This window comes from Synechococcus sp. UW106 (assembly GCF_900474015.1).
Classification (GTDB): Bacteria; Cyanobacteriota; Cyanobacteriia; order PCC-6307; family Cyanobiaceae; genus Parasynechococcus.
Genome location: NZ_UCNV01000008.1, coordinates 106,220 through 159,805, shown reverse-complemented (window position 1 = coordinate 159,805; position 53,586 = coordinate 106,220). Strand labels below are relative to the sequence as shown.

70 protein-coding genes (2 of these 70 only partly in view) are annotated in these 53,586 nt (G+C 56.8%); 31 read left to right on the top strand and 39 right to left on the bottom strand.

Translation table 11 applies throughout. The features are described 5' to 3' along the window. A protein-coding gene (locus DXY30_RS05585) for a 2-phosphosulfolactate phosphatase family protein (RefSeq protein WP_115094209.1) crosses the window boundary here: on the bottom strand, positions 1–543 show its 5' portion. The gene continues 189 nt to the left of window position 1, outside the view; 543 of the gene's 732 nt are visible here — the first part of the coding sequence; the start codon lies at positions 541–543; its stop codon lies beyond the left edge, outside the window. Positions 544–606: 63 nt separating this feature from the next. On the opposite strand from DXY30_RS05585, the gene DXY30_RS05580 reads away from it, so the two are divergent. The 4 genes from DXY30_RS05580 to glmU are packed head-to-tail and all read left to right on the top strand — an operon-like array spanning position 607 to position 5,806. Beyond that, entirely contained in the window at positions 607–2,169 is a 1,563-nt protein-coding gene (locus tag DXY30_RS05580) for a UbiD family decarboxylase (protein WP_115093722.1), read from the top strand. A gap of 24 nt (positions 2,170–2,193) precedes the next feature. Then, on the top strand, positions 2,194–3,519 hold the full coding sequence (gene aroA, locus DXY30_RS05575; RefSeq protein WP_115093721.1) for a 3-phosphoshikimate 1-carboxyvinyltransferase: 1,326 nt from the start codon (positions 2,194–2,196) through the stop codon (positions 3,517–3,519). Then, positions 3,500–4,417 (top strand): tRNA (5-methylaminomethyl-2-thiouridine)(34)-methyltransferase MnmD, encoded by a 918-nt coding sequence (locus DXY30_RS05570; protein WP_115093720.1) that lies wholly within the window; start codon positions 3,500–3,502, stop codon positions 4,415–4,417. The genes aroA and DXY30_RS05570 overlap by 20 nt, the downstream gene beginning before the upstream one ends. Positions 4,418–4,453: 36 nt before the next feature. Further along, a complete protein-coding gene (gene glmU, locus DXY30_RS05565) occupies positions 4,454–5,806 on the top strand; it encodes a bifunctional UDP-N-acetylglucosamine diphosphorylase/glucosamine-1-phosphate N-acetyltransferase GlmU (RefSeq protein ID WP_115093719.1) in 1,353 nt (450 codons plus the stop codon). A 10-nt stretch (positions 5,807–5,816) separates the two neighbouring features. Here the strand turns inward: glmU and murF are convergent, their stop codons facing one another. Genes murF through menD form a run of 6 tightly spaced genes read right to left on the bottom strand, consistent with a single transcriptional unit; the run spans position 5,817 to position 12,650 of the window. Beyond that, positions 5,817–7,181, bottom strand: coding sequence for a UDP-N-acetylmuramoyl-tripeptide--D-alanyl-D-alanine ligase (gene murF, locus DXY30_RS05560; RefSeq protein WP_115093718.1), 1,365 nt, complete (start codon positions 7,179–7,181; stop codon positions 5,817–5,819). Then, positions 7,178–7,945: a hypothetical protein gene (locus DXY30_RS05555; protein ID WP_244281294.1), complete on the bottom strand. Its 768-nt coding sequence runs from the start codon at positions 7,943–7,945 to the stop codon at positions 7,178–7,180. The genes murF and DXY30_RS05555 overlap by 4 nt, the downstream gene beginning before the upstream one ends. Before the next feature lie 2 nt (positions 7,946–7,947). Then, entirely contained in the window at positions 7,948–9,483 is a 1,536-nt protein-coding gene (gene glgA / locus DXY30_RS05550) for a glycogen synthase GlgA (RefSeq protein WP_115023415.1), read from the bottom strand. 55 nt (positions 9,484–9,538) lie between these two features. Continuing rightward, positions 9,539–10,084, bottom strand: coding sequence for a L,D-transpeptidase (locus DXY30_RS05545; RefSeq protein WP_115093716.1), 546 nt, complete (start codon positions 10,082–10,084; stop codon positions 9,539–9,541). A gap of 5 nt (positions 10,085–10,089) precedes the next feature. Further along, positions 10,090–10,959, bottom strand: a complete 870-nt coding sequence (gene menB / locus DXY30_RS05540; protein ID WP_115093715.1) for a 1,4-dihydroxy-2-naphthoyl-CoA synthase — start codon at positions 10,957–10,959, stop codon at positions 10,090–10,092. A 5-nt stretch (positions 10,960–10,964) separates the two neighbouring features. After that, positions 10,965–12,650, bottom strand: a complete 1,686-nt coding sequence (gene menD, locus DXY30_RS05535) for a 2-succinyl-5-enolpyruvyl-6-hydroxy-3-cyclohexene-1-carboxylic-acid synthase (RefSeq protein WP_115093714.1) — start codon at positions 12,648–12,650, stop codon at positions 10,965–10,967. A 57-nt stretch (positions 12,651–12,707) separates the two neighbouring features. Between menD and lepB the strand changes: the two genes are divergently transcribed. Both lepB and DXY30_RS05525 read left to right on the top strand, forming a co-directional pair. Then, a complete protein-coding gene (gene lepB / locus DXY30_RS05530; protein WP_115093713.1) occupies positions 12,708–13,298 on the top strand; it encodes a signal peptidase I in 591 nt (196 codons plus the stop codon). A 48-nt stretch (positions 13,299–13,346) separates the two neighbouring features. Beyond that, the gene (locus DXY30_RS05525; RefSeq protein ID WP_115023423.1) at positions 13,347–13,700 is read left to right on the top strand and encodes a DUF760 domain-containing protein; all 354 of its coding nucleotides are present in this window, start codon (positions 13,347–13,349) and stop codon (positions 13,698–13,700) included. On the opposite strand, the gene DXY30_RS05520 is transcribed toward DXY30_RS05525, so the two are convergent. Genes DXY30_RS05520 through arsB form a run of 3 tightly spaced genes read right to left on the bottom strand, consistent with a single transcriptional unit; the run spans position 13,690 to position 17,120 of the window. Then, a complete protein-coding gene (locus tag DXY30_RS05520; protein WP_115093712.1) occupies positions 13,690–14,883 on the bottom strand; it encodes a DUF4336 domain-containing protein in 1,194 nt (397 codons plus the stop codon). The genes DXY30_RS05525 and DXY30_RS05520 overlap by 11 nt on opposite strands. 28 nt (positions 14,884–14,911) lie before the next feature. Next, positions 14,912–16,096 (bottom strand): chromate efflux transporter, encoded by a 1,185-nt coding sequence (gene chrA, locus DXY30_RS05515; RefSeq protein WP_115093711.1) that lies wholly within the window; start codon positions 16,094–16,096, stop codon positions 14,912–14,914. A gap of 13 nt (positions 16,097–16,109) precedes the next feature. Then, positions 16,110–17,120, bottom strand: coding sequence for an ACR3 family arsenite efflux transporter (arsB, locus tag DXY30_RS05510; RefSeq protein ID WP_115093710.1), 1,011 nt, complete (start codon positions 17,118–17,120; stop codon positions 16,110–16,112). Positions 17,121–17,345: 225 nt separating this feature from the next. Here arsB and phnC point away from each other — a divergent pair, with 225 nt between their 5' ends. The 8 genes from phnC (at position 17,346) to DXY30_RS05465 (ending at position 24,615) form a co-directional block, all read left to right on the top strand. Then, positions 17,346–18,110, top strand: a complete 765-nt coding sequence (gene phnC, locus DXY30_RS05505; protein ID WP_115093709.1) for a phosphonate ABC transporter ATP-binding protein — start codon at positions 17,346–17,348, stop codon at positions 18,108–18,110. Positions 18,111–18,154: 44 nt separating this feature from the next. Continuing rightward, positions 18,155–19,051 (top strand): phosphate/phosphite/phosphonate ABC transporter substrate-binding protein, encoded by an 897-nt coding sequence (phnD, locus tag DXY30_RS05500; RefSeq protein WP_115093708.1) that lies wholly within the window; start codon positions 18,155–18,157, stop codon positions 19,049–19,051. 55 nt (positions 19,052–19,106) lie between these two features. Beyond that, positions 19,107–19,916, top strand: a complete 810-nt coding sequence (gene phnE, locus DXY30_RS05495) for a phosphonate ABC transporter, permease protein PhnE (protein WP_115093707.1) — start codon at positions 19,107–19,109, stop codon at positions 19,914–19,916. Continuing rightward, positions 19,913–20,914, top strand: a complete 1,002-nt coding sequence (locus DXY30_RS05490) for a phosphonate dehydrogenase (protein ID WP_115093706.1) — start codon at positions 19,913–19,915, stop codon at positions 20,912–20,914. The genes phnE and DXY30_RS05490 overlap by 4 nt, the downstream gene beginning before the upstream one ends. Next, positions 20,911–21,684 carry a phytanoyl-CoA dioxygenase family protein gene (locus tag DXY30_RS05485; protein WP_115093705.1) on the top strand — a complete coding sequence of 258 codons (774 nt, stop codon included), beginning with the start codon at positions 20,911–20,913 and terminating at the stop codon, positions 21,682–21,684. The genes DXY30_RS05490 and DXY30_RS05485 overlap by 4 nt, the downstream gene beginning before the upstream one ends. Next, complete coding sequence (locus DXY30_RS05480) at positions 21,681–22,286, top strand: inositol oxygenase family protein (protein ID WP_244281293.1); 606 nt, start codon at positions 21,681–21,683, stop codon at positions 22,284–22,286. The genes DXY30_RS05485 and DXY30_RS05480 overlap by 4 nt, the downstream gene beginning before the upstream one ends. A 644-nt stretch (positions 22,287–22,930) precedes the next feature. Then, positions 22,931–23,908, top strand: coding sequence for an SPFH domain-containing protein (locus DXY30_RS05470; protein ID WP_115093704.1), 978 nt, complete (start codon positions 22,931–22,933; stop codon positions 23,906–23,908). Then, positions 23,905–24,615 (top strand): zf-TFIIB domain-containing protein, encoded by a 711-nt coding sequence (locus tag DXY30_RS05465; protein WP_115093703.1) that lies wholly within the window; start codon positions 23,905–23,907, stop codon positions 24,613–24,615. Before DXY30_RS05470 ends, DXY30_RS05465 begins: the two co-directional genes overlap by 4 nt. A gap of 431 nt (positions 24,616–25,046) precedes the next feature. Here the strand turns inward: DXY30_RS05465 and DXY30_RS14025 are convergent, their stop codons facing one another. Then, entirely contained in the window at positions 25,047–25,220 is a 174-nt protein-coding gene (locus DXY30_RS14025) for a hypothetical protein (protein WP_170951157.1), read from the bottom strand. A gap of 315 nt (positions 25,221–25,535) precedes the next feature. Beyond that, a complete protein-coding gene (locus DXY30_RS14020; protein WP_170951156.1) occupies positions 25,536–25,682 on the bottom strand; it encodes a hypothetical protein in 147 nt (48 codons plus the stop codon). Positions 25,683–25,876: 194 nt separating this feature from the next. Between DXY30_RS14020 and DXY30_RS05455 the strand changes: the two genes are divergently transcribed. Together DXY30_RS05455 and DXY30_RS05450 are read left to right on the top strand one after the other, a co-directional pair. Further along, positions 25,877–26,182: a hypothetical protein gene (locus DXY30_RS05455; RefSeq protein WP_137006801.1), complete on the top strand. Its 306-nt coding sequence runs from the start codon at positions 25,877–25,879 to the stop codon at positions 26,180–26,182. Positions 26,183–26,591: 409 nt separating this feature from the next. Continuing rightward, positions 26,592–26,804 carry a hypothetical protein gene (locus tag DXY30_RS05450; protein WP_226423290.1) on the top strand — a complete coding sequence of 71 codons (213 nt, stop codon included), beginning with the start codon at positions 26,592–26,594 and terminating at the stop codon, positions 26,802–26,804. Between the two features lie 2 nt (positions 26,805–26,806). Here the strand turns inward: DXY30_RS05450 and DXY30_RS05445 are convergent, their stop codons facing one another. The 3 genes from DXY30_RS05445 to DXY30_RS14015 form a co-directional block, all read right to left on the bottom strand. Further along, the gene (locus DXY30_RS05445; protein ID WP_115094205.1) at positions 26,807–28,441 is read right to left on the bottom strand and encodes an FAD-dependent oxidoreductase; all 1,635 of its coding nucleotides are present in this window, start codon (positions 28,439–28,441) and stop codon (positions 26,807–26,809) included. A 242-nt stretch (positions 28,442–28,683) separates the two neighbouring features. After that, positions 28,684–28,893: a hypothetical protein gene (locus DXY30_RS05440; RefSeq protein WP_115093700.1), complete on the bottom strand. Its 210-nt coding sequence runs from the start codon at positions 28,891–28,893 to the stop codon at positions 28,684–28,686. Next, complete coding sequence (locus DXY30_RS14015; protein ID WP_170951155.1) at positions 28,886–29,038, bottom strand: hypothetical protein; 153 nt, start codon at positions 29,036–29,038, stop codon at positions 28,886–28,888. The genes DXY30_RS05440 and DXY30_RS14015 overlap by 8 nt, the downstream gene beginning before the upstream one ends. Positions 29,039–29,071: 33 nt before the next feature. Here DXY30_RS14015 and DXY30_RS14010 point away from each other — a divergent pair, with 33 nt between their 5' ends. After that, a complete protein-coding gene (locus tag DXY30_RS14010; RefSeq protein WP_170951131.1) occupies positions 29,072–29,380 on the top strand; it encodes a hypothetical protein in 309 nt (102 codons plus the stop codon). Between the two features lie 130 nt (positions 29,381–29,510). On the opposite strand, the gene DXY30_RS14430 is transcribed toward DXY30_RS14010, so the two are convergent. Then, positions 29,511–29,714 carry a hypothetical protein gene (locus tag DXY30_RS14430; RefSeq protein ID WP_244281292.1) on the bottom strand — a complete coding sequence of 68 codons (204 nt, stop codon included), beginning with the start codon at positions 29,712–29,714 and terminating at the stop codon, positions 29,511–29,513. A gap of 44 nt (positions 29,715–29,758) precedes the next feature. Here DXY30_RS14430 and DXY30_RS14425 point away from each other — a divergent pair, with 44 nt between their 5' ends. Beyond that, a complete protein-coding gene (locus tag DXY30_RS14425) occupies positions 29,759–30,043 on the top strand; it encodes a hypothetical protein (RefSeq protein WP_244281290.1) in 285 nt (94 codons plus the stop codon). On the opposite strand, the gene DXY30_RS05430 is transcribed toward DXY30_RS14425, so the two are convergent. After that, a complete protein-coding gene (locus DXY30_RS05430; protein WP_115094203.1) occupies positions 30,027–30,218 on the bottom strand; it encodes a hypothetical protein in 192 nt (63 codons plus the stop codon). The genes DXY30_RS14425 and DXY30_RS05430 overlap by 17 nt on opposite strands. A gap of 575 nt (positions 30,219–30,793) precedes the next feature. Between DXY30_RS05430 and DXY30_RS05425 the strand changes: the two genes are divergently transcribed. Both DXY30_RS05425 and DXY30_RS05420 read left to right on the top strand, forming a co-directional pair. After that, positions 30,794–30,898, top strand: coding sequence for a DUF4278 domain-containing protein (locus tag DXY30_RS05425; RefSeq protein ID WP_115023449.1), 105 nt, complete (start codon positions 30,794–30,796; stop codon positions 30,896–30,898). Between the two features lie 268 nt (positions 30,899–31,166). Further along, positions 31,167–32,126 (top strand): hypothetical protein, encoded by a 960-nt coding sequence (locus DXY30_RS05420; RefSeq protein ID WP_115093699.1) that lies wholly within the window; start codon positions 31,167–31,169, stop codon positions 32,124–32,126. Position 32,127: 1 nt separating this feature from the next. Here the strand turns inward: DXY30_RS05420 and DXY30_RS05415 are convergent, their stop codons facing one another. The 10 genes from DXY30_RS05415 to DXY30_RS05365 form a co-directional block, all read right to left on the bottom strand. Continuing rightward, the gene (locus DXY30_RS05415) at positions 32,128–32,913 is read right to left on the bottom strand and encodes a J domain-containing protein (protein ID WP_115093698.1); all 786 of its coding nucleotides are present in this window, start codon (positions 32,911–32,913) and stop codon (positions 32,128–32,130) included. Positions 32,914–32,928: 15 nt separating this feature from the next. Next, positions 32,929–33,594: an SDR family oxidoreductase gene (locus DXY30_RS05410; protein ID WP_115093697.1), complete on the bottom strand. Its 666-nt coding sequence runs from the start codon at positions 33,592–33,594 to the stop codon at positions 32,929–32,931. Positions 33,595–33,663: 69 nt separating this feature from the next. Continuing rightward, positions 33,664–33,876 (bottom strand): hypothetical protein, encoded by a 213-nt coding sequence (locus tag DXY30_RS05405; protein ID WP_115093696.1) that lies wholly within the window; start codon positions 33,874–33,876, stop codon positions 33,664–33,666. Positions 33,877–33,986: 110 nt separating this feature from the next. Beyond that, on the bottom strand, positions 33,987–34,172 hold the full coding sequence (locus DXY30_RS05400; protein ID WP_115093695.1) for a hypothetical protein: 186 nt from the start codon (positions 34,170–34,172) through the stop codon (positions 33,987–33,989). Positions 34,173–34,385: 213 nt separating this feature from the next. Beyond that, complete coding sequence (locus DXY30_RS05395) at positions 34,386–34,712, bottom strand: hypothetical protein (RefSeq protein WP_244281289.1); 327 nt, start codon at positions 34,710–34,712, stop codon at positions 34,386–34,388. 226 nt (positions 34,713–34,938) lie between these two features. Next, positions 34,939–35,253 (bottom strand): hypothetical protein, encoded by a 315-nt coding sequence (locus tag DXY30_RS05385; RefSeq protein ID WP_115093693.1) that lies wholly within the window; start codon positions 35,251–35,253, stop codon positions 34,939–34,941. 163 nt (positions 35,254–35,416) lie between these two features. Continuing rightward, complete coding sequence (locus DXY30_RS05380) at positions 35,417–35,638, bottom strand: hypothetical protein (RefSeq protein WP_115093692.1); 222 nt, start codon at positions 35,636–35,638, stop codon at positions 35,417–35,419. A 341-nt stretch (positions 35,639–35,979) separates the two neighbouring features. Further along, positions 35,980–36,195 (bottom strand): hypothetical protein, encoded by a 216-nt coding sequence (locus DXY30_RS05370; RefSeq protein ID WP_115093690.1) that lies wholly within the window; start codon positions 36,193–36,195, stop codon positions 35,980–35,982. Between the two features lie 13 nt (positions 36,196–36,208). Next, on the bottom strand, positions 36,209–36,385 hold the full coding sequence (locus DXY30_RS14005) for a hypothetical protein (protein WP_170951154.1): 177 nt from the start codon (positions 36,383–36,385) through the stop codon (positions 36,209–36,211). After that, complete coding sequence (locus tag DXY30_RS05365) at positions 36,382–36,564, bottom strand: hypothetical protein (protein WP_115093689.1); 183 nt, start codon at positions 36,562–36,564, stop codon at positions 36,382–36,384. Before DXY30_RS05365 ends, DXY30_RS14005 begins: the two co-directional genes overlap by 4 nt. 293 nt (positions 36,565–36,857) lie before the next feature. On the opposite strand from DXY30_RS05365, the gene DXY30_RS14000 reads away from it, so the two are divergent. The 3 genes from DXY30_RS14000 to DXY30_RS05350 are packed head-to-tail and all read left to right on the top strand — an operon-like array spanning position 36,858 to position 39,888. Next, positions 36,858–36,995 carry a hypothetical protein gene (locus DXY30_RS14000; RefSeq protein WP_170951153.1) on the top strand — a complete coding sequence of 46 codons (138 nt, stop codon included), beginning with the start codon at positions 36,858–36,860 and terminating at the stop codon, positions 36,993–36,995. Beyond that, positions 36,995–37,195 carry a hypothetical protein gene (locus DXY30_RS05355; protein WP_115093687.1) on the top strand — a complete coding sequence of 67 codons (201 nt, stop codon included), beginning with the start codon at positions 36,995–36,997 and terminating at the stop codon, positions 37,193–37,195. The genes DXY30_RS14000 and DXY30_RS05355 overlap by 1 nt, the downstream gene beginning before the upstream one ends. 2 nt (positions 37,196–37,197) lie before the next feature. Continuing rightward, positions 37,198–39,888, top strand: a complete 2,691-nt coding sequence (locus DXY30_RS05350; protein ID WP_115093686.1) for a DUF3854 domain-containing protein — start codon at positions 37,198–37,200, stop codon at positions 39,886–39,888. A gap of 961 nt (positions 39,889–40,849) precedes the next feature. Here the strand turns inward: DXY30_RS05350 and DXY30_RS05340 are convergent. Next, on the bottom strand, positions 40,850–41,107 hold the full coding sequence (locus tag DXY30_RS05340; RefSeq protein ID WP_115093684.1) for a DUF2693 domain-containing protein: 258 nt from the start codon (positions 41,105–41,107) through the stop codon (positions 40,850–40,852). A gap of 579 nt (positions 41,108–41,686) precedes the next feature. On the opposite strand from DXY30_RS05340, the gene DXY30_RS05335 reads away from it, so the two are divergent. Continuing rightward, positions 41,687–41,890 (top strand): CopG family transcriptional regulator, encoded by a 204-nt coding sequence (locus DXY30_RS05335; RefSeq protein ID WP_170951152.1) that lies wholly within the window; start codon positions 41,687–41,689, stop codon positions 41,888–41,890. Positions 41,891–42,089: 199 nt separating this feature from the next. Here the strand turns inward: DXY30_RS05335 and DXY30_RS13570 are convergent, their stop codons facing one another. From DXY30_RS13570 to DXY30_RS05325, 3 genes are all read right to left on the bottom strand, one after another. Continuing rightward, positions 42,090–42,551, bottom strand: coding sequence for a hypothetical protein (locus DXY30_RS13570; RefSeq protein WP_137006800.1), 462 nt, complete (start codon positions 42,549–42,551; stop codon positions 42,090–42,092). 386 nt (positions 42,552–42,937) lie between these two features. Next, a complete protein-coding gene (locus tag DXY30_RS05330; protein WP_137006799.1) occupies positions 42,938–44,122 on the bottom strand; it encodes a calcium-binding protein in 1,185 nt (394 codons plus the stop codon). 180 nt (positions 44,123–44,302) lie between these two features. After that, a complete protein-coding gene (locus DXY30_RS05325) occupies positions 44,303–44,668 on the bottom strand; it encodes a hypothetical protein (protein WP_115093681.1) in 366 nt (121 codons plus the stop codon). A 54-nt stretch (positions 44,669–44,722) separates the two neighbouring features. On the opposite strand from DXY30_RS05325, the gene DXY30_RS05320 reads away from it, so the two are divergent. Then, on the top strand, positions 44,723–45,235 hold the full coding sequence (locus tag DXY30_RS05320; RefSeq protein WP_115093680.1) for a PH domain-containing protein: 513 nt from the start codon (positions 44,723–44,725) through the stop codon (positions 45,233–45,235). A 34-nt stretch (positions 45,236–45,269) separates the two neighbouring features. Beyond that, positions 45,270–45,557 carry a hypothetical protein gene (locus DXY30_RS05315; RefSeq protein WP_115093679.1) on the top strand — a complete coding sequence of 96 codons (288 nt, stop codon included), beginning with the start codon at positions 45,270–45,272 and terminating at the stop codon, positions 45,555–45,557. A 159-nt stretch (positions 45,558–45,716) separates the two neighbouring features. Here the strand turns inward: DXY30_RS05315 and DXY30_RS05310 are convergent, their stop codons facing one another. The 3 genes from DXY30_RS05310 to DXY30_RS05300 are packed head-to-tail and all read right to left on the bottom strand — an operon-like array spanning position 45,717 to position 48,780. Continuing rightward, positions 45,717–47,603: a hypothetical protein gene (locus DXY30_RS05310; RefSeq protein ID WP_115093678.1), complete on the bottom strand. Its 1,887-nt coding sequence runs from the start codon at positions 47,601–47,603 to the stop codon at positions 45,717–45,719. Positions 47,604–47,641: 38 nt separating this feature from the next. Further along, positions 47,642–48,007: a hypothetical protein gene (locus DXY30_RS05305; RefSeq protein WP_115093677.1), complete on the bottom strand. Its 366-nt coding sequence runs from the start codon at positions 48,005–48,007 to the stop codon at positions 47,642–47,644. Further along, positions 48,004–48,780 carry a hypothetical protein gene (locus DXY30_RS05300; protein WP_115093676.1) on the bottom strand — a complete coding sequence of 259 codons (777 nt, stop codon included), beginning with the start codon at positions 48,778–48,780 and terminating at the stop codon, positions 48,004–48,006. The genes DXY30_RS05305 and DXY30_RS05300 overlap by 4 nt, the downstream gene beginning before the upstream one ends. A gap of 98 nt (positions 48,781–48,878) precedes the next feature. On the opposite strand from DXY30_RS05300, the gene DXY30_RS05295 reads away from it, so the two are divergent. Both DXY30_RS05295 and DXY30_RS13995 read left to right on the top strand, forming a co-directional pair. Next, positions 48,879–49,235, top strand: coding sequence for a hypothetical protein (locus tag DXY30_RS05295; RefSeq protein WP_115093675.1), 357 nt, complete (start codon positions 48,879–48,881; stop codon positions 49,233–49,235). Between the two features lie 31 nt (positions 49,236–49,266). Next, complete coding sequence (locus DXY30_RS13995; RefSeq protein ID WP_170951150.1) at positions 49,267–49,425, top strand: hypothetical protein; 159 nt, start codon at positions 49,267–49,269, stop codon at positions 49,423–49,425. On the opposite strand, the gene DXY30_RS05290 is transcribed toward DXY30_RS13995, so the two are convergent. The 3 genes from DXY30_RS05290 to DXY30_RS13990 all read right to left on the bottom strand — a co-directional run bounded on the left by DXY30_RS05290 (position 49,409) and on the right by DXY30_RS13990 (position 51,964). Further along, positions 49,409–49,963 (bottom strand): hypothetical protein, encoded by a 555-nt coding sequence (locus DXY30_RS05290; protein ID WP_115093674.1) that lies wholly within the window; start codon positions 49,961–49,963, stop codon positions 49,409–49,411. The genes DXY30_RS13995 and DXY30_RS05290 overlap by 17 nt on opposite strands. Before the next feature lie 181 nt (positions 49,964–50,144). Further along, entirely contained in the window at positions 50,145–51,344 is a 1,200-nt protein-coding gene (locus DXY30_RS05285; protein WP_115093673.1) for a hypothetical protein, read from the bottom strand. A 185-nt stretch (positions 51,345–51,529) separates the two neighbouring features. Then, a complete protein-coding gene (locus DXY30_RS13990; protein WP_170951149.1) occupies positions 51,530–51,964 on the bottom strand; it encodes a hypothetical protein in 435 nt (144 codons plus the stop codon). Between DXY30_RS13990 and DXY30_RS13985 the strand changes: the two genes are divergently transcribed. Then, positions 51,954–52,118: a hypothetical protein gene (locus tag DXY30_RS13985; protein ID WP_170951148.1), complete on the top strand. Its 165-nt coding sequence runs from the start codon at positions 51,954–51,956 to the stop codon at positions 52,116–52,118. The two genes, DXY30_RS13990 and DXY30_RS13985, sit on opposite strands and share 11 nt — an antisense overlap. Before the next feature lie 135 nt (positions 52,119–52,253). On the opposite strand, the gene DXY30_RS13980 is transcribed toward DXY30_RS13985, so the two are convergent. Beyond that, positions 52,254–52,418, bottom strand: coding sequence for a hypothetical protein (locus DXY30_RS13980; RefSeq protein ID WP_170951147.1), 165 nt, complete (start codon positions 52,416–52,418; stop codon positions 52,254–52,256). A gap of 208 nt (positions 52,419–52,626) precedes the next feature. Beyond that, complete coding sequence (locus DXY30_RS05280) at positions 52,627–52,890, bottom strand: phenylpyruvate tautomerase MIF-related protein (RefSeq protein WP_115094200.1); 264 nt, start codon at positions 52,888–52,890, stop codon at positions 52,627–52,629. A gap of 157 nt (positions 52,891–53,047) precedes the next feature. Here DXY30_RS05280 and DXY30_RS05275 point away from each other — a divergent pair, with 157 nt between their 5' ends. Both DXY30_RS05275 and DXY30_RS05270 read left to right on the top strand, forming a co-directional pair. Next, entirely contained in the window at positions 53,048–53,389 is a 342-nt protein-coding gene (locus DXY30_RS05275; protein WP_115094199.1) for a hypothetical protein, read from the top strand. Positions 53,390–53,401: 12 nt separating this feature from the next. Then, positions 53,402–53,586 carry the 5' portion of a glycosyl hydrolase family 57 gene (locus DXY30_RS05270; RefSeq protein WP_115093672.1) on the top strand. 1,276 nt of this gene lie beyond the right edge of the window, so the window shows 185 of its 1,461 coding nt (coding positions 1–185); the start codon lies at positions 53,402–53,404; the stop codon falls past the right edge of the window.

Below are 53,586 nucleotides of genomic sequence, written 5' to 3'. Positions count from 1 at the left end.
TTCATCGTTGGCGGCGTTGCTCCCCGTGGGATCCAGCTCAAGCAACCGATGGGCCAACGCTCCAGCAGCGAGTGAATCTTCTAAGGAATAAGCACCCTCCCAACCGCTGCCGACAATTGCTAGATGGCTGGGTTGTTTCGCCAGCAGATGCTGCGCAACGGCTTCGCGATTCGGAAGCGCCGCCGTCAAAAGTAGGGGGACTTCTTGCACACGATCCAAGGCACGCGTGCCATTGGTAGTACTCATAAACAGACGCTTGCCAGCCACCCGCTCCGGCACGACCGCAACGGGCGAATTGCCAAGGTCAAATCCCTCCAGCATCTTTCCCCCGCGCTCACCAAGCAGCAGACGCGAGTCAGCGGGCCACGCCGCTGAAGCCGCCCGGAGGTCATCGAGGCTGGCGAAGGCCTGCACTGCCTCGGCACCGTTATGCAATGCCCAGGCAATGGTGGTTGTGGCCCGCAACACATCAATCACCACCGCCGCATCAGGGCGAAGGTCCTGCGGCATTTCTGCCGGCACATGGAAGTAGGAGATCTGCATGGCCACGCTGAACACCGGCGTGCGACACAGTACCGAGACCGCCTGCGCGAAGACCGTCATCCCATGGCCCTGTTCCAATCCGGTCCGGCCACCAGAGACCTGCGGGGCTTCCTGAAGCTCCTTGAGGACCGTGGTCAGTTGCGACGGATCACGGCACCTGTAGACCCCGACCTCGAGCTGGCAGCCATTGCCGACCGGGTCCTGAGCCAGGGAGGTCCGGCCTTGCTGTTCGAGAACGTGATCGGCTCCTCCATGCCGGTGGCCGTCAACACCCTCGGCACCGTGGAAAGGGTGGTCTGGAGCATGGGTCTCGAACGGGCTGAACAGCTGGAGGAGCTGGGTTCACGTCTCGCTCTGCTTCAACAACCCAGACCACCCAAAGGCCTCCAGGAGACCAAACAATTTGCCCGCGTCTTCTGGGATCTGGTCAAGGCCAAACCTGACCGCGACCTCACACCCCCCTGCCGGCAGCAGGTGTTTCGCGGCGATGATGTCAATCTCGACAACATTCCCCTGATCCGCCCCTGGCCAGGTGATGCAGGGGGTGTGATCACCCTCGGCCTGGTGATCACCAAGGATCCCGAAACCGGTGTGCCCAACGTGGGCGTCTATCGACTTCAGAAACAGTCGTTGAACACGATGACCGTGCACTGGTTGAGTGTGCGTGGAGGAGCACGCCACCTGCGCAAAGCCGCGGCCATGGGCAAGAAACTCGAGGTGGCGGTGGCCATCGGAGTGCACCCGCTGCTGGTGATGGCCGCTGCAACACCGATTCCCGTGCAGCTGAGTGAATGGCTGTTTGCGGGGATCTACGCCGGTGAGGGCGTTCGTCTGGCTCCCTGCAAAACAATCGACCTGCAGGTGCCCAGCCACAGCGAAGTGGTGCTGGAAGGAACCATCACCCCAGGGGAAGTGCTGCAGGATGGCCCCTTCGGAGATCACATGGGGTTCTATGGCGGTGTGGAGGACTCACCTCTGGTGCGATTCCACTGCATGACCCAACGGCGTGATCCGGTGTTTCTCACCACCTTCAGCGGCCGCCCTCCAAAGGAAGAAGCGATGTTGGCTATCGCGCTGAATCGGATCTACACACCGATCCTGCGGCAGCAGATTCCGGAAATCACCGACTTCTTCCTGCCAATGGAAGCGCTCAGCTACAAACTGGCGGTGATCTCGATCGACAAGGCTTACCCGGGGCAAGCCAAGCGTGCTGCCATGGCGTTCTGGAGTGCCCTGCCGCAATTCACCTACACCAAATTCGTAGTGGTGGTGGACAGCCATATCAACGTGCGCGATCCACGCCAGGTGGTCTGGGCCATCGCGGCCCAGGTGGATCCTCAACGTGACCTCTTCACCCTGGAGAACACGCCCTTCGACACGCTGGACTTCGCCAGCGAACAACTGGGCCTGGGAGGACGACTGGCCATCGATGCAACCACCAAGGTGGGACCCGAAAAAAATCACGACTGGGGCGAACCCCTGAGCCGTCCGGCGGATCTGGAACAACGGGTCAGCGATCGCTGGTCTGAGCTGGGTCTGGATGACCTCGGCGACGACGACCCCGATCCCAGCCTGTTCGGCTACGCCCTCGACCGACTGATTCAGGGCCTGAAGACCGGCCAATAGGATCAGCCCAACGACGTTGCGACCTTGAGCGGCACAGGCCAATCCGATGACCCCCGTGAGCTCAAGGCCGGAGGAAGCCTCCAGGGACGCGTGAAAGTCCCCGGCGATAAATCGATTTCGCATCGATCCCTGCTATTCGGCGCCATCGCCGAGGGCACCACAACGATCGATGGCCTGCTCCCAGCAGAAGACCCCCTGAGTACAGCCGCCTGCCTGCGGGCGATGGGCGTCACCATCAGCCCCATCACCGACGGCGGGATCGTCACCGTTGAGGGCGTGGGCCTGGATGGATTGCAGGAGCCCGCAGAAGTACTCGACTGCGGTAATTCCGGCACCACCATGCGACTGATGTTGGGTCTGTTGGCGGGCCGCGACGGTCGACATTTCGTGCTGGATGGCGACGCATCCCTGCGCCGCCGCCCGATGCGTCGTGTGGGCCAGCCGTTGGCCTCGATGGGTGCTGATGTGCGCGGCCGTGATGGGGGCAACCTGGCCCCTCTTGCGGTCCAGGGGCGACGCCTCAAAGGAACCGTGATCGGTACGCCGGTGGCCAGTGCTCAAGTCAAGTCGGCCCTGCTCCTAGCCGCCCTCACCGCGGAGAGCCCGACCACAGTCATCGAACCGGCGCAGTCCCGCGATCACAGCGAACGGATGCTGAACGCCTTCGGCGCTGATCTGTCCGTGGGCGGCGAAATGGGGCGACACATCAGCGTGCGTCCCGGCGCCACACTGCATGGCCAGAACGTCGTTGTGCCCGGTGACATCAGCTCAGCAGCCTTCTGGCTTGTCGCTGGAGCCCTCATTCCAGGAGCCGATCTCACCATCGAGAATGTGGGGCTCAACCCAACACGTACTGGAATCCTGGAGGTGTTGGAGCAGATGGGTGCACAGATCGACGTGCTCAACCCCCGCGATGTGGCGGGCGAACCTGTCGGCGACCTGAGGGTGACCCACGGGCCCTTGAAACCGTTCCACTTCGGCGAGGAAATCATGCCCCGCCTCGTGGATGAGGTGCCCATCCTCAGTGTCGCCGCCTGTTTCTGCGACGGCGAGAGTCGGATCAGTGGGGCGTCTGAACTGCGGGTCAAAGAAACCGATCGTTTGGCGGTGATGGCCCGCCAGCTGAAGGCCATGGGGGCCGACATCGAAGAGCACGAGGACGGCATGACCATCCGCGGCGGGCGACCGCTCAAGGGAGCCGTGCTGGACAGCGAAACCGATCACCGGGTGGCGATGAGCCTTGGCGTCGCAGCGATGCTGGCCGATGGGGACTCCAGCCTGGCGAGAAGCGAAGCGGCAGCCGTCTCTTATCCCTCATTCTGGGACGAGCTTGAGCGGCTCCGCTGCTGACCTCGGCGCTCTCCGCGTCTACCCGACAGCGGATGGAAGCTTCAGCCTGCACAGTGATCATTTTGGAGAGGCTTTTCACAACTCCGCGGGAGCTCTGAATGAGGCCCGAGCCAAGTTCGTCCAACCTGCGGAGCTGCAGCGCTTCCGCAAAGGCCATGCCCTAAAAATCCTGGATGTCTGCCTAGGGCTTGGGTACAACACGGCCGCCGTTTTGGAGGCCCTTCCGACGGCTGAACCCGTCGTTCAATGGTGGGGACTGGAGCTGGACCGACGGCCCTTGGTACATGCCCTGGACCAGGCGAGCTTCCACTCCCTCTGGCCAGCTCCTGTGCTGGCCAAGCTTGAAGCGATCCGCGACCAGGGCGGCTGGCAGGAGCACAACAGCTGCGGGATCCAGCTCTGGGGGGACGCCCGTCCGATGCTCGAAGAGATTCCTGACGGTGTTCGCTTCGATCTAATCCTTCTGGACGCCTTCTCCCCCCAGCGCTGCCCGGAACTGTGGAGCGAGGAATTCCTGGGAGCCCTGGCGCGACGCCTGGAGCCGCAGGGGCGGCTACTGACCTACAGCCGTTCTGCAGCGGTGCGGGCCAGCCTGAAGCGAGCAGGCTTGCGTTTGTTTTCACTGCTGCCAGCCCCGGGCGAGCGGGCAAGCTGGAGCAGCGGCACCCTGGCCACGCCACCAGACTCCGCCTGTCCGCAGGACGGACCCGGTTGGCGCCCCCTTTCCGCGATGGAGTGGGAACACCTGCAGACGCGGGCGGCCGTGCCGTTCCGCGATCCCCAGGGCAATGCCACGGCTGATGCCATCCTTCAGCGACGCCGCGATGAACAGGAGCATTGCGGCTATGAACCCACCAATGCCTGGCAAAGGCGCTGGCGCGGGGACAGGCCGTCCTGAGCCCGGTAGATTCCGCCCGTCTTCCCCCTGCTCCGCATGCTCGCCGTAGCCGTTCTGGCCGCTGGAAAAGGCACCCGCATGAAGAGCGCACTCCCGAAAGTGCTCCAACCCCTGGCGGGAGCCACCCTGGTGGAACGAGTGCTCACCAGTGCCCGCAACCTGCAACCGGAACGGCGGCTGCTGATCGTGGGACATCAAGCGGAACGGGTGGAGCAGCAGCTTGCCCCGCTCGGAGCCCTGGAATTTGTCCTGCAGCAGCCCCAGAACGGCACGGGCCATGCCGTTCAGCAACTGATTCCCTCGCTGGAGAGCTTCGAAGGCGAACTTCTCGTGCTCAATGGCGATGTGCCACTTCTGAGAAGCGAAACAGTTGAGGCTTTGGTGCAGCACCACCGGGCCAGTGGTGCCGATGTCACTCTGCTCACGGCAAGGCTCGCTGATCCCACCGGTTACGGGCGTGTGTTCGCGGATCCCGACGGACGGGTGAGCGGCATCATTGAGCATCGCGATTGCACCGACGAGCAACGCACCAACAACCTCACCAACGCAGGCATCTACTGCTTCAACTGGAGGGCATTGGCCAACGTTCTGCCAAAGCTCAGCACCGACAACGATCAGGGGGAGCTTTACCTCACCGACACGGTGGCGATGCTGGCGAAGGCCATGCACCTGGAAGTGGCTGACGCCGATGAAGTAAACGGCATCAACAACCGACGGCAACTGGCCCAGTGCGAGGCCCTGCTGCAACAGCGGCTGCGCCACCACTGGATGGACGAAGGCGTCACCTTCATTGATCCCGAAAGTTGCACCCTGAGTGAAGGCTGCAGCTTTGGCCAGGACGTCGTGATCGAACCGCAGACTCACTTCCGCGGTGACTGCGTGATTGGCGACAACTGCCGGATTGGCCCCGGCAGCCTGGTGGAGAACGCGTCTCTTGGGGCCAACGTCAACGTGGTGCACTCGGTAGTGCGGGAGGCCAACGTGGGCAACGATGTCGCCATCGGCCCCTTTGCCCACCTCAGGCCGGCCGCGGACGTCGGCGATGGCTGCCGAATCGGCAACTTCGTCGAGGTGAAGAAAAGCCAGCTAGGTGCTGGCACCAAGGTGAACCACCTCAGCTACATCGGTGACGCCAATCTCGGGGCCAACGTCAACGTGGGCGCCGGCACGATCACCGCCAACTACGACGGGGTGAATAAACACCGCACCGTGATCGGCAGCAACAGCAAAACGGGTGCCAATTCCGTGCTGGTGGCCCCCGTCAACGTCGGGGAACAAGCCACCATCGGCGCCGGATCAACGATCACCAAGGATGTGGCCGATGGAGCACTGGCGATTGGACGCGCCCGCCAGATGACCAAGGAGGGCTGGGCCGAACGAAAGGTCTAGAACAGCTCTCTTACAGCCGTGGCAACAGCGGAATCAACCGCTCCAGGGCAACGCCTCGGCTGGCCTTCAGCAGCAGCACATCTCCGGAGGTCAGCCAGGCCGAGAGGGGAGCAGCTGCTGCTTCCGGGCTAGACACCAGCTGAAGATTGGGCAGCGATGCCGCCACCTCAGCCATCGCCGCCCCCTCCGCACCAGCATCCACAAGCACTAGGCCATCCAACCCAAGCTGAACGGCACGGGCCGCGACCTCACGATGCAACTCGAGGCTGCGTTCCCCAAGTTCCAACATGGTTCCCAGCACGGCAAAACGACGCCCAGGTTGAGCAGCCAACAGGTCAAGGGCCGCCAGAACCGCCTCGGGCGAAGCGTTGTAGGTTTCATCCAGGAGAGTCAACCCACCCTGTTGCAGGCGGCGGTTGCGCCCGCCAGGCACGATCACCTGCATCCCCGGCAACGCCTTGCGGGATACACCCAGCCGATCGGCTACAGCCACGGCCAGCAGCAGATTTCGGGCGTTGTGGCGGCCCTCAAGCTGTAGTGGGAGACGATCGCCACCGATCAGCAACTGATTTCCATCAATGGCACCGATCAGATCGGCATCAGCCAGATCAGCATCGACCTGGGGATCGTCGACAAGGAGCACCCGCAACACGCGGCCGGACCAAACCGCTGCCAGGGCTCTCTCCAGCAGAGGATCACCGGCGGGAATCACCACGGTTCCCTTCGGATGAAGCCCAGCGGTGATTTCACACTTTGCGGCCGCAATCGCCTCGCGACTGCCGAGACGACCAATGTGGGCCGTTCCGATGTTGGTAATCACCGCAAGATCAGGCTCCGTGCAACGGGAGAGACGTTCAATCTCCCCAGGCCCTCGCATGCCCAACTCAATCACCAGGGCACGGTGATCAACATCGGCCTTCAACACCGTGAGTGGCACACCCACGTCGTTGTTGTTGTTGCCTTCACTGGCCTGAATCGGCCCCAGCGGTGCCAATGCCGCGCGTATCAATTCCCGCGTTGTGGTTTTGCCTGCCGAGCCTGTGACAGCCACCAGGGGTTGGGCCAGGGAGCGGCGATGCAGCAAGGCCAACTGCTGATAGGCCAGGAGTGTGTCGTCGACACGCCAGTGCAGCAGATTCGGCGGCAGCGGCTGTGCCCAGCTGCGGTTCACAACAGCGGCCTGACCATGCCGTTCAGGGAGTTGATCGAGGAAGTGATGGCCATCAAAACGCTCACCAACCAGGGGAACAAAGAAATCACCCTCCTGAAGCTGACGGCTGTCGGTACAGACTCGTCCCAAGGGGGCATCGGGTTCAAACGCGCCGCCCTCAGGTGTTCCCCAGGCATCGATCAGCTGACGCAGCGTCAGGGTCATGCCACCAACCCGAGATCAAAGAGGATCATGCCGCCCCCGACCCGGGCCGACCGCCCCAGCAGTTCGCCCTGTTCATTGACCAACTGAAGACTGGAGTAGTCCAGCTCGAGGGCGGATTGCAGCCAGCTGGAGGCGAGGGTCTGACGCTGGTCGACCGCCATCTGCTCCCACACGTCGACGGACAACTCCAACAGCAAGCGATCCTGCTCCGGAACAGGCTTGGCAGAAAGAAGGAGTCGCTCGGGAACAGCTGTGTCCTGAAACAAGTCAAAGAGGGGATCAAAACTGAGTTGGGGCTGGGAAGGCTCCTCTTGTTCCAAAGCCAGCGCGGATTGCACCGGCTCTGGCACGGGTGAAGGTTCCTCCGCCATGGGCTGTGGTGCTGGAATCAACTCAAGGTCGGGCAACGCAAGGGGAGACTCCCGTGGCCTCTCGACCGGCTCCTGGCGTGGATCGGTGCTGGCATGGGTCTGCCACCACCGCAGGCCCGCTAGAGGAAACAACAACAGCAATACCAGCAGCAAGGGCCAAAAGCTGGGGGCCAGATCCCGAGGCCAGAAGCCTGGGACCGATAGCTCACCTTCTCGGTTGCGGCGCCAGAGCTCCTGGAACCGCAGCCGCAGATCGGCAGCCATGGCCTGCAGATTGCGCCCGAACTCCCGCCAAGGGCTGACGTAGGGAGCTGGAAGATTGCCTGACAGCTCCCCGGTCTGGTACTCAGATCGGGCCTCGGTTTGGGAGTCAGAACGGGCGGGCTCGCTCAAACTCAACTGGATCGACGACCGAAGAGACGGTTCAGGGGATTACGACCAGCGGAGGGCATCCCAGAGGGAGCGATGGCCTCTTCAGGCTGGTCCTCAGAACGGGATGGATCTGCGGATTGCCCCTGAGAGAACTGTTCCACAAGGGCAGCATCCGGTGTGGGCTCTTTGATTCCACAGACGTCCTTGTACATAAGGTCGTAATCGACAGCGGAACGATCCCAGCTGTAATCCTCATTCATGCCGCGTTTCTGCAGCTCGACCCAGCTATCGCGATGGCGGAAGGCCTCCCAGGCCCGCACCAGGGCCGTGTAGAAATCGATCGCTTCAAAGCGATCAAAGCAGAATCCAGTGCCGCTCTCGGCAGCTGGGATGTGAGGCGGAACCGTATCGACGAGGCCACCAACCTTGCGAACCACGGGGACCGACCCGTAGCGCATTGCATAAAGCTGACTGATGCCACAGGGTTCAAAACGGCTGGGCATCAGGAAGGCATCACTGCCGGCGTAGATCAACCGCGACAGATCATCGTCATAGGTAAGGAAGACGGCGCATCTGCCTGGGTGACGTGAAGCGAGTTGCCAGAGACCGGATTCCAGCCCGCGATCACCGGTCCCCAGCACAACAATCTGCGTGTCGGTGTAGGCCAATAGTCGATCAGCAACCTGCAGCAGAAGATCGACTCCCTTCTGGTCGACGAGACGACTGACCATGCCGAGAACAAAGGCGTCCTGCCTCACCTCGAGCCCCATCCGCTCCTGGAGCACTTGCTTGCACACCGCCTTGCCGGACAGATCATCGGCACTGAAATTCGCCGGCAATGATCTGTCGGTCGCAGGATTCCAGGCATCGAGATCGATGCCGTTCAGGATGCCGCGCAGTTTGCCCGAAATGAAGTTGAGCAGACCCTCCAACTTTTCGCCGTACTCCGCCGTGCGGATTTCCTGGGCGTAGGTGGGAGACACCGCATTGACGCGTTCGGCGTAAAGGAGAGCCGCCGCCATCGTGTGGTCACCTTGCATGTACCAAGGGCACCAGGTCATCCGATCGAGTTTCCAGCGCCAGGGGCCCTGGTACTTGAGGTTGTGGATCGTGAACACCGTGCTGATTTCCGGGTCCTGATGCATCCACACCGGGATCATCCCGGTATGCCAGTCATGGCAGTGCAGCACCTGGGGTTTCCAGACATTCCAAGAAAATTCAGCAGCGGCACTGGCGAAAAAGGTGAAGCGCCAGTCCTCGTCGTCACCGCCATAGACGCGCTCAGGGTCGAACACCGGGTGACCCACCAGATAGATGGTCATCCCATTGGTGGGGTGCTTGGTTTCGTAGACGGCAAACTCAGTGCCCATCGTCTGAGCCCGCCAGATCGGATCCGCCGGCACGTTCAGGCGATTCCAAAGCTTGGCGTAGCCCGGCATGATCAGGCGCACGTCATGGCCGAGCTTGGCCAATGCCGGTGGGAGGGACCCGACCACGTCGCCCATCCCTCCGACCTTGATCATCGGGGCGCATTCCGCTGCAGCGAAAAGGATGCGCATGTCTGAGATCGGCGTTGGCGCGGCGACTTTAAGGGGGATTTACGAATCTGTTACCTCAGGGGAGCACTGTCACCTGAGTTCCAAGCGACACCTGGCGATACAGGGCACTCACATCCTCGTTGTAAAGCCGCACACAGCCATGGGAAACGGCCCGTCCCACCGTCCAACGGTGGGGGGTGCCATGGAAGCCCGTGGTGGTGCATCCCTTGATCGTGATCCAGGCCTTTCCGTCATGGGCATCACGGCCCATGCAGTCACGATGGAAGGCGATCCAGTGGCTCCCCAATGGATTATCTGGCCCCTGCTCCTCAACGCGCTCGCCAGTTACCGGATGGACCCACACCGGATTTGGGATCTTCTGCAGCACTTCAAAACGGCCGGAGGGGGTCTCCCAACCAGGCATGCCGATGGCCACAGGGAAGGCGTTGCGCAAGTTGCCGTTATCGAGCAAGAACACACGGCGACGGCCGCGCAGCATCACGACATGGCGATTGGATTGCCCACGCAAATCCTGAGGCAGTGACGCCAGGCCAGCCGGGACTGAATCCGTGGCGGCCGCCTGAAGCAGAGGCAGCGGATCCGGCAGAGGAAGAGGCAACATGCCCGTCAAGGTAACCAGCCTGTTTCTGAAAAATCCGGCGGCCTCTTCTCAAGAAAGGCATTGCGACCTTCCAACGCTTCTTCGGTTCTGTAGAAGAGGTGGGTAGCGTTGCCGGCCAACTCCTGCAGCCCGGCGAGGCCGTCGGTTTCGGCATTGAAGGCGGCCTTCAGGCAACGGATGGCCGTTGGGCTGTGCTGGAGCACCTCCCGGGCCCAACGCACCCCCTCCGCCTCCAGCTGATCCAACGGCACTACGGCATTAACAAGCCCCATCTCCAGAGCCTCCTTGGCGCCATAGCGTCGGCAGAGAAACCAAATTTCGCGGGCCTTGCGCTGACCAACCACCCGCGCCAGATAGCCCGCACCGAAACCGCCGTCAAAGCTGCCGACCTTTGGCCCGGTCTGGCCGAACACGGCATTGTCGGCGGCCAAGCTGAGGTCACACAGCAGATGCAGCACCTGGCCTCCCCCCATGGCGTAGCCGGCCACCAGAGCGATCACCACCTTGGGAAGGCTCCGGATGATGCGCTGCAGATCCAGCACGTTCAGGCGCGGCAGGCCGTCCTCGCCGACATAGCCGCCGTCGCCGCGAACACTCTGATCACCGCCAGAACAGAAGGCATAACCACCATCAGGAGCCGGGCCAACGCCGGTGAACAGCACCACACCGATGTCACGGTCATCCCGGATGCGCGTGAAGGCATCACAGAGCTCCATCACCGTCTGCGGGCGGAAGGCGTTGCGCTTGGCGGGGCGGTTGATGGCCACGCGAGCCAAGCCGTCTGCGCAACGGTCCACAAGGATGTCCTGGTAACTGCCCCACGGAATCCATTGCGCGGTTGGCGCACCGGGGAGCACCTGACGCATGTCACTCATCGGGTTCAGAGCTCGGTGCTTTCATTCTGAGCAGCGGCGCGCAGCTGCTGACGCAAGGCGGCATCACGACCTCGGTCGCTGCACAACCGCAACAACACAGGCCGCTGTAACGACAAACCCCAGGCCAAGGCCTCCTGCAGATCATCCAGACAGGCCACCTGGCGCCCAGGGACCCCATGGGCTGCCGCCAAGGCCAAGGCATCCACCTGCTGGGGCATGGCGAAGAGTGATTCAAAGCCCGGTGTGGCGATGGGCAGCTGCTGAAAAATGCCACCACCGCCGTTATCGATCAGCAGCACTAGCAGTGGAGGTGGGGCTGCTGCTGAGGAGGCATGCAACCAGCCGTTGCTGTCATGCAGTAGCGCAAGATCACCTGTCACCAGAGCCAGCGGACCAAGATTCACCGCCAGGCCCATGGCAAGGGACAGGGTGCCATCAATGCCCGAGGCCCCGCGGAAACTGAAGCAACGGTGGCTGCTGCTGGCAGGGCCGCTCCAGGCCAACCAATCACGCACCGGTGAGCTGGCGGCCAGCATGACCGGCAACTGCTCCGGCAGGAGTTGCGGAAGCCAGTAGGCCAGTGCGGGCTCGTTGACAGCGCCGCTCAAGGGCAGCTGGGCCTCGATCCAGGGCGATAAGGCATTGGCCCCGACAGATGGCTTGGTTGCCTGATCCAAAACGGGCTGTTGAGCGATCCAAGCGGCCAAGCCCCCCGACCACTGGCTGGCGCACCGCAGCGGATCAAGGGGCCTTGGATCTCCTTCCGTGATCAACAGCTGAGGGCCCTGATGGCGCTGAAGCCAGCCCTCCAGCCGCCGGCTGGCGGGCATCGGCCCAAGCCGCAACACCTGAGCATCGTCAGAGAGGTTCAGGCGATCCAGCTGCAGCTCCCAATGCTCGATGCGGTTGGGGCACTCGGCGGCAAGGGCGGCGAGGGGATCCGCCAGCACAGGCCAGCCGCTGGCGTTCAACCAGCGACGCACAGCTTGTTGGTAGGGCGCCAAAGCAGGCGAAAGTCCACGCCAAGGGCCAGCAATCACGACCCCAGGGCGCTCAGGATCAAGGCGAGGCGGAGGTGCAATCTCGGGCGAAGGCTCAGGGCAAGCCGTGGGTAAACAAGCACCAGAGACGAGCTGTTGTTGTTGCTCGAGAGTGGTGTGCAGCGGCTCCTCGAAGGGCAGGTTGAGCTGCACAGGTCCCGGTGGGCCACTACCTGCCCCATGGACTTTTTGCCAGGCCTGAACCGCCAGGGCGTTGAGGGCTTCGTTGGCCTGCGTATGAACACCGTCTGCCGCTCCACTGCCGCACCAGCGGCAGGCCGCGAGGAGGAAAGATTCCTGATTAACGGTCTGGTTGGCGCCGCAGTTTTTGAGCCGGGCGGGGCGATCCGCCGTGAGCAGCAGCAAAGGCTGACAGGAACGGTCCGCCTCCACCGCAGCGGGCAGCAGGTTGGCCACCGCGGTACCGGAGGTCGTGACCACCGCCACGGCACATCCATGGGCGGTCGCCATGCCGAGAGCCAGAAACGCGGCCGACCGCTCATCGATGGCCGTGACCAACTGCAGCTTCGCCTGGGACGCCAACACTCCCGCCGCTGTTGCCAGGGGGCTGGACCGGCTGCCAGGGCAGAGGACCAGCTGCTTCAGCCCCTGGAGGCACAACGCCTCAAGCAAGGTGAGAGCGGCCTGCAAATTGGTGCGGGCGGTGGACAGTGCAGCAGGCCAGGCTGGTGTGATCTTCGGTCAACGATGACCCAACCCACGACACCCGCTCCAGGAGAAGACAGCAAGGGCTTCTGGCGCAATTTGATTCTTTGGGCCCTGCTGGCGCTGCTGCTGCGCTGGTTGGTGGTGGAACCGCGCTGGATTCCCTCCGGCTCGATGCTGCCCACCCTGCAATTGCAGGACCGCATCCTGGTGGAGAAAATCAGGCCACGCCTGGCTCGCAGCCGCCACGGCCATCTGCACCGGGGCGATGTGGTGGTGTTTGCTCCGCCAGAGCAGCTCGTGGCCGCTGGCTATGACGCATCAGCAGCGCTGATTAAACGGGTGGTGGGCCTGCCTGGTGATCAGCTGGAAGTACGCGACGGGACCCTGATTCGCAATGGATCACCGCTGGTGGAACCCTGGCGGAAAGAAGCGATGGAGTACGACATGGCTCCGATCACCGTGCCGGCGGATCAACTGTGGGTCATGGGTGACAACCGCAATGCCAGCCTTGATTCCCATCTCTGGGGATCACTCCCAGAAACCAATGTGCTGGGCACGGCGATTTGGCGGTATTGGCCGCTGCAGAGGTTCGGTCCGATACGGATCCCCGACACCAGCGCTGGCGGTTGAGACCAAGGGCTTGCGTTAGTGTCAGGGCCGTGATGTACATCACAGAGAATGTTTAACCCCGAGTTTCTGACAACTGACAGCAGTGACGGTCAAGCGGGGAACAGCCTGATCCAGTACCTGCAGGAGCAATCTCCAGACACTCTGCAGCGGGTCGCCAAATCAGCGAGCAACGATATTCAAGACATCATTCGCCATAACGTTCAAGGGCTGCTGGGAATGCTCCCCGGTGAGCACTTCGAAGTGAAGGTGACGGCGAATCGCGACAACCTCGCCAACATGTTGGCTTCCGCGATGATGACTGGGTATTTCCTGCGTCAGATGGAACAACGCAAGGAACTGGAAGAAACACTGTTCGCTGACGAACAGATGGCGATCGAGCCGGAAGACGAACTCAAGCTTTGATCACGGGCTGTTCAGGCACGACGCCGAGATCCAGCAAGCGTTGATCAATCGAGCCGAGAAACTCCCAGTTCGCTGAACTTGGGGCCCATTCCCGTTGCTGCAACGTCGCGAGCAATTGTTCGGCGGTGTCGGGAGTGAATGCCAGCGGTGCGCTGTAGTGGGCTGGGACAAGCCAACGCAGCTCTGCCAGACCGCTCAGCTCATGCAACCAGCCCAGAAGTGCGTTCTGGGCTCTGGGCAACACCAGCCGCTCGAGCACAGGGGCCACCTGCAGCCTTGGGGCTTCGCTGCCCATCAAGCCATCGGCAGCCACCTGCCACCCCGGCATCCAGCGGAAGGGATAGAAGCCGAAGTGGGCCTTAAGGGAGCGCAGACCGGGCTTGAAGGCATCCCTCAGTAACTCCGGCAGCGCCGGAACCTCCAGTGGTTCCGGTCTCAGATAGGAGGCAAACAGCACCAGCCTGGCCCAGCCGCGGCGGCGGGCTGCTGCCGAATCGGTGAGCGGCTCATCTCCGCGTTCACGGGCATGGAACAACAGCGGCGTTGGGTCGAGATCGAACAATGCCGGTGGTTCAGCACTGATCCCCACCAGGGCATCGGTCACCAAAAGAGCCCCTGACGGGCGATGGAAGCAGGAGACTTCCTGGAAGCGACCTACGCCAAGGTCGAGCGGTCCGAGGGACAACCACTCACAAACATCGCCATGGGGGACGCCATCGTCGAACAACACCTTGGTGCGGCCTGCCGGAACGCCCAGCCAGGCCAGGGGCAACTGCACCGGGAAGCTCCACTGGCCAGGACACACCCACACCTCCGCATCAGGGAAGGCGCGGGCCAGGGGGCCGAGGGCAAGCTTGTGCTCCAATCCGGAGGCGGTGGGAAGCACGATCGTGCGCACCGGGCCGTGCTGCTGTTCAAGACCGGCAATCGCTTGGCAAACCTCACCGGTAGGCGGCAGGGGGTTCACCAACATCAAGCCACCGGGAACCTTGGCCACGGAGAGCCGTACCGGCACGGCCACGTAATACACCCCCTGCAACTGCTCGAGGCTCCAGAGCTGGCCAGGGATCAGCTCACTGAACACCGTGCGACGGCGGCCATAGGGGTAGAGCGGCAGCAGCGGCCAGAAACCCCAACGCTGATCAGCAGGATTCACACCAGCTCCAGCCACCACGCTCCCCATCAATGCAGTGATTCTGCAGAGGAATCGATCAGGCCAGGGTCAAACCACCCACCGCGGCGCAAAACAGGACAACCCGCCACGCCGGTTGCCGCCAGCTCACCAACAGCACAAACGCCACCAAGGCCAGGCTGAACTCAGCTCCGCCGCGGATTCCCGTCTGCCAGACGGGTTGAAACAAGGCCGCCAGGAGGATGCCCACCACCGATGCATTGATGCCCAGCAGAGCTCGACGCATCGGAGCCAATCGGCCCAGGTCACTCCAGAAGGGCAAGAGCCCGCCAATCAACAAGAACGAAGGAAAAAAAAGAGCGATGAGCGCGGACGCAGCACCGGCAATGCCCTGAAGCCCTGGCTGCAGATCGAAGCCAAGAAAGGCCGCGAAACTGAACATCGGCCCCGGCACCGCCTGGGCGGCGCCGTACCCCGCCAGAAACTGCTGCAGGTCAATCCAACCGTTGGGCACCAGCGCTTGCTCCAACAGGGGAAGCACCACATGGCCACCGCCGAACACCAAGGCACCCGTGCGCAGGAATCCACTGAGCTGCTGCACCAGCAGCGGCCTGGCCTCAGCGGACAGCCAGGGCAGAGCCACCAACAGCAGAGCTACACAGACAAGCAAGCCCAGCGCCACAGAGCGCCGCAGCGGAACCATGAGACTTTCAGGCGCCAATGGCTCCAGCTCAGGTGGCGTCAGAGCACACAACCCCACCAACCCACCGAGCATTAAGGCCAACAGCTGAGCCCAGACACGAGGCACCAACAGCACCAGCACGGCTGCCCCCACCATCAGGCTGGCCCGCTGCCGATCGGGAGCCAGCTTGCGCTGCAGACCCAGAACGGCTTGGGCCACCACGGCCACAGCCGCCACCATCAAGCCATGCACCCAGCCCCCGTCCATCCAGGTGGGATGGGCTGAGAGCAGCGACGCCGCCAGCACCATCAACACGGCGGAGGGCAAGGTGAACCCTGCCCAGGCGGCCAGCCCGCCAAGCCAACCGGCCCGGATCAGCCCCAGACCCATGCCCACCTGGGAACTTGAAGGGCCTGGCAACAGCTGGCAGAGCCCAACCAGATCGGCGTAGGCCTCAGCGGTGATCCAACGCTCCCGCTGCACAAAACGCTCGTGGAAATAACCGAGGTGCGCCACGGGACCACCGAAGGACGTCAGCCCCAACACGAAGAACCGAACGAACACCTGCAGCGGAACGGGCATCACGCTGCTCCTCTCAGGCGGGGAACAGGCGTCGGTTCCGGTTGGCAATCGCCACCAGCGACAGCATCACCGGAACCTCCACCAGCACGCCAACAACCGTGGCCAAGGCAGCCCCGGAGTTCAGACCGAACAGGCTGATTGCCACCGCAACTGCCAACTCAAAAAAGTTGGACGCGCCGATCATGGCCCCGGGTGCCGCAATCGATCGCGGCTGGCCTGCTGAGCGCATCCAAAACGCTGTGATCCAGAAGATCAGATAGGTCTGGAGGATCAGGGGAATGGCGATCAAGACGATGGCCAGCGGATTGGCGAGGATCGCCTGGGCCTGCACCATGAACAGCAGCAACACGGTGGCGATCAAGGCGCCAATCGCTAAGGGCTTGAGCCGCGTCTCCAACCGCTCAATTCGGCGGGCACTACGCAGACTCAGCCGCGTCAACCATCCGGCCAGGAGGGGAACAAGAACAAACAGCCCCACGGCTGTGAGCATCGTGTTCCAAGGCACCAGCACATCCGAGACCCCCAGCAGAAGCGCCGCAATCGGCGCGAAAGCAAACACCATGATCACGTCGTTCAACGCGACCTGCACCAGGGTGTAATTGGGATCGCCATCGCTGAGGCGACTCCACACAAACACCATCGCCGTACAAGGCGCGACCCCGAGAAGAATCATCCCGGCCACGTACTCCTGGCCAACAGCTGCCGGGATCCAGGCGGAAAACACACCACGGATGAACAGCCAGGCAAGGGCTGTCATGGTGAGCGGCTTGATCAACCAGTTCACGACAGCCGTCACCAAAAGCCCCCGTGGCTGCTGGCGAATCGCTCCGATGGAGGAAAAATCGACCGCCAACATCATTGGGAAAATCATTCCCCAGATCAGCACCGCGATCGGCAGATTGATCCCCACGACCTCCAACGCCGCGATTCCACCCGCCAGATCGGGGAATAACGCTCCAAGACCAACCCCAGCCACGATCGCCAGGGCGATCCAGAGAGAGAGGTAGCGCTCAAAAAGGCCCATTAATCCATCAAGTGATCTTGATGGAATGAGCCTATAGCGACGAAGTCCCCGCTCAAAAGCAACGCAGTAAAAGAAGCCGAAGGTTATGGAAGCGATAAGATCAGACCAAAAGATTTATTATTTGAGCGCCGATAAGTAGATCGCAATCAATCCTTATTCACCCCTTAACCGACAACACCAGGAGAGGGTTAAATTTCTAGATATCGAGCACGGCAGAGAAGACGAATGGAAGACCTGTTGAAAATTAAACGGCTATCAGTGTCTTTTGGAGATGGCAATTATGCAGTTCAAGATATCAACTTTTCAATCCAGGATGGAGAATTTGTAGTTCTCCTGGGTTCATCCGGGGCCGGCAAATCAACACTGCTTCGCTCTTTGAATGGACTGGTTCAACCGTGTGCAGGAAGCATTCATTCGCGGCACCACGGAGAAGTCAGCTCATGCTCCAAACGGCAGCTCCGCGCCCACCGGCGGGATACGGCGATGGTGTTCCAGCAGCATCAGCTGATTGACCGCTTATCAGTACTGGACAACGTGCTGATGGGGCGATTGGGGTACCACTCCTTCCTGCGTTCACTGCTTCCACTACCGGAGAGCGATCGTCAAAAAGCCCTTTCAGCTATTGAACGCGTTGGCCTGATCGACAAGGCACTGGCCCGCGTCAAAGACCTCAGTGGTGGCCAGCAGCAGCGCGTTGGAATCGCTCGGGCCCTTGTGCAAGAACCACGCCTCATCCTCGCGGATGAGCCGATTGCCAGCTTGGATCCAGAGAGTTCACTGCAGATTCTTTCGCTGTTGAAAGACATCTGCCAACGCGATCGGATTGCTGTTCTGGTGAGTCTTCACCAAGTGGAATTCGCGCGTCAGTTTGCCGATCGAATCATTGGAATGGCGGCTGGCCGCATCATCTGTAACCAACACGCCTTGAACCTGGAGGAAAGCGAGATTCACGCTCTGTATCGCCACAAGCTCGAGGCAGCGGTCACCTAAAAAACCGCCGTCTCGAGTTCAGGCTTGCTCTTCATTTCTTCCCCATGTTGTCCCAAGCTGCGCGTTTTACAGCCGTCGCTTTCGCCTCTGCTGCGATTTTCCTGGTTGGTTGCTCCAGCCAAACAACGACTGGTAAGTCTGCCGACACCAGTGATCCCGACAAGCTGATTGTTGCCCTGATTCCGGATGAAAATGCCGCGACGGTGATTCAGGACAATCAGGGGCTCAAGGAATTCCTCAATCAGAAACTCGGGAAGGAGATCGAACTGGTGGTCACCACCGATTACTCCTCGATGATCGAGGCGGCCCGTAACGATCGCCTCGACCTGGCCTATTTCGGACCGCTGTCGTACGTCTTGGCCAAAACCAAGAGCGAGATCGAACCGTTCGCCGCACGGATCAAGGGTGGCACCAAGACCTACAACTCGTGTCTGATCGGCAACACCGAAGCCGGGGTGACCGACTTTGAAGCGATCAAAGGCAAAACCTTTGCCTTTGGAGACCCAGCTTCAACCTCCAGTCGCTTGTTCCCGGAACTGACCCTCAAAGAGAATGGCCTCACCAAGGGTGAGGACTACGAGGGGGTGTTCCTCGGGGCACATGACGCTGTGGCCTTGGCGGTTCAGAACGGTAATGCTCAAGCCGGTGGGATGGCCTGCCCGATTTTTGAGTCGATGAAGGAGAAGGGCAAAATCGACGACACGAAAGTGACGTTGATCGCCAAATCAGCACCGATCCCGCAGTACCCCTGGACGATGCGCTCGTCGTTGAAGCCCGAACTGAAGGAGACCATCAGCACCACCTTCATTGAGCTGAACGACGACAGCGTCCTGAAGCCCTTCAAGGCGGATGGATTCGCCGTGATTACCGATCAGGACTACGACGGCATCCGCAAAGCGGGTGATCTGCTGGGCCTCGACCTCGGCAAGTTCGTCAACTGAACATGTTCCTCTGTCCCGATGGGTCACACCATCGGGACCTTTTTGTTCTTCCGTTATGAGTGCTTCCGTTGATTCTCATCGCGCCATTCTTCGGCGCCATGACCTGCGATGGCGACAGCAATGCCTCCGCGTTCTAGTCATTCTCGCGGCGGTGGTTGGTTCCCTGGCCGTTGTGGGCCTGTTTGATCCGAATCGAATCGCAACAGGGGTGCCGGCGATTTTGAATTTGCTGCCTGAAATGTTCCCACCGGATTTCGGGCGGTGGCAGTTCTGGATTAAGCCCTTGATCGACTCGATGGCCATGAGCATCGCGGGCACCTCAATCGCTGTGTTCTTCTCACTGTTGCTCTGTTTCTTCGCAGCAAGAAACACCAGCCCCAGCCGTGGCTTGTATGTCATGGCCACCGCAATTCTCAACGTGACCCGAGCCGTTCCCGAGTTAATTCTCGGCATGATTCTTGTGGCCGCCGTGGGCTTCGGTGCCCTGCCCGGGACGTTGGCCCTCGGTCTTCACTCCGTTGGGATGCTCGGCAAGTTCTACGCCGAGGCGATCGAACTTTGCGATCAGGAACCGATCGAAGCAGCCCGCTCATCGGGAGCATCTGAAATGCAAGTGATCGTTCACAGCATCCTTCCCCAGGTGTTCCCAGCCATGGCGGATGTCACCTTCTACCGCTGGGAATACAACTTTCGAGCCTCGATGGTGGTGGGCGCCGTGGGTGCCGGCGGCATTGGCTTGGAAATCATCAGTGCTCTGCGGATCATGGAGTACCAACAGGTCTCGGCCCTGCTGCTGGTGGTGCTTGTGGTGGTCACAGCGCTCGATTCGATGAGCAATGCTCTGCGGCATTGGATGGTGCAATGACAACCCTCGTGAGCCATCAACAGCGGCCCCATCTCGTGGTCACGAACTATGTGCAGGAGGAAGTCATCGACTTCCTCTCCGAATTCGCACGGGTCACCGCCAATCGCAGCCGGGAACCCTGGAGCCGTCGATCTTTGCTGGAGGCAGCAGCGGACGCCGACGGCCTGCTGATGTTCATGCCGGATTGCGTCGATGCCGACTTTCTTGATCACTGCCCGCGGCTGCGCTCGATTGCCGGAGCCCTGCGTGGTTTCGACAACTTCGATCTCTCCGCCTGCGATGCACGGGAGATTCGCTATCAATTCATCCCCAATTTGTTGGCGGCACCAACGGCAGAACTCACCGTTGCGATGCTGATCAGCCTGGCGCGATCCATCCCGGCAGGAGACGCCTTTGTGCGCACAGGGCAGTTCCCTGGATGGCGGCCGAATTTCTACTCCAAAGGAGTGATTAACAGCACGGTAGGGATCGTGGGGATGGGGCAACTCGGCCTTGAATTCGCCGAGCGCATGCGGGGCTTCGGCGCAACGCTCCTCTACAGCGATCCCATTCGTCTTGATCGCCAATCTGAGCAACGTCTTGAACTCCAGCATGTGGAGTTCAACGACGTGATTGAACACAGTGATCACCTGGTGCTGATGGTGCCGCTCACAAACGACACGCTGCATCTGATCAATGCGGATGTGTTGGCCCGTTGCAAGCCGGGAGCGGTGCTGATCAATCCATGCCGCGGCTCGGTGGTGGATGAACAGGCTGTTGTGCGGGCACTGCAATCGGGCCAGCTGGGGGGCTACGGAGCCGATGTTTTTGAGATGGAGGACTGGGCCCGGCAGGACCACCCTGGTTCCATTCCACAGGGCTTGCTCGATCAGCGCGATCGCACCGTGCTCACCCCGCACATCGGGTCAGCCGTTCAATCCATCCGCGACGACATCGCCATGACGGCGGCCCGCAATCTCAAAGCACTTGTTCAGTCCACCCTGACGCCGATCAGATGAGCAACATCACAACCACAACGCACTGGGATCCGAAGGATCTCCTTGAATTCAAAGGGCGTCATCAACAAGACGGCGTCGTCCATGTGCCTGGCTTGGTGGCAAGCGACGTCATGGCCGAGTTGCTGGCTTGGGTTGACGACATCTCCAACGCGTCGACATTGGGCCGCCACTACTTCGAAAACACAGAAGACCATGGACGGGTCAAAGCGCGAACCGAAGACTTCGCCAAGGATCACCCGCCCCTGCATCAGTTCCTAACCCAAGGGCGGGTGCACGACATGCTCGAAGCCTTGTTTGGCGAGCCGCCGGTGCTGTTCAAGGAAAAGATCAACTACAAGCACCCCGGTGCGGCCGGGTATGCCCCCCATCAAGATGCTCCGGCCTACCCGTTTGGCTCGCTGCACATCACGATGCTGCTGGCCTTGGATTCAGCGGATACAAGCAACGGCTGCTTGGAATTCGCCAAAGGGGCCCATCACAACGGGGTGATCGATGTGAATCCTGATGGATGCCTCCCGATTGAGCGGGCAGCTCAACTCGAATGGACGCCGATGCCTGTGGCTGCTGGAGACGCTGTGTTCTTCAACTCCTATGCACCACACCGCAGCGGCACCAACCGCTCCGATCGTTCCCGCCGCGCGCTGTACGTCACCTACAACGCCAGCTCCGAAGGCGATTTGCGATCGGAGTATTACGACCACAAAAAGCAGGCGCTGGCGGAAGGGCGCGTCAGCTTGATCAACCACTTTCTCGGGGAGGACGTCTCATGACTACTGCACTCGCCGACCACGCCATGGAATGGATGAAATCCATGCAAGCGGGGAGTCGCGAAGAGCGCGTTGACCTGCTCTTCGCCTATCTCAACACCCATGGGCAATCCAGCTATGACCCATCGGTGACGCAGCTGGAACATGCTCTGCAGACAGCGCATCTGGCCCACCAGGAGTCTCAGCAGCCCCACCTGGTGGTGGCATCACTGCTCCATGACATCGGCCATCTGATGATCGATGAACACGATGAACGGGGGGATTTCCTCGATCAAGACTGTGCCCATGAGGCCGTTGCAGCCCGAGCACTCTCAGTGTTCTTCCCCACGCAGGTCGTTGCCCCCGTCCAACGCCATGTCTCAGCCAAACGGCTGCTGTGCTCCCTGGATGAGACGTATTACGCGGGGCTATCGGATGCATCGAAACGCAGCTTTGCCGTGCAAGGCGGAGAGCTGAGCCGTTCTGAAGCAATGCACCTGTTGGCCTTAGAGGGGATGGACGATGCCATGGCACTGCGGCGCTGGGACGACCGGGCCAAGGTTCACGGGGTTGAAGTGCCCGAATTGGATGCCTACAAGCAGGTGGTCTTGGACCATCTCCTGTAGAGCAGGATTCAAGCAAGGTCAGCTCCCTAGGAGTTGCACACCATTGATCCCAGTTGCACAAAAAATGAGGGACAAATTAGGGACAAGCCCCTCAAGCCTGTTCCTGTAACTCGAACCCAAGTGGCAGCAGCGGCCAGAAACCCCAGCGCTGATCAGCAGGATTCACACCAGCTCCAGCCACCACGCTCCCCATCGATGCAGTGATTCTGCAGAGGAATCGATCAAACCAGGGTCAAACCACCCACCGCGGCGCAAAACAGCACCACCAGCCACGCCGGTTGCCGCCAGCTCACCAACACCACAAACGCCACCAAGGCCAGGCTGAACTCATGCTCCGCCGTAGATCCCCGTCTACCAGACGGGTTGAAACAAGGCCGCCAGGAGGATGCCTACCACCGATGCATTGATGCCCAGGGCAAGAGCACGCCAATCAACAAGAACGAGGGAAAAAAGAGAGTGATGAGCACCATCACAGAACCTGCAACGCTCTGAAGCCCAGGCTGCAGATCAGCACTGGTCCATAATCACGCCCAAACAATTTCCAACAATGAAAATCAGAAAACAAAGAATAGGACTAGGCACATCAGTCAGATGACTAACGAGAAACCGATTCAAGAAGAGATTCCGACATATCGCCATCTCACATGGCAGAAAAAAGACTCAGAGGTCATACTTGGAACATCAAGATTACCAGTCAAGCAATGGGCTTACTAGATCCATTACTCGGTGAATTAATCGATATTATCGAATGGAACGAGGATGGGTCAGAACTACTCGCATGGCGCTTTCCTAGATACAAAGACGCAATAAAATGGGGAGCACAGCTCATCGTTCGCGAAGGGCAACAGGCCATTTTCGTTAACGAGGGTCAAATGGCTGATTGCTTTCAGCCGGGCCGACACACACTCACTACACGCAATCTTCCACTATTGACAACGCTTCTGGCCCTACCCACAGGCTTTGAAAGCCCCTTCAAAGCAGAAGTTTATTTTATCTCTTCTCGACGATTCACTGACCAACGTTGGGGCACAAGACATCCTATTGTGTTACGTGATGCAGAGCTAGGCCCCGTTCGACTGAGAGGATTCGGAACATTCGAAGTCTTAGTTAGCGATCCCAAGACGCTAATAAGCAGCTTGAATGGCAGCAAAGCCATATTCAACATCAAAGACATTCAAGATCAACTTCGCAACCTAATTGTTAGCAGACTCGCCGATTATCTTGGTGAACACAAAACTCCTGCACTTGATCTTGCAGCAAGATACGACGAGATTGCGGCCGAGCTATCTCAAAGCTTGACTTCGACATCAGCAGAATATGGTCTTGAGATTTCCAATCTACTAATAGAAAATATTGCACTACCTTCCGAAGTCGAAGCCGCCATAGACCGACGTGCAGCCATAGGCCTAACAGGTGATCTTGACAACTTCCAAAAATATCAGGAAGGAATTGCAATTGAAAAAGCAGCTCAAAACCAATCTGGAATGACAGCGGGAGCAGCAGGATTAGCCATGGGGTTTGGCCTTGGCGAACGAACTCAGAAAACGAAGCCAAGCCCAGACGCGAAACCCAAGGCAATACAACAAGATGATAGAGAAGATGAAACTGGAAATGCTCAATGAATTGCCCCTGCTGTGCAGCTCCAATTCCATCTCGTGGCGTGGTTTGCAACTACTGCGGTCATCGTATCGATGTCGATCTTCAAGGATCATTCAGATCTACCGAAGAATACGATCTCAATAATTTTAAGTGCCCAGACTGTGAAATATTGCTCGAACCTTTGATCCTCGAATCAAGCAATGGAACGAATAGAGAACAGCTAAAAGTAAGACGTTGCAGTAGCTGCAATGGTCTCTTCATAGAGCGAGATATCCTAGACAAAATCCTCGAAATAAAAGTACGCCAACCCAGCGAGATTGATTACCAGCTACTAGCTAATTTAGAAAATTCCAATCGATCCTTGGTCAAGGGTTGGAAATACCGACCTTGTCCAGCGTGTGGAACACTAATGAATCGCAAATTGCATGGAAAAAGGAGTGGCGTCATAGTTGACTACTGTCGTGATCACGGCCTCTGGCTCGATGCTGGTGAATTAAGACAGCTCATGGAATGGAGTCGCGCCGGCGGAAAGAAACTCGATCAAGACCATCATGCTTATGAAAATAAACAGCAAATTGATCAGAAGCGTCGAAAAAAAATCGAGGCAATTTATCAAAACACTCAATCAATACCGAACAATAGCCCTGAACACTTAATACAGCGCCAACAGCAACCTTCTACTACCATTCTAGAAGAAATAGTTGAAATAATAACCGATTTGTTTGGGTGACAGCAGGGATACCAAAAATCCGAATTAGATCACATGATCTTATCAAAATCCACCGAATACCAAAGAGACGGTCAGTTCGTTAAAGAGATGAACAAAGTCACTGACAATTGATTCACCACTCACAGAGAAGATCTCGGCGTTTGCTTGAAATAACTGAGCAGAATCTGGGCAATCAGCTGCTGCCTATCAGCCATGGCTACCAAGAGATCAGCCTGAAAAGTGTGGTGACACGACGCACGCTGGCAGAACTGGCCGAAACTTTTCCATGGAAAGGGCAGTACGTCGAACAGAGAGACCAAGCAGTCACTTCTGCCCAGTCGCACAAAATTCGAGAGACAACCCAAGAGCAGGTCATTGAGGCCTCTTCCTGCAACTGGGAGCTGATTGGCAGCAGTGGTCTGAAACCCCAGCGCTGATCAGCAGGAGTCAGATCAGCGACGGTTGGATCGCTTGGAGTGGCTGTGTTTCGACGACAAATGCAAAAGGCTGGATGCCTTGTCTTGCTCCTCCACCTTGGTGAGCTTTTTCACAAGGATCCACGTGTCTTGGGCAGACATCTCACCATCCTGCTCCCATTTGATGCTCGATAGCTCTGCGGGGGACATCAAGAGCTGTCTAGGGGGGGGCAACAAGCTAAGGAACCCAGCCTCGCAGCGACCGGCAAACCCGACCCTTGTCACTTAAGAAAATTGGAGATTGGTTTGCGTGGTTACAGCTTTCTGAGCTGGACAACAAAAAAGCCCCAGCCGAATGGACTGGAGCCAGGTGACGGGGAACTTTCGAAAGATACCGGCCCTGCATCAACAAGCAAGACGGGAGACACCACATCTAGCGTAATCAGCCCTCAGAGGCGGGTCTACCCTGAAAAAACACTAGCTGCAGGGGACGTGCAGAAGTCGCTTGATCGAGGTCAATAGCGGTCAGTGCATGCCGAACCAGGAACAACAGGACCCAAGACGCATCGTCAAAAGCGTCAGCACACCAACCGCTGCAGCCACAAACGACAGACCCATCAGCTGCTGACGACGCTTCTCTCTGATGGCCTCGAGCGATTGGCTGCCGTTCAAGCTGTAAACGCCGGTTTGAAGATCTTAACGAATTTTAGTAACGAACGCTACCAAGGCTGTGACTAAGAGTGAAATGGCCTAAGCGCGTCTGCGACGAAAGACATCGACTTCAGGTCCGCACACAAAACGACATTCTCTGTAATCGCAGCCAAGAGTTTGGACTGATACACCTCTGTCAGATCTTGGCCGAGACCATGAACGACCTGAGCAAGGAACAGGAACAAGCCATTGCTCGGTCGACCATGTATCTCTTCGCAGCAATCCTGACGATCCTGATGGTTTCCCTTGCAGGACTCTTCCTCAGTGCCGAACTGGAGCAGCAAGCCCAGAACAAAGAGGCGACGTCAGTGCAGATCTCACGCCAACCCGAGGTCGCTCCTCAATCCCAACGACCTTGGACACGATGGAAACAACAACGACCCGCAATGTTGCCTGTGAAACTCCATGCTTTACACGAGCCCAGCAAGGTCTTTGAACTGAGGTTCTCATCGCTCAATTGAACCAAAGCAGAGCCAAGCAAAAAACGGAGGCTTTCGATCGCCTCAGGGTGCAGCGGCGAAGCGGCGACTGCGGGCAGTCAATTGGGTGCGCGCTCTGAGATGGCGATGCCGACGACAGGGCCTTGCGTAGAGATCAGAGCTGTTTTTCCAGGAACGCGGATAGGGCCAGCTTCGTTTGACCGCCGGCGAATTGGTTGTTCTGCAACACCACCAAGAGTGGAGCCACAGGGCTGTCATGCCACAGATCAGACCAGTCATAGCTGCATGATGAAACCCACTGGGGCGACGTCAAGCGCAGATCTGAAAGCGAAGCCTCGCTGAGATTCCTCGCTCAGCCCCCAACCATCGCGTGGTGCATCAACTCTGCATAAATGAGTGATAAGGCCAGTTGCCAAGACCCCGGAGGCCGATGCAGAACGGGAGCATTGGATCCGCAGCCATGGCCAAGCGTCGCTTTCTCGACAAGCAACCACTCACCCAGGCAGAAGGGCTAACCGCCCTGATCATGATGGGGGTGGGTCTAACCCTGGGCGGCATCAGCGTGACCATCTTCATGGCTTTAAGTGCTGCAGCCCAAGGGTCTTGGCAGGAACTTTGGCTCTCCGGTCAGCTGAATTTCTGAGCTCAGGGCATCCAGGGCAACCGGATGCCGAAAGCCTCCAACGGGTCCATCACGAGTTTGTTCATCGCCCGCCCCAGCAGCACTTGGGGCTCTTCCGGACGAATCGGAAGCACTTCATGCTCTCGACTCCTCGCGCGATCCATTCCTTTGAGCACACCATTCCGTATCAAGGCATTGGCTGCCTCGAGGCCGCAGACATAGGCACGTTCCTGGCACAGTCCCTTGGCACCGTGCTCGCGTTCTCCCATCCGCACCCAGTCGCCAGCGCAGACCAGGGATGGCAGCGATGTTTGTAGCGGCGGACGTTGGCTGAAACTGCCAGGTGAGAACAACGACACCGAACCCGGGTAACGCCGCACCTCAAACTCCAGAGCCCGCGCCAACCTAAAACCCGGCACCGCTTGCGGCAGAAGCTCTTTCATCAGGGTGTCGACGATCTCTTGATCACTCAGCGCCGCAATCGCTGTGGCGTTGTAGAAGTCGCTGGCAACGACGGACCCCTGAGGAGCACGACCACCCCAGAGATCCGTTTCATCTCCTTTCTGCAGCTGGTCGAGCATGAAGAAGGTGGCGCCCGAACCCTGCAATGGCGCAAAGCGCGAGAAGACATTGGCGGGATCGTCGACTTCGACATAGCGATCCAGCCACAACCGCACCGACACCACATCAATCGCTCCCAATGTGCCGGCAGCCACCAGCTCAGGTAGGGCTCCCGCACAGGACGGCGACTGCGCCATCAGAGCATTCATGCCATTAGAACCCACCGCCAGAACAACCGCATCCACATCGTCGATCACACTTGTTCGTCCATTTGCGGGCGAAAGGACCTCCACAGACTGGATCGCTGCTGCCTGGTGATCGAGATTGAGGCAAGTTGCCAGCGTGCCTCCCTGAACTGTGAGCTGACAACGGTCCAGCAAGCGTTCCGCCAATGGAGCGATCAACCGCTCTGCGATGGTCCCAGAACGAATCCAGCGCACATCGAAGGAGTCCTGATGCGCCAAGGCATAGTAATAGAGCAGCTCCATGGTGACGGCAGCGGATAAGTCTTCGGGTGGCTTGAACAGCCCCACCAGAAGGATCGGACGCAAAAACTCATTGATCATCCGCTCACTGATCTTCAGTTGGCGGAACAGCGTCAGCGCATCGATGGCGTCATAACGCCGGAATGTCGCCTCACTGCGATTGAGGTCAAGCATCGCCACCAAAAGCCCGGCGATACTTAATCGATCGGCAACTGGAAGGCGCTTGAAGTTCTTGACCGTCGCCATGGCCTGACCCAAAGGACTGGGGAGCTGCCACCCATCACCAAACACCGGTGCGGTGGCCTCCAAACCATCGGGAGACCAGAAGGCACTGGTCGTGAAGTCGGTAAACACATGCTCGAGCTCGAGCTCATGGGTTAGCGCATTGATGTTGGGGTAATCCCTCCAGAAACCACGGGTACCGGCTTCAAAAGGTTTGCCAGTTGCGGTGCGCATTGGCGTACGACCTGTTGGATCCGCCATCCCATCGATCAGGGTGACCCGCATGCCTGCTTCACAGAGGGCTTTCGCAGCACCCCAGCCCGCCCAGCCAGCACCGATCACCACGACATGGGAGGACTCAGCCTGGGTGACCATGGATTGCTCAGGCATCGAACCTTCAGATATCGAGTGAACCGTCTCCGCATCATGGAGCTCTGAGGCGGCAACGGTCGCCATCGCCACTGAGCAGAACGGCTCAATAGCGTTGTCTCGATTGTTCGAAACCATCCGATGAATCCCGACACAAGCGCACGCTGGCCTGTTCTTCTTCCCTTGGTGTTGTTCTTCGGGGGAATCGGTGCAGCGGCAGCGATGACTCAGTTGCTGGGATCGTTCTGAAATTCAGCTCGTCATCAGACCAATTTCAAGGCGTGCAGAACCTGCACTCGGATGCCTCCCAAGCGGACCCATGCCCGCAGTGCATCGGCTTTGCAGGTGTAGGGCCTCCAGTCGTCCTCATGAATACGCCGTTGAATGTGACGCACCACCCGCTCAGCAACAACACGGTCGCTTGGCACCTTCAGCACGACCTGCTGACCGTTGACCAAGAGCGTCTCAATCATTTTTAGGAGGTTTGATCAGCTCGCCGGTCTGCAACGACACCACAGCGAAGCTACCCACAAACACCAACGCGACCAAAGCCAGAAAGATTGCGGTGAGATTGCTGATCTCCAGCTGCCCGAGCATGAAGGCGAAAAGACCTGGCATCAAAAGCAGCGACAACGTCTGAACTTAAACCGAATGATCAGTGTTGAGAGTTCCCAGAACAACGCCGGCCATGGAAAAGCCGATCGCAAGCATCACAACGGTTTCGATCATGCGTTTTCACCAGAGGAGCTCGCGTTGAGCACGACAACAGATCGGGAGGGCTTCACCGTAGGTTGTGCCGAAGAGGCAGATAAATCATTGGACTGCCAGGTTGACGCTGCTGAACAACGGGTCGGATTTTTCACCCAGGAACTGCGGCCCATCACCAAACATCCAATTGAAGCAATGATGGCGGCAACCGATTGGCCTGTCTGTTCGATCGGCAACCGACGCCATGGGTGATCGCCATACAAGCGTCCACGGATCTGAACAGCCGCCTGGAATAGGCCGACCATCCGCCCATACGCCTTGAATCGGGCCGCCCGCGATCAAACACCGCATCAGACACACAAACACCCTCCACCTCTGCTTTTTAAAACGCAGCCAACAGGCAGGTTTCAGCCTGCATCACATCGACCCCGAAACCATCCAAGATTTGGCTCGCATCCTGAGCAAGCCGTTGTTGACGACGATCCACCTTCACCAATAACGCGGTTTGCATGGTGCCCATCTGCCGCAGCATTGACGAGAGTTCAACCGTGAACTCGACCAAGCGAGCCTGCGGAATGGTCGGCAACAGCACAAGGTCGGCAACAGCACAAGGTCGGCACCTGCTGAGAGATGTTTGCGTTCATCTTCATGGCTTCTGGCTTGACCATCCGTGATGATCACGTAGGCATGGCGCATGGCTTTCGCTGCTGCCTCGACTGGAACCACCTCAAACGGGTGAATTCCTCGGGCGGAGTAGGCGGTTGCGGAACGGTTGCGATCAGCGTCAACAACACATACCGATATGCCCCTTTAAGCCCATACACAGGCCAGATGATGACTGCTGCAGGTTTTTGGCACACCTCCCTTTTGGCCAAAAACAGTCAAAAACAGAATTCGGTCAAATGCGCGGAATGATCGCGTCGTTAGGAAAGAACTCCTCAAACACACAAATGCGGTCGGCCCAACGCGCCTCCACTTCCAAGCGCATTAAGCGGTTTCGCACCCACATCAATGTGTCCACATCAATGGGCTTATGAAGCTTATGTTGCTGTGCCTTCACCCAATCATCTTTGCTCTGAGAGCTGTTCATGACATCTAAAACCAAGTACCTACACGGTACGAACGGAGGCTTAATGCGCTAGCAGCTTCACACTAAGTAAGCATCAAAGAACACTTGATTGCGTGCGAACTGTTCACAATGGCAACAACTTAATGGAAGCTTTGAGTCCACAAACAAACCGTCAGAGCTTGAACCGCCAGATCGGTAGCCGATCCATCATTCCGTCACTCCAATCAGCGCCAAGATGAAATCAGTTCCTGAAACGCTGAGATGACGCAAACCACTACCTACTCCACTCTATTGCAGTCCATCACCAAGGCGGCTCAAAAAACGCCGCAACTCAAACCTCGCCCGGTGCATACACCGCCAAACGGGCGCAGAAGCAATTGAATGAAAACCGCTGGAATGCATCCAAGCGGGGTTATTCAGGCCTGGGCTAAACAAAATTGCAGCTGTGTAACAGCACGAACGACACGTGGGTTCATATCGCCTCTATAAAGGATGTGTAGCAACAGCTACGAAACTACGTTCACCCCGCCGTAGGCGAGGCGCAGTTCGATTCAGGCCATGGAACGGGGACCTGAGCTTGCTTCGAGGAACCCATCATGACCCTGACCTATCGCGGCCAGAAGTACACCAAGAACAACGCAGCTGCTTCCAGCAACCAGCGTTCTGTGCTCGTTTATCGCGGTCAGAAAGTCGCTCGCTGACAACAGCACAAAACCTTCGCTCAAGTCCCGCCTAGGCGGGACTTTTTTTATGGCTGTTTCGTCGTGGGATCAGGATGCTTGGCTTTCCAACGTTCAAACCAAACCGCCACACCCAAGGAGATACCGATAGCGATGCCTGCACCGATGCAGACGACCCCAAATTCCACTGGCATGCAATCACCCCAATTAGATCTCAATCATCGGACAAGACCGATCAGAAGTCGCGATCCATCGCTAAGCATTGGTTTCTTTAAGGCGTGCTGGAACGATGTTCCTAATTCATAATTCGCACGAACAGGCCAATCTCCTGGCATCAGCACTGGTGCAAGTCCACAGAGTTGAAGGCCACTGGTACACGTCTTTTCAACAGGACCTTGCCCACACCCTTTTCCTGAGGCTGCTTGACGCTGAGATCAACTTCTCCGGCCATCCCGGAATTGAGGTTGAAACGTTGGCAGAGACGTTGACACAAGCATCGGAGCGCCAAGAGCTGCTGGAACTGCTGATCGCCTTCGAAATGCTTTGCAATCCGATCCCGGAGACGTTGAGTAGGGACATTGATCATTGGGCCAACGCACTGAACATCAACGGCGAGATCCTGAACCTCGCCAGGGAATTGGCACAGAACGCCATCACCCAGGCAACAACAGATTTTTACCGCTGCAACTGGATCGGAGAAGGCGATGATCAAAGCGATCCCGTCTTTCAGGATCTCTTGAAAAAATACGGTGATCACGCCTATGGCTTATGTGTCACGGCTGATCCTGATGAGTTTGCACGCTGGGACAACCTCAAACACTGTTCCCAGGGCAGCCTTGGACGCAGTCTCTGGGAGTTTTACCAATCAAGAGGATTCAAACTTCCCGGTGAACTGGGGGCCGGCAACGCAGCGCTCGCGCATCACGACTGGATCCATCTAATTGCTGGGTATGACACCACCCCCATCGGAGAATTGGAAGTCACAGCATTCATGGCTTCCTCCAGCCGCTCAAAGGGTGCAACCCTGGGATTTATTGGAGCAATCAGCATCTTGGAAACTGGGTTGCTGCATAGCTTCTACGGCGCCGACAAATTTGGGAGAGCGCTCTCAGCCGATGATGGAATTGAGCGTATCGCTCAGGCAATCAGCAGAGGCAAAGCCTGCAATGTCGACCCGCTCATCAACCTTGACTATTTCAAGTATGCAGACACACCGCTAACAAACATTCAGAAGGCTTGGTGGAGCTGAGTTAGTTCACCAAGCGTTGATACGCTTCATTAACGCGGCGAAAAGCCTCTGCCGAACCGCCAAGGTCGGGATGGTGCTGTTTCACCAATTTTCGGTGAGCCTGCTTGATCTCGGTGAGTGACGCGTTGGAGTCCAACCCGAGGACATCTAAAGCTGCAATCCGTGGATCACGGGGATGTCCAAAGTCCACACGATCTGTTCGCCTTTGATCACTTCGCGTGCGACGTCCCTGCCGCTTGGAGCTGAATTGTTCCTGTTGCTGACGCAGCTGTTCAACCACCCGTCGTGGATCCTCATCGAGCCACTCGCTGGCCCGAACGCCGAACATCGCAAACGCCGCGAGGACTGCCGTTGTTTGTTTGCTCGCCTTGGATCCAACCGCTACCCGAAGATCAGTCCCTAAACCAGGAACCAGACGATCGAGTCGCTGTTCAAGGGTCAGATGAGAGGGAAAACTGCTGCGGTTGAGCTGATCAATCAAAGACTCCAACCCGCGCTGACGCAGGACACTCCATCCCGGCTGCTGTGCAAGGGACTGCCCCCAAGCCTGCACCTGGTGGCTGCTGATGCGCGGCGGAGCTTGGGCCGATGGCTCGCTCCAAGAGCGGTGGGAAGTCGATTCGGTTCGGAAGCGTTGGCGTTGCTGCCGCTGCAATCGGTCCAACTCACGGTTGAGCCGCAACACGTCACGTCGAAGGGCATCGTTCTCGGCCAGCAACGCCTCAACATTGCTGGTGACCCGTTGTTCAGAACGTCCTCCAGACCAGTGACGCGGATCAAAACCCAAAGCGTTTCTCCCGTCTCACCACGGCAACAGCTCACCATTGGCATGCCAGAAGCTGCCGCTGTTGGCCATGGTCAAGGCATCAATCCGTGCCAACAGACCCTCCACCGCCTGCTCCGGGTGAATACCACTTGGATTGAACTTGATCATCCGAGTACGCACCAATCCAGGATGCAAAATTGCAACGGCGATGCCGAGTGGCTCCAGATCAATCGCCAATGATTTTCCGGCCATGTTCAGGGCCACCTTCGACATCCGATAGCCATAGGAACCTCCGGATGTGTTGTCATCGATGGAGCCCATACGGCTGGTCATCAACACCAACTTGGCACCACGGGGCATCTGATTCACCAAAGCCCGGGCGAGCAGCAGAGGAGCAAGGGCATTCACCTCAAACTGCCGGCGGATTCCAGTGGGATCCAGATCGGTCAACCCCATCGACTGCAGGATACCGGCATTGAGGATGACGCCATCTAGCGACAAGCCCGTCAAGCGGTGAACCAGATCATCGATGCATTGGCTGTCACTCAGTTCAAGGCCGGCTTCAACACGCACCCCTAGGTGCTCCAGTCCATCACTGCTTTGACGGCAGACAGCCACCACCTCCTCTCCCCGGGCCTTGAGCTGACGGCAGTATTCCAACCCGATCCCACGGTTCGCGCCGGTGACCAGGAACGTCGACATGGGGAAATTTCAGCCACCGCCATCCTGCCGGCTCTTCCATCGATCCACCGAAGAGATCAAACGATTTGATTAATCGGATAGATCACCGTCAACGCCGTACTGATGCAAACACTGCTTCACCGTGAGTACCGAAACTGTGCTGCCGGTCTCCGCATTGACCAGTAAATAAGGGCAGCCTCGAAGAACACAGCGACGTCGTGCGTCGATGTAGGCCTCAAAAGCATGGGCATGGGAACACTCCTCCACCCAACCTTCGCTACTGAGATATCGCGTGAGAATCATGGCCAAAGTCCTCGAGGCCACTGGTTATGGCTCAGGACATCCCCAATCCCAGGAAGTGACCTGAAGTCTTCGGGATCACAGCGGCACTGAAGACGCCAAATCAAAGCCATTCAAAAGAATTCAGCCGATCCCTGCACAACAGTGACCACCTGATTCCAGGTGGCATGAACCACGCGATAGGTCTTCAAGGTGGCACGTGATTTGGTACGGGCATTCACAAAGGCTTTGAACTCCGTTTTGAAGCAGATCTCCTGAATCCATTGCCCCCCTGAATCAAGCCTCTCGATGCAATACATCAGACAAAAGTCATTAAAAACATCACAACCGCAAAACTTTTGCTGAGCACAAAATCAAAAGATGTAGTTCGGGATTGGGGCAAGAAAAAGCCCCCGCGGTTAACGGAGGCTCAGGGGGTGTGAGGAGTCGACGTTTTTTTGACAAAGGCCGACACTGAGTTTCATAGCCCGATTTCACAGCGGCAGCCTCGTCAGCCACAAAGCTTTATCGGCTCAGAGATAAAGAACACTGTCGCGACAGCGCTGGAGGGCCTCACGAACAGCGGTCAGCGCAGCTTTATCAGGCCTCTGCAGTCCAGCCGGCACAACAATCAAATCATCTGGATCCAACCGGACCCTTGCCGAAAACCAGGTGCCAGGGCCTGGAACAGATGCACGGCAGATCGGCTCCTGCCTTTCATCCAAACGTCGCTCAATCAACCAACCCTCCACCCGATCCAAGGGCTGAAACGCCGTTGACCCACGAGCAACAGGTGAAATCAGAGTGAGCAGCACCACACACAAAGCCTGCATCACAACCTTGAGGCGACGGAAGCCCACCCATCGTCACAGAGAACACCGGTTCAGTCGTGCCGTTGCGTTAGAAGGGGCTCCCTCGCGGAACCGTCGATGCCGTTATTTCGCTGTGAGGGGTGCTCAATGCGCATCGAACGCTCGATGGCGGCGTATAGACGTCATAAGGGCAAACTCCTGTGCTCGACTTGTCTTGACAAGCAACAGGCGTCTTCGGAGAAGGTGAAGAGCAAGGCCTTGTTACACAAATGTTTCACTTTTTTGGGGTTTGTTCCACTTCGCGATCGATCTCTGTGATCAGTACCTGATTGCGGATGTCCTGCCGTAGCTCCTGAGCGGCCACAGCATCCCGGGCCCGATCCCCTGCAGCGAAGCTTTCGGCGACGTCATAACCCGCGTACCAGCTCCACAGGTCTTGCCGTTCCTGCTCAACCTTCTGTTGGCGCTCCCATTCCAGGGCCTCTTGTTCCTGCTTCCGGCGTTGGCGACCACGCTCCATGGCCTCCTCTCGTTCACAGAGGACCTTGGCGTAATCAGGTCTTTGAATCTCGCTCCAGGTGTCAATCATCAGTGCCCCCGCAGATATTCACGGCAGGCTTCCAGAAGCTGCTTAGACAGTGAAATGCCAGCCAGTTCAGCCCGAGCTTTCAAAGCTCTGTAGACCTCGACGTCAGCATCACGAACACAGGTTGCGGAAAGGTAGTGCGGCCTACGCGCAGGAAAGACGTTCCTCATGACCGCCCCAGATCAAAGGCGAAGTTCGCCGGCATCTCGACGGGTGCAGCCTCGACATAGCGAACGGCCTCAATGGACTTGGCCCGTACGTTCACCGTCAGACCACCGGGGACCGAAAGCTTGATCCAGCCGTCCTCTAGTTCGACAGCGGAACCAATCGCGGTCCACTTGCCGCCAATAAGAACGCTTCGGGCTTTCTGTAAGTCAGGTATGGGCACAGGTCTCGGTCAGCTACACAAGGGTTCCGAAAGGGCCCGGGCGAACCTGCCGAAAGGGTGCTAAGCCATAGGAAGAGAGCGGGCTCTGGCTATGAAGTCACGCATTTCAACAACCGAACTCAGCCATGTACAGCGGCTGATTTGTTGGCTTGAAACAGTCTTGATCCAAGTTCTGCTGAGCCTGACGCTCTGGCCTCTGAAGCTGATTTATCACCGCCCCCTGGAGCCCTGGTGGGTTTGGGATACCAATCGAAAACTATGCAATCTTGACCAACGCTTCTGCTAGTTACCAGGAGCAAAAAAAAGACCCCGAGGCGCCCCCCGAGGTCACAAGAATTTCGTCAGCCAAGGTTGCCGAGATCCGTCATTGGCGGCTTCCTGGGTGATGGTTCAACCCAACCGTTCACCTCATCGCAGAAGCTGTTGATTGCGCCCTGGAGGTCACCTTCAAGCTCGAAGTCGCGAAAGAACCGGCCGCCGAAGTTATTGCCGGTCTCCCAATACTCCTCCCACAGAGTCAGCAGCCGTTGATATCGGGCTCCCTGCTCCGGGGTCATTTTCTGCTCAGCATCACGGCAATTCGGCTTCACCCTTCAGTTCCTCAAGGTGAATAGCCAGTCGCCTCTCCGCTGATGCCAGGCACTTCTCCCACAGCCACAACATGCAGGAGTCTTCGGCCTTGGCCTTTTCGACCATGCCGGTGAAACGCTCGACGTTCCGGCGGAAATACTCTTCGTGTGTAATCACCGCAGCCTCTCCCTCAGCTCTGCAACGTTGTCCAGGGCGTAGTTGGCGGACTCTTTGAGGAGCTTGCTGATGCTTACTCCGAGGGTGTCGCTGGCCACCTCGATACGGCTACGGAAGAGCTTGTCTTCAGTGCTATCGCCGAGATACAGGGCCAGACGTTTGTCAGTCTTGAAGCTCATAAACGCTGTACAGAACTGCCAATAGGCTTCCGCCCCGATTGACGTAGTTACTGGGATCTCAGCCTTTACAGGTACGGGTTACCGCTGTTCAGGAATTGGAAACCTAGGGAGTCACCTGGAGATCCACATTTGTGGGTCCTAGTTTTTTTGTAGGGCCATCCAAGGTCCGGCCAACCATCTACATAACGGAGGCAAGCTTCATGGCTACAGAGACTTTTTACAACGAGTCAGGCACCAGCCCGCCAGCAGTTACTGGGTACAAATTGGGCTTCACGCCTTGGGCTCAGCCGCTCATGGCAGTCACCGATGACTACGAGGTGATCGTCCTCGGGTTTAAGCGGAGCAAGTTCAACGGAATCAGTTATGTAGCAGTCGACGGCCGCATCGTTCCCGCTGAGGGCACCTCTCTCTTCGCGCTGGGGGCTCAGTGATGAGGGACACCATCGAGTTGGCCAACGTGACGTGCATCCACTGCGGCAACCACGTACTGCATGACGCAAACATCCTGGTAAATGACGACGGGCGCACTGCTGTCGGGGCAAGGTGCGAGTACTGCGAAGAGATCACCTTTGTTGAGGTGTGCTTTGACGGTGATGGCGGACTGAGCGTCAGTGCATGTCGGGTTGATTGACCATGGAGGACCTCAATCTCCAACTGGTCAAAGATCACGGCATCGATCACACCCTGTTCGCAGACGGTTTCATCACAACCGGTGCAGACGAGGGTTGGGAGGACGCGATTCATCGTCACGCTGAGGCCAAGAAAGAGCAAGCCAAAAACAACAGCGAGCTACGGCCTAACGAGGTTGCGCAGACTGAACGCAGCCTGAACCGGATGGCATCCAGGACGCTGAAGGCAACCCCTTCGATCAACTGGAACCTCTATTCCGCGGTGATCACCGACCGGGGCACCATCAAGCCTGGACTGGAGTGGGCTGGACAACGGTTACACCCCTCCCTTCGCAACGGTGCGGACGGGCAGATCAAGTTCGATTGCCGCTCAACACGGGTGAAGGTTTTTCTTCCTCCCCTGAGTTGGTCTGGAGCCATGGAGCTTCTGGATCACTACGGCTTCGATTGCCCGGAAGATCAATACAGCGTCGAGAAGGCTTGGCGGTTCGTCTTCGATAGCCCTGAGGTCCCCATCCACGTTGAGGAGTCAGCCCTGAAGGCGTTGGCATCCACATCGATTGGGCAACTTGCAGTCGGCCTGAATGGCATCAACTCCGCCGGACAGAAGTCGCGCTCTGATCGCCTCCGTAAGCCGTTGCAGATGCTGGCCGCAGGTGGTCGCCGGATCACGGTTCGATTCGACGCAGGTAACTCCTCTGTGCAGGAGGCTCAGAAACTCCATATCAAGCTTTCAAAAGCCGGTGCTGATGCTCGCTGGTACTCCTGGGTCGGTAGCCATGCCAAGACGGATGACTATGTCGCCGCGAAGTTGCGTGGAATGGAGGTGCCTGCCACCCTCCCCATCCTTGGCCACCAAGAGGATCTAGGCGTCCGTGGCCTCTTCAGCCAAGACCCTTACAGCCGTCTCTGTAAGCAGTGGTCAACCATCACCATCGACAGGGAATTTGAACCGGAGGACATACAGAAGGCATCCATCGACAGCCGGGTGATCGCTTTGGTTGGTGCGACCGGTACCGCCAAGACGAAAGCCTCGGTGGCTGCTGTGGACCTACTGGAGAGAGAGCTGGGTCATCGGATGGTTGTGCTGGGCCTGTATCACCGGGCCTCGCTTGTCCATAAGGGCGCTGCTGAGTTCGGCGTCCGCGACATGTCGGCAGCACGCAACACCGTGGAACGCACCCATGGCCTGCATGAGGGAGTCATCAACAGAGATGGGCTGTTTTGCTGCTGTGAGTCGATCAAGAAAACCTCAGGCAATGAGTGGGACATGTGGCGCTGGAGTCATGAGCTGGAGGAGAACCCTCGGCCCACGATCCTGTTCATGGATGAGACCTCTCAGACCGGGATGCACCTTCTGGTCGGTGGCACTGAACGGATGCCAGAGGTTCGCCGTGAAGCCGTCAAAGCACTTGAACGTCTCCTGAAGAACCCCTGCGTCACCGTGATCGCCGCTGAATCCGGCCTGGGTGACATTGAGCTGGAGTGGCTGAAACAGACAACCGGAACAACACCCCGCGTCATTCAGACCACCTTCACCAGGGAGCGTGTTCTGTACGTGGGAGCAGCCAACAAGGAGAACATCGACTTCCTGCAACAGCTTTCGGCCAAGGCCCTGGAAGAGGGGCACAAGGTCTGGGCATCGTTCGGGGAAGCCAAGTCAATGATCGAGTTCTCGGCTCCCTTTACTGATGAGAAGAACATCCTTCAGATCAGCGCAGAAAACTCCTCCTCTCAGGCAGTGTCTGAGTTCATGGGGAACACGGAAGAGGTTGGTCCGGCCTACGACATGGTGGCGATGTCTCCCTCAGTCATCTCCGGCATCTCGATGGCTCAGACATCTGTGGGTCTTGCTGCCTGTGTTCAGCAGTACGCCATGGGTCCCGAGGATGCTCTCCAGGCTCTTGATCGGGCTCGCAGTGCTCAGGTCCGGGTGTTGTTAATGCCCTCGGTTGTTCCAGCGGCAATGGAAGGCACCGGCAAAACAAATCTCGAAGCAGTTCAACGGGCGAAATCAAAGGCGGCCAGTCACGGTGATCCTGATGCCTATATGGACTTCGCTAGAGCAATTTCAACCGGCTCACTTTTTTATTCCCACAAATTAGAGGCTCGGAATAATTATGAGGCCATCGCTAATGAACACGTGCTTAAGTGCCGTCTCCAGGAACAGGGTTACACGCTAAAGCCATTCCTTGAGTTGTTGGCACAGAACCCCGATAAGGGAGCCACAACATCACGCAAGGTACGGGTTAAGCGACAACGCGATAATGCAAAGTCATTCCGCCAGGGCCTGCTCAAGCAACTCTGCAAAGGGGAAATCCTTCTGGGTGAAGCACGGTCAATAGCCCAGAAAGCCTCCGTAACCGGCCTTGCTGCTGATTACGAACAAAGGGAGCCCAGCCATGCTTTCTACTGGCTACAGAGGCTCTCAGTGGTCTCTCTGATTGATGCTGGGATGTTCCATGAAGGCACCCAGGAATTTGTGGCCGTAGCCTCCCTTGTACAGGGACTGGATAAGCCTGAAGCTCAGGAACTGAAACAGCTACTTGGCGGCAAGATCACCATCCCAGGTCCAGACGATGTGGTGAAGGCAACCTTCATCAAGGCTCTGGTTCAGATGGCTGGTTTCGATGTCACCAGGGGGAATCAGGTCTCCATCCAAGGCGGTCGAGTCTGGTCATACACGATCTCCTGAACTGCACAAAAATAGAAGTGGGTGTTAATGCCTTTAAGGACCCACTTCAGAAATTGTGCAATCACCTTCGCAACCCTATAGAAACTTTTTTTATCCGAATGATTAGCGTATTTGTCGCAGAAGCCTGGGAGGAATTGTCGCGCAAGGGCTACAAGATCACCCAGCCCTTCCCTGGTTTTCTCCATGTCACCACTCCTACAGGGTTCATCTCAAAGATGCGTTTGAAGCGTTTGCCTTCCTACGCTCGTTATCTGAGGTGAAATTTATTTTTCAAATTATTTTTTCCCAGTTTATTTTTTTATTTCTTGCCTGCCTCTGGATGCCCCTAGAAGGCGTTTAAGGGGTTTGCAGTGCATATATAAGTGCGATGGAGTCCAGGGCTGCCACAGCGTCTCCTGAGTGTGTCTGAGGGAGATATCAGTGGTGGTGGTGAATGTTCTCGGATAAATGTGGGTGTTCCGCGATTTTTCGGACCTTTTGTCAACCCTTTTGGCCAATCTTTACATCGGAAATACTTATCTTAATCCCAGCAATCATGACCACTTTTTAGCCCGTCTGGCGACCTAATCGCCCCTGCCTGCAACCCGGAAAAGGTGCCAATTTGCTGCACGGTGCCAACTACGCATGTACCAGCCTGGCTATCACTTAGCTCTGACCCAGTCGGTACCAGTTGGTGTACCAGAAACCCTGTTCAGCACTGGCTTTTGCTCCCTCATGGGTAGCATATTGACACTAAAAAGTCTACCCCCAGGCAGGCGGACATGATGCACGGCAGAGCGTGAAGAACTGCGGCCCGCAAAAGTTTTGGTGCAGGGGCCCCGTGATAGTGAATAGGGCGGGTGGGGTCTGCGGCTGCCCTCAGGATTTGATGATACTTTCTGAAAATTTCTTGGCCACTAAATAATACTGGGAAAGAGCCCCAGTGAATAACACTGAAGCCCCTGCGATTATGCGCAATTTATTAGTGGAACTCATGAGTGCAGCTATTAACAACAATGCTGATCACTTGCTCCACCTTGAATGATCTCCACTGTCGGATTTCTGCATCCACTACAGTGAACATATCTTCGGGTGATTTGCGTCCTATTCCTTTCGTTGGCAGGTAGTCATCTGGCCTGAATTTGAGTGTGCGAATCTCGCCCGATTTCTTGGTGAACTTAACGCTGACTTGTCGGCCGTGGTTGGCGTCAAGAATGGCGCGGATCTGGTCGGTCTTCATGGCATTGCGAGTGGCAACAATCTTCAGTACTTGTTGTCAACGTCGATCTCATTACGCTCGGCAATACTGATAGCTTCACGCAAACGTTTGGCATCGCAGGTGTTGCCCCTGATTAGCAGATCTGTGTAGAGATTCCACATAGCGCGGAGGTGGTTGTGACTGGTGGTTGGCATTGGTGGTGATGGGGTGAGGTCTGGGGAAAGAGTCGGTGCAGGATTCGCAGTCGACGCATTCGTGATGGAGGGTCCGTCCTACTCTCTCCCATGCACATATTGTAGCCGCTTGCATGGCATACAGCTACACACGGCTACGGAATTTCGATGAGATTTTTCTGAGTGTTTGCCGCCCCATTCGTTCTCACTTAGCGGCCACTATTGCGAAACACCGAAAACTGAGAAGACCTCCCAAAAACCAGAAATCGGGCAGTAACTCAGCGCACTCAGCGGAGAAGCCAGCAGCACCCCCCACACCCGCACTCAGCCACACGCACGGCTCAGAGAGTGCCCAAAAAAATGCGCACCAAATTGTTTCCAGTACCATCGCCACATGGCAAAGAATTCAGTCCCGTTCTCATTACGTTTGCCAGAAGACCTGCTCCAAGCGGTCGACAAGCTGGCGGAGGAAGCGGGAGTTCCACGCGCTCAAATCATCCGCTGGTCAGTGGAGCGGTATCTACAGAACCCTTCCCAGAGGCCCTCTGAAGCGGCTACAAGCGGCTCTGATGTCCTATCTCGCCTGGATGCCCTCGAAGCAGCAGTAAAGGCTCTACAAGCTGCCAAATAAAAACCCCGCCATTGCTGACGGGGTGATGAAGAGCTGGTGTTGCTCTAGATGCAGGGCTGACTCCAGTACTAATATCTGGACTGAATATTTGAACACTACTCCTAATTTAGATCAGTCCAAACTTTTGATTAATGGTGGTATATACGTGATTGATTTAACTTAATTATTATCGACTTTTCGTTAACTCAATGATTGGCGATCAGAAGGGATAGCTATTTACTTTGATGGCATCGTCACTGTCATGATTCCATCCACGGAAAACACGCAGAACTTTTCCATTGTATTCCCAATCGCTTCCGTCTACCCTTTTTGGCCACCATTCTGGAGCGGGATACAAGCCCTGGTGCTGATAGCCAACATATGCAGTTGTTTCATAATCAAAATTACAGCTTCTTAGCAAGATTGGCATCATATATAAATACACGACTTTGCCAGCATGTTTATGCCCTTTGGGAAATTCAGAGTCACTCTCGTAACTCGTGGGGTTGTCTATATGGGTAGCTGATGAAACGAAAATAGTTTCTCCCTCAGCGGCCCATCGTTCGCAAGCGCGCTTTGCTGCGCCCTGAGAATCGTACAAGCTAGTATTTGCATTGACTGGCAAAATTAACGAGGTTGCTGCTACTAATAAGGCAGCATATCTTGGAAGATTAGATTGCATGTTTGCGCAATTAGCTTGTCTTTGTTAGCATCATGCACGGACCACTGTCAAGGCATATATGATTCGCCGCCTGGTCGATACTCTCTCTTGGCTAACAGAAACCCTCCTATTGATTTAGTGTGCTACCAATTGTCTGTTGCAATATTCAGCATTAAGTCTCTACTCTCGAGGCTATGACCGTGGTAGAAAGTCCATTTAGGCAATAAAAAACCCCGCCATTGCTGACGGGGTGAATGTTCTGTCGGGAGATAGATAGCGACAATCACAACGCCCCCTGCTTTTCCCTTGCGGGTTTTGTATTGCTTTCAGCCAATAGGCATCAGGCTTCCCGATAGATGGTCAGAATCCCCCTCAGCAATGTCGGGGAAATCAGCTAGGGATCTTTATCAGGCTGGAACCCCCATGGTCATTTGGCTGAGCTGATCTACGCCTAGATTGTCGCCTGTATAGAGACCTTCGATAAATCCATCTGCGTAGATTCCAATGCCCGACTGCTGTCCTGATGGCGTCGCAAGGTTTGAGACATAACCAAAGCTCAGTTGATCCGTTTCTACACCTTGAATCATGATTTGATCAAAGCTATCAAGCTCTTCAATGATGTCTACTTTCTGACCATCGGCATTGTTGCCAGCCTTGTCGTAAACGTAGTTGTAGGCAAATTGATCGCTCTTGAAGAAAAGCTTGTCGACTTCACCATCTAATGCATCTTTAAAGGTGTTGTGGCCAAATCCTCCATACATGTCATCGGCACCTTCTCCACCAATTATGGTATCCCTCCCATTTCCTGCACGAAGCTCATCGTTTCCTTCAAATCCGTTTAGGTAATCACGACCTCTGAGACCAACAAGCTCGTCATCACCTCTACCGCCGAGTAGATCTTCATTTCCATTTGTGCCGCGAAGGTTTGTTGGTAATGGAAAATCTCTTTCAAGTGGTTCTAGAGTAAAGTATGTATCATTAAAATAGATCGCATCAATGTTGGTCAACTCTAAACTCCCGTAATTATATAAGCCTGTGGGCTCAATGTAGGTAATTCCTGCAGATGTCTCGAATATCTCATATTCCGACGAGTTCGCATTGATAACAATTCCCTCCATGCGGGAAGTGGTCCCTTGAATAACGTCATCGCCGCCTCTGTAAAAATAATTATGCCACGTATCCTTTGACTCGTCTTGGTAGGCGCCAAGCCCTACGTTATCGTCAAATTTTGAACTACCGAGTTCATCACGGTAAGTCACTATTGACCGATAATTAATTGAGTCAAGCTCAATAGTCTTGTCTCTAAATTCGATTGCATCAAGAGACGATGCCACGATAGATCCTCGATCAAAAAGGCTGGTAGGATTTACGCTTGTGAAATTTGTCCCAAATATTGAATTGATTTCATAATCACTGCTTTCCGCATTGATGATCAGTACATCATAGTCATTTGACCCAAAGAAATAGTCTTCGCCTCCCTCATAGAGATAGTTCACATCACCTGTGGAACCATCTGACACGAAATATGTCATTTCATATGTACTTGAATCACGTACGGTTGTTGCCATCTTTTTGTGTGTTGCGGAGGTCATCCCTCCAGGACCTCTTCACCATCTCCGTTCCAGCTGGGAATCACCTCCCCTAAAAGGACGATCTTTCAGCCCGATTTCAGGGGTCTCTATCCCTCAACTGGGTAGGCAGTGAAATGCCCCCAGCTCGCGCCAGAGCCAGGGGAAGTAAACACGTCAATAAAGGATGCCAATCAGCTCGTCTCAGCAGACGGCGGAGAAGTCAGCGCGAATGTCGGTAGCGGTCGAAGACAGGCCCACCCTTGCGGCAGTGATGCCATAGCCGCGAACGTAAGCAGCGAGCCTGTAAGGACCAGCAAGGAAGGCAGGTGAATCAGGAACTTGGAAGTCAGACCAGCCGTAGGTGAGGTTCTTGGTCTGGCCGTTCTTCTGGACCTGAATGATCACCTCATCGGTTTCGGACGACAGGGTGGCAACGATGTTGAGCTGAGCAGTTTTGGCTGATTGCAGTCCCACGATGGGCTGGAAGCTGGTAGTCAGCAGACCCGCGTCATCGTCAGTCGATGCAGTGTTGGGAAAGAGGCCGTAGGAGCGTCTGGAGCTAGCCATGAGTTGTTGAAGGCTTAGGTACTGACTAGGTTTCCGTTGTGAGACGTCTATCCGATGGCTGAATACGGCAAGCCCTATGAGCCTGCAAAAGCAAAGCCCGCTGCTCCCAAAGATCAAGCGCTATTAAATACTTCTCAGGCGATTGAACAGCTTCTTATACCTGGTGAGACTGTTATTTATCGTGGCCGAGTGGCTCCACAGTTCATTAAATATTTGAAGTGGTGGTATCCCTTTCTTTGCGTTGTCCTTTCCTTTGCGTTTATTGGTATCGTATTGGCGCCGATCGCGATTGCACACTGGAATTACCTTAATCGGATAAGGTGGTACATCACGGACAAGCGATTGATATACGCTCATGGATTAATTGGGCTAAAGACCGAAGAGATAGGATTTAATCGAATTGGTGAGGCCAATATGACTCAAGGGTTATTCAGCCGTATATTCAATACTGGCACTATTGTTGTCAACGACATCGGCTCCAACAAAATTACTTTGGAGTTCGTGGACAATCCGCTCGCAATCAAGAAACTACTCTCCGACAAGGCGTATGAGGCGAAGCAACGCTGAATGATGCATCTATTGAGTTGGATCTAGCTAAGTCATGGCTCAGTACGGCGAGGATAAAAATCAGAAGCAAGAGCTGGCAGAAGCTCGGGCTGAGATTGAACGACTGCGGCAAAAGCTTGGCCAACAAAACGATGATCAAGCTGCTGAACGTGGCAGATGGCTGATTGAGCGAAGCAATCAAAAGGGATCGTCGCTAGGTATATCCGCTGCCAAGACGCTCGTCTTTCTCCTGCTGCCACTGAGCTTCTTTATCGCGCTGTTCTTCCCACTCGCTTGGCTTTTTGTGGTGGTGCTCTTACTGGTGTTGCTGGTACTCAAATGACTCTGCGGCCCTAGCTGAGAAGGGCTGATCGCAAAGCCGAACCAATCCGTACGGCTCTCCACCTATCGAAATCTGGAAGGCGAGAGCAGTCTTTAGAGGCGTCAAACGAGGGGCGCGGACCTCTGGAGGTGGGCAAGCTCTGGGGGTCTTTTTTTGTACTCAGCTAAACCCTGGAATCTGGACCCGCTCCACTCCGTCCAGACCGCGCCGAACAACACTTGCATCACCTCGCCCCCATACGCATTGAGTGGTTCCAGGGGTGCCGCCCGAGTGCCCCCAGGTGACATTGCTCTGGCCATAGCCGCTCTTCACGTAGAAGTTCCAACAGGCGTAGAGGAGATGCAGCACGCAGTCACCAGCGTCATCTGTACGGTGCGTTTTGCCTTTGGTGATGGCAATCAGCCGCAGTTGTTGCTGTAGGTCCTCGTATAGCTCCAGACCCTTGCGGATAAAGAACTTCTGATTGGCTGCAGGTCCAAGCACCTCATTGAGCCTGGCTCCTTTATTCAAACCACGGTGTGAGATCGGCTTGACCTGGTAGGTGCGTTCCCCGATACGGCCAGACAGTGAGTTGAGCACCGAATGACCAGCGGCGGCTTTTTCGACATAGACCACGAAAGCGTTGTAGCGGTGGGCGTAGTCAGCAATCTGCGCCAACTGTTCTTCCAGTCCTCCCTGGAGGTAATGCAGCCCCAGCACGATCACGTTCCCGTCCTGCACCCCACCAACGGCCAGTGCGGATTTATCTGACCGCTTGTCCCCGCCCGCCATGTTTAGGTCTACAGCGATCACGGTCTGGCTGATGTTGATGTCGGCCTCCTCGATCTCCTGCAGGTAGTGCCGTCTCCACGCGCAATACTCCGAGTCCACCTCGGTGTTGAGTTCGTACATCGCGGCCCAGTCCCGCTCGGACATGTTTGAACGCAACGTGTCACCGAACGCCTTGGTGAACCTGCTGCAAACGGGCTCACCCACCTGACCGAACCGGGGCCAAACGAGCTGCCAAGAGGCAGGGTAGGAATCAACGATGCGGGCCTTCTCCTCAAGCGTCGGCACCAAGAAAGGAGACACCACTACGCGCCACGGGGTTACCTGCAGCCCCTGTTCCTCATTGCGACGTTCACGGGCCACCATCTCGGCCACCAAGTCGGTGTTCGAGATCCTTTGGGCGATAAAGCAGAGGCCAGCACCCTTCCCGTAGTTGTCGTTGGTCAGACGGGTGAAGAGGTCAGTCGTCATGGTCCGGACCGCCTGGCTCATGATCTCCGTCGACTCCACTTCTGCCGTGGACGAAACCAGGTCATCGCAGAGGATGCGACACCCCGAGAGACCCATCAACTGGCCTCCTCTACTGGCGGCATAGACCAAGCCCGCACCCTGCCAGTCACCCCTAAAGGCCAGCTTGGAGTTCTCTGCTTTCGACAGCTCGAAGTCCTCGGGCAATGCTGCCTCGATCAACGTCTTCAGCCGTTGGTTGGCCATCGACGACAGACGTCCCGATGCACTGATCAGGATCTGGTCGCGGGTGGGATAGCGAAGGTAGCTGTATGCCATGGCCAGCCCTGCAGCCAGTGACTTGCCCGAACGCGGATGCGGGGAGATCTGCAGGAAGTTGTGTTCCCCCTCCACCCAGCGTTCCAACTCATCGAGGAAGAGCCCCATCAGGGAGTCGATCTCAAAGTTGGGGGCGACCATGGGCCCGTACTGCAAAGCGAAATTCCTCAGCCCACGCTTGATCGGTGCCGGAGGTCTCGACAGATTTGAGCCCCTGACAGCGGGTGTACGCGTGTCGTACTTCTGCTCTTGCTTGATCTCGTCTTCGAGGGTGACAACCTCAGCGAGCTTGGCCTGGCCCTCAATCAGTACCTTCCTCACCTCCCAGCAGCACGCCTCTTTGAGCTTCGAGATCTGGGACGGCGAAACGTCCGCAAGCTCAGCCAGTTCCCTGCCGGTGGTGCCCGTCAGCCACAGGGTAAACAGCTTGTAACCGAGGTCATTTTCCCCACGCATCTTCCTGGCCGGATTCTCACGATCCAGGCTGAACATTTTGGGGATTCTGAATTGCCCCTTTGGTGTACTTGCCATCAGTACACCCGGCTAATGACCAGGGCGGACCAGTCGCGGCAGAGCATCCCGATGTGCTCGACCCTGATCACACCTGGCTCGTCCACCGTGAAGTCCACCTTGTCCCCCATTCCTGGAAGGATCGTTTTGTGGATGCCGGTGCCAATGGTGATCTCGTAGCCCCCGCAAGATCCGACCTGAGCACACTGAACCCGCCAGCCGGTTTGCCTAACGAGTGGCCGCATCCAGCCGCCGTCGTTTGCGATGTGATGGGGTGACTTAGGGGCCGAGGGCGGGATAGCGCCTTTGTGTTGATAGGGAACCTGGATCCCGTTCACGTTGAGGCCGAGTTGTTTGTTGGTGGCGTAGGTCTTGCGGATACTCATTCCTGGTCAGCTCCCTCACGCGTTTGCTGATTTGCCCGACGGGTGAGTTCGGCCTGGAGCACTTCTGCGGATACTTCTTTCAACCCATTGCTGGTTTCCGCTTGCATTGCGTTGATGGCCTCTTGTGCAGCGCGAATCTCCTCGGCCACTGACTGACCCTTGGCTTGCTCAGCCTCTGCAATGGCAGCCGCTTTGGCCTCAGCAGCTTGGACCTGGAGCTTGGCGGCGAAGTATTCAGCAGCCTTGGGGGACTCCTCCTTGAGCGCTTCAATTACTTGCTCCTGGCCGTAGCGCTTGATCGTTGATGCCAGCTCGTAGTCCAGGGCAGGGGAGTCGCGCAGGATCTCTTTCTCGGACATAACTGCCAGGGCACCGACATCAGCAGCGAACTGGTTAAAGACGCTGTTGCGCTCGGATTGCGTCAGGCCAGTCTCCTCAAACTGCGCCTTCTGGTAACGCTTCTCGGCAGCGGTGGGCTCGGCATAGCCACCATCAATCACCCAGTCAGGAAGGTTGCGGTAGGCGACGTCCTGCAGGTCTTGGAGCTGATACAGCTCACCAAATGACAGGCCCCTGGTCTTCTGGACGTTGATGCGCCAGTTCTGGCCAAGGTGTGGACGGGGAGCCTCTGTCCTCTCGTGGCCGAAGCCATCTTGGAACAGTTCTGCCCGCTCATCATTCGTAAGATATTTGGCTCCTTTGCTCACCTCTCGGGCTTGCTTACTTGATTCGCCACCGAAGGCATCGAGGAACAGATTTTCGCTGGAGGGCATCACGCGTGGCTCCGAATTTATTTGCGCCCTAGTCTTCCTATTCTAAAAAAAGCTAGCTCACTGAAATACCGCTTTGGAACTATAGATAGAACCGAGCTGTGTTGCTCTCTGCCGCATTTATCGTGGCTAGACCTATCATTTGTGACCTGAGTTGTGTAGACCGCGATCCACTCGCTACCAGTATTTTTAAGTCAGAAAAGATCCTCGGCATAAGCTACGAATTCGAGGGTGGCTCTATTGATTCACAGGACGAGATCGTCCTCTCAAATGGCCTCGGCAAGACCGAATTAGTGAAGCGCAGTACTGACGGAAAGTCTGGCTACGTGAGCTTCGGCAACCATGGCTTTCCCTGCGGCAAGGCCCGACTGCGGTTCTATACCCAGGACCATGAAATGCGCAGAGCCAGGGTGATCGTCTGGGTCACTGGCCAGCGGGTCGAGATCGAATCAATTTAAGCGGCAACCTTTTACCGATGGAATTAGAAAAATGCACTACACGCAGGAATCAATTACCCAGACCAAAGAGGGGCTCTACTTCTCAGACCACTTCCTCCAGCAACTCCTCGACCGAGTGGATGTTCTGGACCGGGCTGGACGCGAGAAGGACACGAAGGCCCTCTTTCAGGAGTTCAACGTCTTTCGCTGAGCAGGTCGACTAGGCGGAGCATCACTTCCATTGAATCAGCTCTCCATCGGTCCGTCTCCTCGCGGTCCATCTCGTAAATGGCGATGAATCCATCAATCCTTTTCCTCTGTTCAAGCAGCTCAGCTTTGATGTCGATCTGACCGCCATCGAGACCGTTGACCTTTCGATCAATGATCTGGAAGTGACCCTGTTCGTTTCTGTTCTGATGGATCAGGTTCCGGGTGATGCCTTCAATCCTGCGGCTATCGACTTCGCGCTGATGTTGCTTTGACTTCTCAGAGGTGCGTGTTGACCAGAAGTCTTTTTCTTCCTGCGTCTTCAGGCTCCGGTCAATTGCCTCAGGGCGCTGGGGCAATGCGGGGTAGGTGTTCGCGGAAACGTCGAGGCGGCCGTGTTCGGCTTCCCATTCGCGAATAATCCGCTGCTCAAAGGGTTCATCCCACGGATCGCTTGTGTCAATGATTGGCTCACCAATTTCTTGGTGACTCCTGATCAGCTCCTGAATGGCTGGGTGGTTGGGGTTGTTGAACGTCTTCATAGCTCTCGAAATTGGTTGGTTGATTGGTTGGGTGTTTCCGGCGTTACCGGCGTGCGTTCGAGGTGCTGTGGCCGTCTCCAGCCGTGATTCAGATCAAGGCCCTGTGATGCGTGGATCGTCAGCCTAGTGGCATGGTGAGACTCAGGCAAGGCTATTGACACTACCCATGGTGTCTCGGGGGTCAGTCGAGGGCCTTCCTGAGTGCAGCCTTGGCGTCTTCCTCGGTCGAAGCGATCTTCCAGGGCAAGGCATCGTGGACCGTGGATACCGCCGTTGCCTTGTAGAGCTGGCCGTATGTCTTTTGGAGCTGAGCAACGCTCGTCGACACCAACTGGGAGACCTTGTATTCATCCATCCCTGGCAGGGCAAACAGTCGCTTGACGGTCAGGTGGCGCAGATACCGGAAGGTCATGTACTCCAACCAACGCGGGGCCTCTGGGTACGCCCGCCGCAATTTCTGCTGAGCAGAGGCAGTCAGTCGGTTGCCAGCAAACAGTTCCTCGTCGGTGGGGTAGCGGCCACGGTGTTGCAAGGCTTCGATCTCCTCAGGCACCTCCCACAGCCGCCATACGTTCCATGCGTTCTCATCCCCGAGCAACAGGCTCGACGTGGCATCGCAGTAGACGATCCGATCGGTAGTCCGCTTTGAGTCGACATAGCGCATGATCGATTTCGGTCCAGGGGTGATCGGCCCCCGTGGGATCTCCATCGAGAAGACGGCGTTAGCTCTGCAGCCAGTACAGGCGACCACTCGAAAGATGTAGCGAGCCCAGTCAGGGATCTTCTCCAGGTTGTTCAGCTCCCGATACAGCAGCTTCTCGTCGACACCATGAACCTCACGACGCTTTGCACCAGGGTTCAGATACAGCAGCCCTGATGGCACCTCCAACGGGATACCTGCCTCTTTGGCCAGAAGCCTGCACGCGGTGGTGCGTGATCGGCGTTCCCTCTTGGTGCGATCAGTGGCACGGATGCAGTCGAGAAGGGTGTTGGCAGTCAGGCCCAGTCCCCGCTCGGTAAACCAGCCGACGGCAGCCTCAAGTGCTCTGACCTTTGCGTGAGTCGTTTCCTGCCTTAAACCCTCATCAAGGATCGACTGACGAGCTGCAATCTCTGTTCGCCTGAGAAGTCCAGCGGGTGGGATGCGGCCACTGGTGACCTTGCCTGTTGTCCTTTCCGCCAGCACTACCTTCGCGGCTTCGTATGCCTGGGTCGGGGAGGTGGCATCGAGCTGGAGGGCCTTGCTCTTGCCGTCGACCTCGAACAGCACCTGATACACGGTCTTGCCACCGCGCTTCGCAGATCGGAGCCTCAGACCCTCGACCTCAGGGAACAGGCTTCGCAGCTCCTTGGTTGGTTCTGCCCAGGCTTGCTTTGGCATCAACCCGAAACTTCCTGCGCATCTAACGTACTAGAAATGTTTCACTTCTGCCATCTAAGAGCCTCCTAATAGCCTGCTAGCACTGGCGTCAAGCCCCCTGATTAGTGCTCAATGCGCATCGAACGCTCGATGGCGGCCTACTGGCGCAACAAGGGGAAATTGCTTTGTTCCTCATGCCTCGACCGTCAGAAGATGCCTGTGAAAACGGCAGAGGGCGACCAAAACAAAGGCTCTTCCGAATTCCGTGCCAACAGCAACAAAAGCTGACGCCATCTGTGGGAATGATGCATAAGCCTCTGCCCCTGAACCATGGGTTTCCTCGCCGTCGCCGGATGCATGCTTTTGGCCACAGCCATGTCTGCAGCACTCACCACCAAGCCTTCGAAAGCCTGAGCGATCTGTAAGCAACTCACAAGCATGAAAGAAACCGGGCCATGCCCGGTTTCTTTTTTTGGCTCGACGCTGATGTGCAGATCAATCACAACTGAGGCATAACGGCACACCCACAGCCATGGCTCTTTTCTTTCACCAAAGAGATTTAGAAGTGCAAAACAAGCGTGCAAGGGGAACCCGCGTGGCTGTAGATCCTTGATCCCACGAAGGATTTCCATGGCGAGCATCAGTCGAATCTGCGCCACCTCCAAGGGCTCAACAATTGATGCCATCGGCCAGGGCCGTTATCGCGTCTGCAATCGTCAGGAGGTGTGCTCAGAAGTAGAAGGCCTTTGGCAGGCCTACGAGACCCTGCGGCGCCAAGAACAATCCTTAGGTTGATCCACGCCATCAAGAATAGGTATCAACACTTACAGCGCCACTTTGTTCAGTACGTAACACTTAGTGCACCCCGGTGAGGGGTAATGCGTCGACTCCAGGAGGGCTTAGGGAACCCTCCTTTTTTATGTGTGGTCTTCAGAGGTGCAGGCTTCCCGCGCTGTCTTCGCCGAACTCCAAATACAGACACCGAGCGTCTTCGGCTCGCCCGCAATCAATCAGGTGTTGAACCCGTTCACGCCACCATTGCGACACCCCAGAACTCAACTCCTTGTTGGGCAGACCTCCGAAAGATTCACTCACAGCAATCATTCGTGTTGAACAACGCTAAGGAAGGTTATTGATGCACCGATTTGGGCTGTTACCTGCTGTTAGCAGCTGTTGTTACCCAACCGAATGGTTCTGCAAAATCGACAACAAAAATCGGTGTGTAGCCGTTCAACCGCCTCAAGAGCAGCCCTCGTGATTGACACGACCAGACGGGGCGAATGGGGGCTTTCAGTGCTGAAGCTCAACCGAAAGTGTTGCCGTTCCAGCCCCAGCAGCTGGCCTGGACATCTTCAAAGCCGATGTATACCCGACTGGCGGGGATCCCGGTGCGCACCTGGATCAGTTCACAGAATGCGGCCGTCATCGGTACTCCCGTCTCCAAGAGGGTCATCACGTAGGCCTCCGGCTTGCCCGTTTGATTGGCCAACTCGGAGGAAAGCTCCTGCAGCAAAGCCGATCCATCCTTAAGGGCCGGCAACGATGTGCGCACATTGATGAGGGGAATTGCGGCAAGAAAGCTAGACAAAGCCTGGCACTCTCCAACAGCGAGTGCCAAGCATGACTAGCGATCAACATCAAACATTTCCAAAAGAAAAGATCCTCAATCTGAACAGCGTGCCTCAAAAAAAGCTCGTAAGTTCCCTAAGAAAGTGATCAGTGCCATGATCCTTCTTCATTTCTTTGGGCTGGGAGATGTTATGCGCCGTTTTGAACTTGAGCAGATCACAGGCCTAAAATTAATGGGCTTCAGGCCTCTCAGCCTCGACGAGTTGATGCATTGGTCACAACACATTGCCGATCAACAAAACTGGGATGTTGATTCGATTCGGCAAGATGTCATAAACATTTGGCTTGATCAAGCCGAAGACATCACCTGCTGGAGACAGCGATTGGATCGGGCCCCGGCCGAAGTGGAACTACTGGCCGGCATTGGCGATCAGAACACATGGAGAGATCATTGGGAAGGCATGCTGCGCCAAACACCGCGTGCTAGCTGGCAATAACGAGCGAATTCAATGACAACCTGCCCACCGATCAGCGGCCGCGAACAGGACGTTGCAGCCTTGATGCTCAAGCCACGTCAGGCCTGGTCGACCAGCGCGATCAAGTTTGAGCAACTTCGTTCGGGATTTGCCTGTGCTCTCCACATGCACCAACCGACGGTGCCAGCGGGAGCGGGCAACACATTGATTTCCCATCT

Coding starts and splice junctions, on each gene's coding strand:
- DXY30_RS05470 (WP_115093704.1), top strand. CDS start 22,931: ATGGCAGAAAAAAGACTCAGAGGTCATACTTGGAACATCAAGATTACC.
- DXY30_RS14015 (WP_170951155.1), bottom strand. CDS start 29,038: ATGCCAGGTCTTTTCGCCTTCATGCTCGGGCAGCTGGAGATCAGCAAT.
- DXY30_RS05370 (WP_115093690.1), bottom strand. CDS start 36,195: ATGACCCCGGAGCAGGGAGCCCGATATCAACGGCTGCTGACTCTGTGG.
- DXY30_RS05300 (WP_115093676.1), bottom strand. CDS start 48,780: ATGCCCTCCAGCGAAAATCTGTTCCTCGATGCCTTCGGTGGCGAATCA.
- phnD (WP_115093708.1), top strand. CDS start 18,155: ATGTTGTCCCAAGCTGCGCGTTTTACAGCCGTCGCTTTCGCCTCTGCT.
- DXY30_RS05385 (WP_115093693.1), bottom strand. CDS start 35,253: ATGATTGACACCTGGAGCGAGATTCAAAGACCTGATTACGCCAAGGTC.
- DXY30_RS05405 (WP_115093696.1), bottom strand. CDS start 33,876: ATGATTCTCACGCGATATCTCAGTAGCGAAGGTTGGGTGGAGGAGTGT.
- DXY30_RS05580 (WP_115093722.1), top strand. CDS start 607: ATGGCCCTGTTCCAATCCGGTCCGGCCACCAGAGACCTGCGGGGCTTC.
- DXY30_RS05275 (WP_115094199.1), top strand. CDS start 53,048: ATGATCCTTCTTCATTTCTTTGGGCTGGGAGATGTTATGCGCCGTTTT.
- glgA (WP_115023415.1), bottom strand. CDS start 9,483: ATGCGCATCCTTTTCGCTGCAGCGGAATGCGCCCCGATGATCAAGGTC.
- DXY30_RS05520 (WP_115093712.1), bottom strand. CDS start 14,883: ATGGGGAGCGTGGTGGCTGGAGCTGGTGTGAATCCTGCTGATCAGCGT.
- DXY30_RS14000 (WP_170951153.1), top strand. CDS start 36,858: ATGGCAGTCACCGATGACTACGAGGTGATCGTCCTCGGGTTTAAGCGG.
- DXY30_RS05440 (WP_115093700.1), bottom strand. CDS start 28,893: ATGATTGAGACGCTCTTGGTCAACGGTCAGCAGGTCGTGCTGAAGGTG.
- DXY30_RS05455 (WP_137006801.1), top strand. CDS start 25,877: ATGAACGACCTGAGCAAGGAACAGGAACAAGCCATTGCTCGGTCGACC.
- DXY30_RS05420 (WP_115093699.1), top strand. CDS start 31,167: ATGTTCCTAATTCATAATTCGCACGAACAGGCCAATCTCCTGGCATCA.
- DXY30_RS05485 (WP_115093705.1), top strand. CDS start 20,911: ATGAGCAACATCACAACCACAACGCACTGGGATCCGAAGGATCTCCTT.
- DXY30_RS05310 (WP_115093678.1), bottom strand. CDS start 47,603: ATGTTCAGCCTGGATCGTGAGAATCCGGCCAGGAAGATGCGTGGGGAA.
- DXY30_RS05355 (WP_115093687.1), top strand. CDS start 36,995: ATGAGGGACACCATCGAGTTGGCCAACGTGACGTGCATCCACTGCGGC.
- lepB (WP_115093713.1), top strand. CDS start 12,708: ATGACCCAACCCACGACACCCGCTCCAGGAGAAGACAGCAAGGGCTTC.
- arsB (WP_115093710.1), bottom strand. CDS start 17,120: ATGGGCCTTTTTGAGCGCTACCTCTCTCTCTGGATCGCCCTGGCGATC.
- chrA (WP_115093711.1), bottom strand. CDS start 16,096: ATGCCCGTTCCGCTGCAGGTGTTCGTTCGGTTCTTCGTGTTGGGGCTG.
- DXY30_RS13985 (WP_170951148.1), top strand. CDS start 51,954: ATGGCGAGCATCAGTCGAATCTGCGCCACCTCCAAGGGCTCAACAATT.
- DXY30_RS05525 (WP_115023423.1), top strand. CDS start 13,347: ATGTTTAACCCCGAGTTTCTGACAACTGACAGCAGTGACGGTCAAGCG.
- DXY30_RS05340 (WP_115093684.1), bottom strand. CDS start 41,107: ATGAAGACCGACCAGATCCGCGCCATTCTTGACGCCAACCACGGCCGA.
- DXY30_RS05465 (WP_115093703.1), top strand. CDS start 23,905: ATGAATTGCCCCTGCTGTGCAGCTCCAATTCCATCTCGTGGCGTGGTT.
- DXY30_RS05400 (WP_115093695.1), bottom strand. CDS start 34,172: ATGTATTGCATCGAGAGGCTTGATTCAGGGGGGCAATGGATTCAGGAG.
- DXY30_RS05285 (WP_115093673.1), bottom strand. CDS start 51,344: ATGCCAAAGCAAGCCTGGGCAGAACCAACCAAGGAGCTGCGAAGCCTG.
- DXY30_RS05425 (WP_115023449.1), top strand. CDS start 30,794: ATGACCCTGACCTATCGCGGCCAGAAGTACACCAAGAACAACGCAGCT.
- DXY30_RS05445 (WP_115094205.1), bottom strand. CDS start 28,441: ATGCCTGAGCAATCCATGGTCACCCAGGCTGAGTCCTCCCATGTCGTG.
- glmU (WP_115093719.1), top strand. CDS start 4,454: ATGCTCGCCGTAGCCGTTCTGGCCGCTGGAAAAGGCACCCGCATGAAG.
- DXY30_RS05330 (WP_137006799.1), bottom strand. CDS start 44,122: ATGACCTCCGCAACACACAAAAAGATGGCAACAACCGTACGTGATTCA.
- DXY30_RS14025 (WP_170951157.1), bottom strand. CDS start 25,220: ATGTCCCCCGCAGAGCTATCGAGCATCAAATGGGAGCAGGATGGTGAG.
- DXY30_RS05320 (WP_115093680.1), top strand. CDS start 44,723: ATGGCTGAATACGGCAAGCCCTATGAGCCTGCAAAAGCAAAGCCCGCT.
- DXY30_RS05430 (WP_115094203.1), bottom strand. CDS start 30,218: ATGAACAGCTCTCAGAGCAAAGATGATTGGGTGAAGGCACAGCAACAT.
- DXY30_RS13995 (WP_170951150.1), top strand. CDS start 49,267: ATGCACTACACGCAGGAATCAATTACCCAGACCAAAGAGGGGCTCTAC.
- DXY30_RS13570 (WP_137006800.1), bottom strand. CDS start 42,551: ATGCAATCTAATCTTCCAAGATATGCTGCCTTATTAGTAGCAGCAACC.
- DXY30_RS05350 (WP_115093686.1), top strand. CDS start 37,198: ATGGAGGACCTCAATCTCCAACTGGTCAAAGATCACGGCATCGATCAC.
- DXY30_RS05290 (WP_115093674.1), bottom strand. CDS start 49,963: ATGAAGACGTTCAACAACCCCAACCACCCAGCCATTCAGGAGCTGATC.
- DXY30_RS05365 (WP_115093689.1), bottom strand. CDS start 36,564: ATGAGCTTCAAGACTGACAAACGTCTGGCCCTGTATCTCGGCGATAGC.
- DXY30_RS13990 (WP_170951149.1), bottom strand. CDS start 51,964: ATGCTCGCCATGGAAATCCTTCGTGGGATCAAGGATCTACAGCCACGC.
- DXY30_RS05480 (WP_244281293.1), top strand. CDS start 21,681: ATGACTACTGCACTCGCCGACCACGCCATGGAATGGATGAAATCCATG.
- murF (WP_115093718.1), bottom strand. CDS start 7,181: ATGACCCTGACGCTGCGTCAGCTGATCGATGCCTGGGGAACACCTGAG.
- DXY30_RS05315 (WP_115093679.1), top strand. CDS start 45,270: ATGGCTCAGTACGGCGAGGATAAAAATCAGAAGCAAGAGCTGGCAGAA.
- DXY30_RS05450 (WP_226423290.1), top strand. CDS start 26,592: ATGCAGAACGGGAGCATTGGATCCGCAGCCATGGCCAAGCGTCGCTTT.
- DXY30_RS05325 (WP_115093681.1), bottom strand. CDS start 44,668: ATGGCTAGCTCCAGACGCTCCTACGGCCTCTTTCCCAACACTGCATCG.
- DXY30_RS05410 (WP_115093697.1), bottom strand. CDS start 33,594: ATGTCGACGTTCCTGGTCACCGGCGCGAACCGTGGGATCGGGTTGGAA.
- DXY30_RS14425 (WP_244281290.1), top strand. CDS start 29,759: ATGTTTGCGTTCATCTTCATGGCTTCTGGCTTGACCATCCGTGATGAT.
- DXY30_RS05490 (WP_115093706.1), top strand. CDS start 19,913: ATGACAACCCTCGTGAGCCATCAACAGCGGCCCCATCTCGTGGTCACG.
- phnC (WP_115093709.1), top strand. CDS start 17,346: ATGGAAGACCTGTTGAAAATTAAACGGCTATCAGTGTCTTTTGGAGAT.
- phnE (WP_115093707.1), top strand. CDS start 19,107: ATGAGTGCTTCCGTTGATTCTCATCGCGCCATTCTTCGGCGCCATGAC.
- DXY30_RS05545 (WP_115093716.1), bottom strand. CDS start 10,084: ATGTTGCCTCTTCCTCTGCCGGATCCGCTGCCTCTGCTTCAGGCGGCC.
- DXY30_RS14010 (WP_170951131.1), top strand. CDS start 29,072: ATGATCAGTGTTGAGAGTTCCCAGAACAACGCCGGCCATGGAAAAGCC.
- DXY30_RS05305 (WP_115093677.1), bottom strand. CDS start 48,007: ATGAGTATCCGCAAGACCTACGCCACCAACAAACAACTCGGCCTCAAC.
- menB (WP_115093715.1), bottom strand. CDS start 10,959: ATGAGTGACATGCGTCAGGTGCTCCCCGGTGCGCCAACCGCGCAATGG.